The sequence below is a fragment of the Clostridium sp. JNZ X4-2 genome (genome assembly GCF_054889485.1).
In genome coordinates, this window is sequence record NZ_CM142685.1 from 3,401,256 (window position 1) to 3,458,926 (window position 57,671).

Below are 57,671 nucleotides of genomic sequence, written 5' to 3' on the forward strand. Positions count from 1 at the left end.
ATAAAATCTGATGATTTCTCACAGACAGTCTCTGCTGTCAATTAATCACAATGATCTTTCTGCAAGAGATAAAATATGTTATTATAATATAAAAGTCCAGGAGGAAATAAATTTGAAAAACAAATATTCAATAATCAGATTTATATTTGGAATATTAACAATTATATTATGCATAATTGCTTTGATATACAGCAGCACTTATAGACCTAACACTCAAGTATTAATGAATTTCATGTTCATTTGTTTAGGTATTTTTCAAATTTTAAATGGAATACATTTTTATAAGCAAAATAAAAAATCCCATGGAATACTGCTAATCTTATCAGGTATGTTTATTTTTTCTGTTATAGTTAAAATTGCAATACTTTAAGTATTTAGAATAAGCCGCAATAAATAGTATACTCGTAAGGGTTTCAGTTAAAGTCATTTTCCCAATAAAAATTCTTTGAGGTAGGTGTAACTAAAAAAATACTTATGTAAACTGCAGCAAAAGCATGTAATCCAGATTATCCTTCAACAAGAAGGGCATCTATTGTCTATCCAAGTAGTGTTATAATTTGGTTACAAGTTTGCTGAATAATAGAATTTTCCGTTATTCTGTCTTTATGTCCTCAATTTGCTTTCTCAATCATGCATTTGTGAAAAATTCTGCTATTACTGTGTTGCATGTATAATCGGCATAAAAATGTCATCTACAATCTCCGCTATGGCTTCATCGGATACGGGTTTCAGCTTTGTAATAAACTCATACTGCAGCAAATTAAGCGGCAATGAGATGATCCGGGGCGACAGTTTTTCAAGACAGACTTCACCGCGAAGTTCCGCATTTTTCAAAATCGCCGTCATAGCCGCCGTCATCTTGTTCTCTGATCTCCGCTCGATCATTTGCGGCATGGATGCAATTATATTACGCCACACCACCGGTGCCATAATAAGTCCCCTTATGGTCTCCGTACCGATTGTTCTCATCGGTTCAACACGCCCATGCAGATAGGCGTATATATCATCGCGCAGGCTCCCGGTATCCGGAATCTCATTTGTAATTTTTGGAAAATAATATTTACGTAAAGCAGCCACTACAAGCTCAGACTTATCGGACCAGCGGCGGTAAAGGACGGATTTGTTTGTCCTCGCCCGTGTTGCGACGCTCTCCATAGTCATATGCGTATAGCCAATTTCAGAGAGTTCCTCCCATGCGGCATGCAGGATCGACTCTTCAAGAACTTCCCCGCGGCGGCGTGTACCTTTCTTTCGTTCATTCATGTTTTATTTCCCTCCGAACATCAACAATAAATATACCTCTGTCGTAGGAATATTTATAAAAAACTCAAAGTTTCCTATTGACAAAGTTCTATATGTATTATATCATAGCTTTAAAAGAAACTCAATGTTTCTTATTGTGCTCATGAAAGGATGATTTTCATAAGTGCAGAAAATGTAAAACCAGCGGAAGAAGAACTCAATCCAGATATGCTCAGAGCCGCCATTATTCTAATCATAAGTGCGCTTTCACCGCTGTTCGATTCGAGGATGGTCAATGTGGCCATCCATATAATTATATTTTATATGAAAACATCCATTTTTGCTCTAATTTAAAGGCGCAAAAGGAGTGTTGTTTAGAGGAAGTAATCTTTTATCCCGGGCTTACCGTTGAAGAAAATCTGGGCATTGCCCGCCGTGTATGCAGATGCTTCCCGACCGGCGTCACAGCTACACTCATCCTGCACATTTCCTTGTATTTATGGCAACATCACTGCTCACTATGTTTGTCATTACAGTAAGTTCATTTACAGCTAATGTTACAAAGGGATATCTGGTGCCAATCAGTATAATTTTTCTCATTGTATTACTTATCAATATCGTTAATAAGTTTGTTTGGCTTTCCGCTTATATTCCGTAGACCATACCGAGGCTGCTTATAGTTGGGTCATTTATGACATTTCCACAGATGTTCCTGTTCCTCTCCGGCGTTATTATTCCCATCAGCCATTCCAGCAGCGTACTGCTGGTTTTAAGCCGCATCATGCCGACAGCCTACTGCCTCAATCTCACAGGTACCGTGGTCTATGCCGGGACACCGGAATACCATAACGTGGTATTATTTCATCCATTGGTGAATCTTGTTGTAATTATACTATTGACCGCAATTTTTTTAAGCATAGTGACTTATCTTTTCACCCGGTGGAAAACCCATGGATAGCTTTTGTTTTCATAATCCCTATTTACTATATCGGAATAAATGTATTTTTGTGGTAGAGAGATATATAGAAAACTCAAGGTTTTCTATTGACAAAATTCTATATTTATTATACTATAATTTGAAAGAAACTAAACGTTTCTTATTGTAACTATGAAAGGAGTTTACTCATGAATAAAAAAAATGTAAACCCGGCAAAAGAAAAACTCGATCCAGTCGTGATTAGGATTGCCGTTGTTCTGCTTGTGGGTTCGCTTGCGCCGCTGTTTGATTCGACGATGGTAAATGTGGCCATCCATACAATTGCATCAGATATGAAAGCAGCCGTTTCTACCGTACAGTGGGTCACTACGGCATACATTCTGACAATGGGGCTGGTCATCCCGACTACAGGGTGGGCCACCAAACGATTTGGATGCAAACAATCCTACATCTTTTCACTGGTGATTTTTTTAGCCGGCTCCATATGCACGATGCTGTCATGGAATATCGGGAGCATGATTGTCTTCCGAATCATTCAGGGTATCGGCACCGGACTATTGATGCCTGTAGTGCAGACGGAACTTGTACGGGCTTCCGGGGGACGCAACCTTGGCCGGATCATGTCCATCATCAGCGTTCCCGCTCTGCTGGGACCTATTCTCGGCCCGGTATTGGGAGGGATTCTCGTTAATGCCGCTGGCTGGCATGCCATTTTCTGGGTTAATATCCCAATCTGTATCGTAGCTATAGCTTTGGCCATATGGGGAATACCCTCCGACAAACTTTTGGATAAGAAAGCATCCTTTGATGCGGTGGGCTTACTCTTGCTTTCTCCCGCACTTGCCCTTCTGATCTACGGCATCGCCCAGATTAGCACTCACGGAGGTTTAAACAGTAGTGCAGTCTATGTCCCGCTTCTTATCGGAATTGTCCTGATGGTGTTTTATGTTGTCTATGCTCTGCATACGAAAAGGGAACCTGCTTTGGATCTGCGGCTGTTCAAATCCGTCAATTTTTCCGCTTCCAATATTCTGCTGCTTTTCAGTGGGATTACCACCAACGGAGCCTTGTTAATGCTACCGCTTTATTATCAGGAGGTGCGTGGGGCAAGCGCCCTGTATGCAGGATTGTGGCTACTTCCACAGGGTATCGGTATGCTGCTCACGAGAGGTTGGGCAGGAAAAGCGGCAGACCGTAACGGCTCGCGTAATATCGTGCTGATGAGCCTCACCGCTACTGCAATCGGTACAATTCCATTTGCTTTTGCGGGTGCAGATACGAATTATATCCTTTTGTCTATAGCCTTGTTGATAAGAGGAGCAGGGCTTGGAGGTCTGTTTATTGCAATCATGACATCCGCCCTCAATGGACTTCCAAAAGAGCAGGTTCCTCACGCCAGCATCGCCACAAGGATTTTCAACACCATCGGTGGTGCTTTCGGGACGGCTATTCTTGCCACCGTCGCCGATCACCAATTGTCGGGCCACGCTGCCACTGACCTTAATGCGGTTGCTCATTCCTTTGATGTTTCATTCTGGTGGGCCATCGGTTTTGCTGTGATTGCAGTGATCCCTACGCTGTTTTTGACAATGCGTAAAAAATCAGGATCGGAAACGACCTCAAGGGAAGCAAATTCATAGATGGACAGATAGTAGTAAAAACAGCATGAAACCATAAAAGGGACAATTTCATAAAATCAAATCAGCCAGATTGAATTGGAGGATGTTCATATGGTATGATAAAATATTTCAGTCATGGAGAAATCATATTTGAAATAATGAATTCTTTTGCAATTAATATGAAAAAAGAAACTTGATAAAAAGACAGGCGCTGCTTGTAAATGGACTGTTAATGACATAAATGAGTTAGATTATCAGTATTCCCAGTAAAGTAAACACTAAAATTACTGCAAGTATAGGTATGAGAGGAAATTCATACTCTGCATAATCGGTCCCTGCCTTTTTATTTTTAAACAGCTTAAAGCATAAATATCCAAAACCAGTTTCAAAAATCACTGACAGTAAAGAACTTATACCAACATAGTACAACCCTCTATCTGAAGCATCTGCTCCAGCTGTTTGTTTGACAGCCCCACTGTCTGGAGCATTCTATACTCTCTTTTTCCTGTAAATATGCTTGTAATCATTATATTTATGAGATTTAAAATTCCTATGAGGGCTATTATTCTCGTAAAGCTCATTGCTATTATTCCTATTGCCATATACTTCTAAAGTATAACTTTAAATTGATGGTAATTTGTGATGGCAAGCTGAATGGCTCCCATTATCATTGCAAAAATACACAACATCATTACAATGGCTATGGCCCCTATGTCATATTTTATTTTTTCATCTTTGTTTATGGCGTATGCTGCAATAATTTCTATTCCAAGTGAAATTAAAATCACAGGCCATAATGAAATTATAAAATTATAATCTATATTTTTAAATACAATATGAATTAAAAACATTGTCCCAAATACAATAAGCATGATACCTGAAGTGAATGTACCTACCCTTCTCCCCTTAATCATCTCTGTCTCTCTCCTCCCTTTTACCGATAACAAGCCTTACTCCAACTACAATTATTGCTATGCCTACAATTATTTGAGGAGCAGTCCCCGTGAAATTAACTATAGCCCTATAAACTCCAGGATCTATATATGGCTCAATAATACGCCTTATATTGTCCCATATGAGGTACATACCCATACAAACCAGAAGTATCCCAAAAAACAATCTCTGTTTTTTAAATAAATTTTTATCCAGTTTGAGCAGTTTATCTATGGAAAACATATAGTTGTCTTCTATAAGGGAAAATTCCTCCTGGGATAAGCTCTGTTTATTTATGCAGTCAAAAAAAGAGTAAAACCATATAAGGGGAAGAACAAACAAAAGAGGTCCTATGTGAAGCCAGCTGGAGAGAAATATCACAAAGAAAAATGCCGCCATAAGTGACAATCCCATCTTCATAAATCCCATATACATATGACCTGCACCTGGCAGGAAAGAAAAGACAATGGTCAAAAAATTACTTTTTTTCGTTTTCATTATTAAATACCTCCATATCAATTATTCTATTTGTAAAATTATCCAGTTTCATATTTATGGAATTCACTGCTGTAAATTTAGGTGATTTTATTTCCATTGTCTTCATAGTAGTATTGGCCATAAAATTGAGGGTACTGGAAAACACAAATACAAGTGCTATGCATGCTGCAATGGATATTCTTAGTGAGTAAAAGAAAAACTGCCTATTCTTCTCATATTTCCTGTTTATTCTATTTTTCACTTCTTCCTCAAATCCATATGGCACTTTTAGAAAGTCATCTTGCTGAAAGCTGTCTGCAAGTTTTCCTGCACACTTTTCACAGTTCCCTATATGTTTTGATAAAACAGCAAGTTCCATATCGCTTAGACGTCTCTCTTTAAACCTTTTTATAGATAAATCCTTAATATGTCCATCCCTATTAAATAAACCATCATTCAAATCAACTCCTCCTTCCATAAAATTTTAAGAAGTTTTTTTGATCTATACAATCTTGTCTGAAGTGTTTTTAAATTTTCTCCTGTATCTTTTGCCATATCTGAAAGTTTCATGTTTTTACAAAAATAATTTACTGCCACGGTTTTGTAAGGTTCTTTCAATCTAGTACACAGATTATATATTTTCTTGTCACTATACTTGTCTAGCATATTTTTTTCAGGGGAATCTCTATTATCCTCTATGTATTTGTAATCCTCACAGGTAAAATTCCTCACTCTTCTTTCAGGACTTTTCATATAATCTCTGCATTTGTTCACTGCAATTTTAGCAACCCATGCCTTAAAATTCTTTTCATCAAATTTATTCAAATTTTCATAAGCAGTTAAAAAAGTTTGCTGTGCAATGTCTTCTGCATCAAAATAATTTTTTGTAAAAGAAAAGCAGATGGTAATGATTAAACGTTCATATTGTGCTATGTAATTTTCAAATTCATTTTTTTGAATAGTCATCACCGCCTTTTTTATCCTTACATTAATATAACGATTTATAAATAAAAAACACTTCAACAATTTCAGCTTTTATGTAAAATACGTTTTAGTTTATAAACTGTAAATTTTATAATACCCATTTTATGATACAAGTACAAAATTCCAGTCTTCAAATAATAAAGAGGTTCAATTATGAAACTTTTCTTCCTATTATCATGTCCATATGCTGTATAATTAAATTGATATATTAATATGATCTACTTATAATGGAATTAATAAAATCAAGTGATTTTTGAATTCAGAGAAAATAAAATACAAGGAGGAAATTATGAGAAATATACCTAGTTATGTTATAGGGAAAATGATAACTTACTTTGGAAATGATATTAAAAGAATAAATCATGCTTTAAAAGTATATGGCTTTTGTAAAAGCATAGGAGGCATAGAAAAATTAAATCAAAGTGATATGCTTATCCTTGAATTAGCTGCTATACTTCATGATATAGGAATTAAAGAAAGTGAAAGAAAATATAATAGTTCAGCTGGAAATTATCAAGAGATTGAAGGTCCTCCCATAGCTAAAGAACTGCTGAAAGATCTCAATTTAGATGAGAACATAATAGAAAGAATATGCTTTTTAATAGGTAATCATCATAGTTATAACAAAATTGATAAAATAGATTTTCAAATATTAATTGAAAGTGATTTTTTAGTTAATGCCTATGAAGATAATATTAAAAAAGCTGATATAAAATTCATGAAAGATAAGTATTTCAAAACTCCTGCCGGTAGACAGTTCCTGGATACAATTTATATTAATCAATAAAATTATATTTCTAAATAGGCCCAATACCAGCATAGCTGTCATGAAGTGCAGAGTAAAATTTAAAACGTAGTAATATCAACCTTTTCATGTAGATATGGACTTCTGGAAATATTGAGAAAATATAATAATAAGTAATCTTTTAAAATGGCTATCTTACTAGCTCTCCAATACTACTTTGCACTTCATAACACCCAGGGGCAAAGTAACAAAACTATGGAAATTAACATAAAAATAAGACGCATCAACAATTGATACGTCTTATAAGAATTTTATGAGCCTATATAATCTCCACCATTTACATGTAGGATTTGTCCCGTAACATAAGTAGATTCATCAGAAGCTAGATATACATAAGTAGGTGCGAGCTCTACAGGTTGACCAGCTCTTTTCATAGGTGTATCAGTTCCGAAAGTCGTTATATAATTTGCGTCGAAACTTGCAGGTTGAAGAGGTGTCCAGATAGGACCTGGAGCAACTCCATTGACACGAATTCCTTTTGAAACAAGGGAAAGAGCTAATGAACGTGTAAAGCTTACAATAGCTCCCTTTGTGGCTGAATAATCCATCAATAATTTATTGCCTTGATAAGCTACAATTGAAGTTGTATTTATAATTGAAGCTCCACATTTAAGATAAGACAAAGCTGCCTTGGTTACATAAAATAATGGATAGATATTTGTATGAAATGTATCATCCCATTGTTCTGTAGAAATATCCTCTAGGCTATTTTGTGGAAATTGTACACCAGCATTATTGACTAAAATATCCAACTTATTAAATTCTGATATAGTATCTTTAATTATTTTTTTACAAAATAATTCCTCCCTTAAATCTCCTGAAATTAAAAGACATCTTCTACCCTGTTTTTCAACAAGTGCTTTTGTTTTTTTAGCATCTTTATGCTCATTAAGATAGACAATAACAATGTCAGCACCTTCCTTTGCAAATGCAAGAGAAACAGCTCTTCCAATACCACTATCCCCTCCAGTAATTAAAGCAACCTTATTTTCTAACTTACAACTACCAATATAGTTTGGATTATCGAATATAGGTCTTGGCTGCATAATATACTCAAGGCCAGGCTGAACTGGTTGATGCTGAGGTGGAAAGGCTACAGGAACTTGTTTACATTTAGTTTTGTAACCTAAATATGGATAATAAAAAGTCAAGTTTTCCCTCCCAAAAAGACTTTCTTTATAATCTATGCGTATATTCTTGTATATGTGAATAGACTAATGATACAACAAGTATTATCCAAAAAGAAATGGTACGATATGATGGAACCTGAAGATTTTGGAGCTTTAACTCCATTGATATATAATCACGTAAATCCATATGGAAATTTTGATCTAGGCATGAATGTAAGAATTCCAATAGGTACTTATACTGCTTTAGGACAAGCACAAACTGTTAAGCTTTAGAACATACGGTTACGAAACGAAGCTTAACTACTTTGCCCATGATTACAGAACTGCTGGTATTGCCCCAAATACTTGCTATTCAAAATGAGGCCATGTTTATCTTTTACATAAACGTGTCCTCATTTTATATATGTCTGAAAGCTTACTGTATTATTTGTAGTATTTCTATAGCAATGGGGCTTATCGGCTAAACACCTTATGGCATCACTTAGTAGCAAGCGGCATAAATAGAGTAAATGAAAAAACAATCAAAAAATATATTGGAGAAAAAGTATAGAGACCAGGTGCAGATTTTGTTTTAGAACAAACCGGTTTTGCCATAGGGGACATTCCTCCCATTGGCCATAAAAATTCCTTAACCACTTTAATTGACGAAGATTTGATGAAATATGGGCTGCTTCCGGAACGCCTCATGCAGTTTTCAAATTAACCCCACAAATTTTAAAAGACATAAAGACATAACGGGGGGAGATATTATTTGTATTAAGTAATTAGCTGTAAATTTTTTTAATAAAAAAGGAAGTATATAATATACTTCCTTTGGTGGCTCACCGGGGAATCGAACCCCGGACAACATGATTAAAAGTCATGTGCTCTACCAACTGAGCTAGTGAACCATATAAAATTATCTGGCGATGACCTGCTCTCCCACAGGGCCTCCCCTGCAGTACCATGGGCACTGTGAAGCTTAACCTTCCTGTTCGAAATGGTAAGGGGTGTTACCTTCACGTTATTACCACCAGATGCTGATTTGTCAAAATCTTCGATTTTGGTAACGAATCAGTACTCCTCAGCTTTAGCTGAGTGAGTTTCATTATATAGCTTTATTCTTCAAACTTCTATCTCTGTTCTATGAACTTTGATATATTGTCCTCTGAAAATTGCACAGTAAATATTTATCCATATTGTTTTTGGTCAAGCCCTCGACCTATTAGTATCAGTCAGCTTAACATGTTGCCACGCTTACACCTCTGACCTATCACCTTGTGTTCTTCAAGGGGTCTTACCAGCTTTCGCTGTGGGAAATCTTGTCTTGAGGGGGGCTTCACACTTAGATGCTTTCAGTGTTTATCCCTTCCCGACTTAGCTACCCAGCTGTGCTCCTGGCGGAACAACTGGTTCACCAGAGGTCAGTCCATCCCGGTCCTCTCGTACTAAGGACAGCTCCTCTCAAATTTCCTGCGCCCGCGACGGATAGGGACCGAACTGTCTCACGACGTTCTGAACCCAGCTCGCGTGCCGCTTTAATGGGCGAACAGCCCAACCCTTGGGACCTACTTCAGCCCCAGGATGCGACGAGCCGACATCGAGGTGCCAAACCTCCCCGTCGATGTGAACTCTTGGGGGAGATCAGCCTGTTATCCCCGAGGTAGCTTTTATCCGTTGAGCGATGGCCCTCCCACGAGGTACCACCGGATCACTAAGACCGACTTTCGTCCCTGCTCCACCTGTATGTGTCGCAGTCAGGCTCCCTTATGCCTTTGCACTCTCCGAAGAATTTCCAACCCTTCTGAGGAAACCTTTGTACGCCTCCGTTACTCTTTTGGAGGCGACCGCCCCAGTCAAACTGCCCACCTAACATTGTCCCGTTGCCAGTTTCATGGCACCCGGTTAGAATTCCAGTACTGTCAGGGTGGTATCCCAACATCGACTCCAAAATGGCTGACGCCACTCCTTCCATGTCTCCCACCTATCCTGTACAGACAATACCGAAATTCAGTGATAAGCTACAGTAAAGCTCTACGGGGTCTTTCCGTCCAATCGCGGGTAGCAAGCATCTTCACTTGCATTTCAATTTCGCCGGATTTGTTGTCGAGACAGTGCTCAAATCATTACGCCATTCGTGCGGGTCGGAACTTACCCGACAAGGAATTTCGCTACCTTAGGACCGTTATAGTTACGGCCGCCGTTTACTGGGGCTTAAGTTCTTACCTTCGCATTGCTGCTTAGTATTCCCCTTAACCTTCCAGCACCGGGCAGGCGTCAGCTCCTATACTTCAGCTTTCGCTTTAGCAGAAACCTGTGTTTTTGATAAACAGTTGCTTGAGCCTTTTCTCTGCGGCCTCTTTCGAGGCACTCCTTCTCCCTAAGTTACGGAGTCAATTTGCCGAGTTCCTTAACAACAATTCTTCCGATGGTCTTAGGATTCTCTCCTCACCTACCTGTGTCGGTTTGCGGTACGGGCACACATAAATTCCATAGAGACTTTTCTTGGCAGTGTGATATCAGATACTTCTCCTTTCGGATTCCCCTTCACAGCTCGCAATTGAATACATGGTTTTCCCTCTGTATTCTCACTCACTGCTTAGACATACCTCCAACAGTATGCACATCCTATCCTCCTGCGTCATCCCTTCTGGTCTTTTTCATCTATATGCGGTATCGGAATTTCAACCGATTGTCCATCACCTACGCCTTTCGGCCTCGGCTTAGGTCCCGACTTACCCTGAGTGGACGAACCTTCCTCAGGAAACCTTAGGTTTTCGACCAATAAGATTCTCACTTATTTCTCGCTACTTATGCCAGCATTCTCTCTCCTGTCCTGTCCACCGCTCCTTCCGGTACGGCTTCTCCCTGGACAGCATGCTCCTCTACCGCTCTTTCAAGCCCACAGCTTCGGTGGTAAGTTTTAGCCCCGGACATCTTCGGCGCATGACCTCTTGACTAGTGAGCTATTACGCACTCTTTAAATGAATGGCTGCTTCTGAGCCAACATCCTAGTTGTCTTAGAGATCACACTTCCTTTTCCACTTAACTTACACTTCGGGACCTTAGCTGGTGGTCTGGGCTTTTTCCCTTTTGACCACGGATCTTATCATTCGCAGTCTGACTGCTGAGATTCAAGTTTATGGCATTCGGAGTTTGATAAGGTTCAGTAACTGTTGTCAGCCCCTACCCCATTCAGTGCTCTACCTCCATTACTCACTCTCAACGCTAGCCCTAAAGCTATTTCGAGGAGAACCAGCTATCTCCGGGTTCGATTGGAATTTCTCCGCTATCCACAGCTCATCCCATGGTTTTTCAACACCATTGTGGTTCGGTCCTCCACGAAATTTTACTTCCGCTTCAACCTGGCCATGGATAGGTCACCCGGTTTCGGGTCTACAACATACAACTTCCCGCCCTCTTCAGACTCGGTTTCCCTCCGGCTCCATACCTTAAGTACTTAACCTTGCTGCATATCGTAACTCGCTGGCTCGTTCTACAAAAAGCACGCCGTCGTACTTTATCGTACTTCGACTATTTGTGGACACACGGTTTCAGATTCTATTTCACTCCCCTCCCGGGGTTCTTTTCACCTTTCCCTCACGGTACTTCTTCTCTATCGGTCACCAGGTAGTATTTAGCCTTGGGAGGTGGTCCTCCCTGCTTCCCACAAGGTTTCTCGTGTCTCGTGGTACTCTGGTTCAGGTCTCGCAGTTCTTCCTTTTCACTTACAGGGCTGTTACCTTCTGCGGCTCAACTTTCCAGTTGTATTCAATTAAGTCTTCCCTGCTTTTATGACCTGACCTCAACCCCAGAAACAAGTTTCTGGTTTGGGCTCTTTCCCTTTCGCTCGCCGCTACTTGGAAAATCGATGTTTCTTTCTCTTCCTCCGGGTACTTAGATGTTTCAGTTCCCCGGGTCTGCCTCTGCATATCTATTTATTCAACATGCAGTACCCAGCGTTGTCTGGGTGGGTTTCCCCATTTGGATATCTCTGGTTCACTGGCTATTTGCGCCTACCCAGAGCTTTTCGCAGCTTATCGCGTCCTTCTTAGGCTCCTGGTGCCAAGGCATCCTCCATGCGCCCTTTGTAGCTTGACCTTTAGTTTTAAAATTGCCATTAACTTCGTCCAGCTGCGTCAAATACCTCACTCCGGTACTCATTTACACTAGTAAACTCCGTTCCTCCTTCGGTATTTTCCTTGCTGTACTCGTTACTATCAATTTTCTTAAAAATTACTATCAGCTTCACAATACTGCGTTAAAACCTTCCCTTCGGTGCTCATTTACATTAGTAAACTCTGCTCCTCACTCAGGTTTTTCCTTGTGTTGTCCGCTGCTATTAATTTTAATTACATTGGTTCTCAGTTATAACTTACGTCATAACTTACAAATAAGTATAAACTAGTTATACTTATATACTACAAAGGTTATTTCTAACCTTAGCTTTGTTTCTAAAATTGATATTAGCTTCACATTTCTGCTCGTTACTATCAATTCTTTTATTTCTTATTTACTGTGCAATTTTCAAAGGACAAATTTTTTTTCAATTCACAGTGTATAATTTACACTGCACAATTGAATTAAAGAATTCAATTGTCAATTGTCAATTCTTAATTGTCAACTGACTTATGATCCTTCAAAATTAAACAGAATAAAGCGGATTACCTTACATAGATTAAACCATTAAAAATCGCTATTAACTTCGCATTTCTTCGTCAAGTCTTTCACTGTGGTGCTCACTTACACTAGTAAGCTCTGCTCCTCGCTCAAGCCTTTCCTTGATCTGCTCATTACTACCAATTTTTTTAAGACAATCATTACAATCATCTTTCGACTCCCTAGAAAGGAGGTGATCCAGCCGCAGGTTCTCCTACGGCTACCTTGTTACGACTTCACCCCAATCACTAACCCCACCTTCGGCCGCGTCCTCTTTCGTTAGACTACGGACTTCGGGTGTTGCCAGCTCTCATGGTGTGACGGGCGGTGTGTACAAGGCCCGGGAACGTATTCACCGCGACATGCTGATTCGCGATTACTAGCAACTCCAGCTTCATGCAGGCGGGTTTCAGCCTGCAATCCGAACTGAGAGTAGTTTTTGAGGTTTGCTCCACCTTGCGGTCTTGCGTCTCGTTGTTCCTACCCATTGTAGCACGTGTGTTGCCCTGGACATAAGGGGCATGATGATTTGACGTCATCCCCACCTTCCTCCGCGTTAACCGCGGCAGTCTTGTTAGAGTGCTCATCTTACTGTTAGCAACTAACAACAGGGGTTGCGCTCGTTGCAGGACTTAACCTAACATCTCACGACACGAGCTGACGACAACCATGCACCACCTGTCTCCCTGCCCCGAAGGGCTTCTCTTATCTCTAAGATATTCAGGGGATGTCAAGTCCAGGTAAGGTTCTTCGCGTTGCTTCGAATTAAACCACATGCTCCGCTGCTTGTGCGGGCCCCCGTCAATTCCTTTGAGTTTTAATCTTGCGATCGTACTTCCCAGGCGGAGTACTTATTGTGTTTACTGCGGCACAGAAGGGGTCGATACCTCCTACACCTAGTACTCATCGTTTACGGCGTGGACTACCAGGGTATCTAATCCTGTTTGCTACCCACGCTTTCGTGCCTCAGCGTCAGTTACAGTCCAGAGAACCGCCTTCGCCACTGGTGTTCTTCCTAATCTCTACGCATTTCACCGCTACACTAGGAATTCCGTTCTCCTCTCCTGCACTCCAGACACCCAGTTTGAAATGCACTGCCCGGGTTAAGCCCGGGTATTTCACATCTCACTTAAATGTCCGCCTGCGCACCCTTTACGCCCAGTAATTCCGGACAACGCTTGCCACCTACGTATTACCGCGGCTGCTGGCACGTAGTTAGCCGTGGCTTCCTCATCTGGTACCGTCATTATCGTCCCAGATGACAGAGCTTTACAATCCGAAAACCTTCTTCACTCACGCGGCGTTGCTGCATCAGGCTTTCGCCCATTGTGCAATATTCCCCACTGCTGCCTCCCGTAGGAGTCTGGACCGTCTCTCAGTTCCAATGTGGCCGATCACCCTCTCAGGTCGGCTACGCATCGTTGCCTTGGTAGGCCGTTGCCCTACCAACTAGCTAATGCGCCGCGGGTCCATCTCAAAGCGGATTACTCCTTTAAAGTACCATCCATGTGAATCATACTTGTTATGCGGTATTAATCTCCCTTTCGGGAGGCTATCCCCCTCTTTGAGGCAGGTTACCCACGTGTTACTCACCCGTCCGCCGCTAATCCACTCCCGAAGGAGCTTCATCGCTCGACTTGCATGTGTTAAGCACGCCGCCAGCGTTCGTCCTGAGCCAGGATCAAACTCTTAATTTAAAAGTTTATATGGCTCTGTTTAAAATTGCCATTAACTTCGTCCAGCTGCGTCAAATGCTTCATTCCGGTGCTCATTTACGTAAGTAAACTCTGCTCCTCATTCAGCCTTTTCCTTGCTGTACTCGTTACTGCCAATTTCAGGCTTATTGCCTCTTTAGAAAATTAATACTAACTTCGCATTTCTTCGTCAAACCCGACCCTGCGGTGCTCATTTACTTAAGTAAACTCCGCTCCTGGTTCAAGGTTTTCCTGGAACTGCTCGTTATTATTAATTTTAGATACATTACGCTAAGTATGTATAACATCATAAATGATGCTTTACTACTGAACATAACATACAAAATATTACGAAATTACTTTCTTTGCTGCTGCTGCAGCTCAAAAGAATTGCTGGTTTATTCTTATATAAGTTTTCCTTATATTTTATTCTGTTTAATTTTCAAGGATCATCTTCAATTACCTGCCATCTCTTTAGACAGCTTTTATAGTATATCATCTGTATTTCTCTTTGTCAATATGTTTTCTAAATCTTTTTGAGTTTTTTCAACTCTGAAATTTTATAAAACATCCAGGATATCTGCCTGTCAGGCTTATATCTATTTGCGACAACATTTGATATTCTATCATATTTTGTCCTACTTTCCTTAAAATATACATTCATTAGACTAATTTATCTCTTATTTACCACTTATAATATATCTTTTTCTCCAATATCCGCATACTGACACACCAGGAATAGTTATCTTTATATAACAGTGAAGCAGATCAAAATTTACATTCTGATCTGCTTCACTGCTAGGTTTTTATAGGTTATTCACTATATCCTTAAAACTATTCCCTCTAACTTCAAAGTTAGGAAACATGTCAAAGCTGGCACAGGCAGGCGAAAGAGTAATAATATCCCCCTTATCCGCCAGCTCTTGTGCCTTATTAACTGCATCAGATAAAGAATCCACCATAACTATGGGTACCTTAATTCCCTTTTCATTTTTTAATTTATCAAAGGACAGCTTGATTTTTTCTCTTGTAGCTCCCATAAGTATTAAAGTTTTGATCTTCGAATGTCCTTCTTCTGCCAGAATATCAAAAGGTATTTTTTTATCATATCCACCTGCTATTAATATGACAGGTTTTTCAAAAGCCTTAAGTCCGGCTAAAGTTCTAGTGGGACTCGAAGCAATAGAATCATTATAGTATTTTACTCCATTTACACTCCTTACAAATTCACACCTATGTTCTACTCCAGAAAAATCAACAGCAACCTTTCTCATATTTTCAATATCCACATCATTCTTTACCGAACAAAAAGCTGCTAAAAAGTTTTCCACATTATGCATTCCCTTAAGGTTCACTTCTTTTATTCTGCAAACTTCATTTTCATCTATATACAGACTATTGTCTTTTAAATATCCTCCTTCATTCAGTACTCTTTTACTGCTGAATTGTATTACCCTGCCCACAGCTTCCGGCATCATGGAATTTACTATATCATTCTCTCTGTTCAGCACAAGCAAATCTTCCTTATCCTGATATCTGAATATATTCTTTTTGGCATTTATATACTCGTTCATGTTCTTGTGAATGTCTAAATGATTAGGACTAATATTAGTTATAACTGCAACATCAGGTGAAACATTCATAGTCATCAATTGAAAACTGGACAATTCCAATACTACCTTATCTTCGCTTTTCACTTCATTTATTCTGGAGAATAATGGAGTACCTATGTTTCCTCCAATCCAGGTCTTATATCCATGTTCTTTTAAAATATTATATATAATGGTGGCAGTGGTAGTTTTGCCGTCACTTCCGGTCACTCCATATATTTTAGCAGGACAGTATTTAATAAATTCCTCCATCTCAGAAGTTATATACGCTCCATTTTGTTTAGCTTTCATAAGATATGGATTATCTATTCTCATAGAAGGTGTTTTAAATATCACCTGAAAATCATTTAAATCATGAAGGTAGTCTTCACCTAATACAAGCTCTATATTTTTTTCTCTAAATTCTTTTGCTATTTTTCCTAATTGACTTTCACTCTTTTTATCAAAAGCAGTAACCTCTGCACCTAAACTCAATAAAAAATTAATTAAAGGCCTGTTGCTTATTCCTATACCAACTACCGCTGTTTTTTTACCTTTTATAAACCTTTTAAACTCCTCGAAATCCTTTTTCATAAAATTACCTCCATGCCAGACTTATTACAATAATTTATATTTTGATTATATAATAGCACAACATATAGTAAAATAATATACTTCCAATTATGAAGTGATTCCTGAATACGGTGGAATTTGCCCGTCATGAATATGTTCCTGTCAAACCATTTAGCCATTGTTAAATTAAAATATGTCGAGTATAGTCAAAATTATGAGAAAATATTTAATTTAACAACTTTATTGCTGGCTATTGAAAATTATTATTCTATTATGCTATACTATGTTTGTGCCGTAAGGAACATTAATATAATTCCCCAAGTTTTAATTAAACATATAACATATCCCCATGATTAAACCCTAATTCACCGAATAATCACGATTATTCGGTGAATTTTTTGTCCATTTTTAAGCTGGATTCTTTATAGATATGAAATATGCCCCACCTGGTTTTATATTTCAAAATCAGTGGGGCATATCATTAAAATTGTATTTTTTCTTGTATAAATCCTTTCAATTCTTCTATCTTAATTCTAAATTGTTTCATTGTATCTCTGTCTCTTATAGTAACGGTATTATCCTCCATAGTGTCAAAGTCTACAGTTATACAATAGGGAGTTCCGATTTCATCTTCTCTTCTATATCTCTTTCCTATACTTCCTGCATCATCATAATCTATATTAAAATCTTTTTTCAGCATATTATAAACTTCCAGGGATTTCTCTGATAGTTTCTTGCTGAGACAGAGAACTGCTGCCTTAAATGGAGCTATTGCAGGGTGAAAATGTAATACTGTTCTTACATCTCCCCCTTCCAGTTCTTCTTCATCATAGGCATCAACTAAAAATGCAAGTACTGCCCTATCTGCTCCTACAGAAGGTTCTATACAATAAGGTATATATCTTTCCTTAGTGATAGGATCCATGTATGTCATGTCTTTTCCTGAATGATTTTGATGCTGGGTCAAATCATAATCTGTTCTGTCTGCCACGCCCCAAAGTTCTCCCCATCCAAAAGGAAATAAATATTCAATATCAGAAGTAGCATTACTATAATGGGAAAGTTCTTCCTTTCCATGATCCCTAAATCTTATATTTTCCTCTTTCATGCCCAGATTCAATAAAAACTTCCAACAATAATCCTTCCAATAACTATGCCATTCTAAATCACTTCCCGGTTTACAGAAAAACTCCAGTTCCATTTGCTCAAATTCTCTAGTTCTAAAAGTAAAGTTTCCTGGAGTTATTTCATTCCTAAATGCCTTTCCTATTTGAGCTATACCAAAAGGTATTTTTTTTCTACTGGTTCTCTGGACATTTTTAAAGTTTACAAATATACCTTGAGCTGTTTCAGGTCTCAGATATATCTCTGACTTCGAATCCTCTGTAACTCCCTGAAATGTTTTAAACATAAGATTAAATTGTCTAATGTCAGTAAAATTCTTTTTTCCACAGCTAGGACAGACAATATTGTTATCATCTATATATTTCTTTAGCTTTTCATTGCTCCATCCATCTGCACTGGCCTTTTCCACTCCTTTTGACGTCATGTGTTCCTCAACCAGTTTATCTGCTCTAAACCTGGCCTTACATTCCTTACAATCCATAAGAGGATCAGTGAAATTTCCCACATGACCTGAGGCCACCCAAACTTCACTATTCATAAGTATTGCACAATCTATTCCTACATTGTGCTCATTTTCATGAACAAACTTCTTCCACCAGGCCCTTTTTACATTATTTTTCAGTTCCACTCCAACAGGTCCATAATCCCATGTATTGGCAAGTCCTCCATATATATCTGAGCCAGGATACACAAATCCCCTGTTTTTAGCCAAAGCCACTACTTTATCCATAGTTTTTTCAAAAGCCATATTATATTCTCCTCTCAACAATTTATTAAATTTTTATCCCATGGCTGTCATTGCTGACACTCCCTGCTTTGTAAAGTATGAAATGATAGGCACTGCTCCGCCCTGGATAAGTTCTTCTAGATTCTGACACGAAAAGTATTCCTTATGAGCAAGCTCCGCCTGAACCTAGGAGTCACTCGATAGAAAATTATCAGCAAAATACGACCTGCAATTTTGAGTATAAAAAAAGGGCCTACTGCAAAGGGACGAATTATCTCCGCGGTTCCACCCTTTTTAGCACAAGCTCATCTTTGAAATACCCAGCTCAAAAGCTCCTTCACAAAAAATTTAGTTGTTTACACCACCCACAACTTCTCTTTAAAAATTTATATTGCTACTATTCTTTATCACAGCTATTTATTAAATTATCAATATAATTCTTATTATACCCTATTATATGCAAATGTAAATATTAAGTCACTGAATTTACAAAAATAAAATGGCTCCGTGGAGAGGGCTCGAACCTCCAACCCTTCGGTTAACAGCCGAATGCTCAACCATTGAGCTACCACGGAACAACTTACATGTATAATTATATCATGCAATTTTAAAATTGCAATATAATTTTATATTCAAAGGATAATAAATTTAAAGGTCTATTATAAAAACCCAGGGATTCTTAAATTAAGAAAAAACCCCTGGGTTTCAACTATGCCATATATATTCATTTCAGCAATAAAATAACAATTATAATGATATTGTCAAACTTACTGCTGATTTGGTTTCATAGTAGGAAAAAGTATGACATCTCTTATAGAAGAAGAGTTCGTAAGGAACATTACCAGTCTATCTATACCTATTCCCAAACCTCCAGTAGGAGGCATGCCTATTTCAAGTGCATTTAAGAAATCTTCATCCATCATATATGCCTCATCATCACCTAATTCTCTTTCTTTTAGCTGCTGCATAAATCTTTCCTTCTGAACTATAGGATCATTTAATTCTGAATAGGCATTACATATTTCTCTTCCAAATACAAATCCTTCAAATCTTTCTGTAAACTCAGGATTACCCCTTCTCTTTTTAGTAAGAGGTGATATTTCAACAGGATAATCCATCACAAAAGCAGGTTGAATAAACTGCTCTTCGCAAAACTCTTCAAATAGAGCATCCAATATGTCACCCTTTGAACAATCCTTCAATTCCTTCTTTAATTCAATATGTTTTTCTTTAGCAATTTCTCTAGCCTGCTCATCATCTTTCACTTCATCAAAGTCCACACCTGCGAATTTTTTAACTGCATCTACCATAGTGATTCTCTTCCATGGTGGTTTAAAATCTATTTCTGTATCTTCATAAACTACTTTTGTAGTACCAAGAACTTTCTCACATACATATGCAACCATATTTTCAGTAATTTCCATCATATCATTATAATCTGCAAAAGCTTCATATAACTCAATAGATGTATATTCTGGATTATGTCTTATATCCATACCTTCGTTTCTAAAGCACTTGCCAATTTCATATACTTTTTCAAATCCCCCGACTATAAGTCTTTTAAGGTATAGTTCTGTAGCAATTCTTAAATACATATCTATATCAAGTGCATTATGGTGGGTGGTAAAAGGTTTTGCTGCAGCCCCACCGGCTATTGAAGAAAGTATTGGTGTCTCCACTTCTATATAGTCCTTGTTATCTAAGAATTCTCTTATTGATTTTATTATGGCAGTTCTCTTTAAAAAAGTATCTCTGACTTCCTGATTTATTATCAAATCCACATATCTCTGCCTATATTTTAAATCCGGATCCTTCAATCCATGCCACTTTTCAGGAAGAGGTTTGAGAGATTTAGCTATAAGTTTAAAATCCGTAATATGAATTGTTATTTCTTCTGTTTTAGTTTTAAATACCCTGCCTGTTATAGATAAAATATCTCCTATATCATAGGACTTATATTCTTTAAGCTTATCTTCACCTACATCGTTTATTTTTATATACAGCTGGATTTTTCCATATCTATCATACAAATCTGAAAAACCAGCTTTGCCATGAACTCTTTTTGATATCAGTCTCCCTGCAACAGTTACATCTTTTCCCTCTAAAATTTCATAATTATTTCTCACTTCTTTAGAAGTATGAGTTCTCTCTACTTTATAAACTTCAAAGGGATCCTTCCCTTCTTCCTTTAATGCTGCTAATTTTTGAAGTCTCTCCTTTATCAGTTCATTGGAATTTTCCTCCAGTGAATGAATGCTCTTTTCATCTTTTGCCATTAACATTACCCTCCAATTATCTTCTTATGCTCAGTATTTCATATTTGCTAACTCCATCTGGAATCTGTATTTCAAGTATGTCTCCCTCTCTTTTTCCCATCAGTCCTTTACCCACAGGTGACTCATTGGATATTTTATTATTAATTGGATCAGCTTCTGCAGATCCTACAATTAAATATTCAACCTCTTCTTCAAGATCATAATCTTTTACCTTTACAATAGAACCTACATTCACTATATCCGGTGGGATCTCATCCTCATCTACTATAGTAGCATTTTTCAGCATATTTTCAAGTTGAACTATCCTTCCTTCCACAAATGCTTGTTCATTTTTAGCACTATCATACTCTGAATTTTCACTTAAATCTCCAAATGAAAGAGCCATTCTAATCTTTTCAGTAATTTCTTTTCTTTTAACTGTCTTTAAATTTTCTAATTCCTGTTCAAGTTTTCTTATTCCTTCATAGGTCATTACATATTTTTTTAATGCACTCATTCCGCTCTCCCCTTTCAATAATTTATATAAAACTCTCCCATAACCCCATAATTTTTTCAGATTTATTGTACTTTATCAATATCCACAATTATCGTTTAAGTAATTATAAAACAGCACTATTATAATGTCAACGTAATAAGATCTCCTCTATGCTAATCTTATAGGTGCCTATATTTTTACAAGATCAGTTCATTCTTATTAAATTTTATTTTATTTAAAAATACACCATTAGCCTGCAAAGACCTCTCCACATCTTTTTCTCCCAGCTGACAAAGTATGGAACCTAAAAGCTCCAGAGATATATTGCCATACTTAAAATCCCATGGAATTTTATATTCAATATCATTTACTATAATATTATTTTTATAACATGGTACATAACTATTATCCAAATACCATATATACTCCTTATTGTCTGCACTGATTTTTTCAGAAGTTATAATAAAATCTGCACTTTCAAAAGAAAAATTTATGTCGGAGGTAACTATAGGTGTTACTCCATAATTTGCTGTAATATATTGCCTAAGCTGATTTGCTTTCACTATGTCCGGAGAAAGCAGAACTATAAACTTGGCTTCTTTAGCTAAAAAACATATAGTATCAAATAAAATAGGTTTTGAAGCATCATAAATAACTATACAGCTATGCCTTATACTCTTTTTTTTATTTCTAAGTATGATTTTTGAACTTCTTACAATACTGAAGGCCATTAATTCCCTTTGAAATTTATTGTATAAATTATAGTCCAAATACCTATATACTTTTGGTACTAAGCATATATCATTTATTTTAGATATTTTTTGAGCCTTTAAAATATTGTTTCTATAAGAATTCATATTAATATTTAGAGGAAATTTCATAATTTCAATTTTTAATTCAAATTCCTTTATAAAAAGTTTTTCCTCCATTCTTATTTTAAATCTATCTTTTACCCGTCCCCACAAACTATTATCATCATAAAAAACATCTCTATCCGATTTTGCATACAAAATAGATCTCACATTTGATATTCCCCTTAAATTACTTACAATAATATCTTATTCTCCTGTCAAATTAAAAATTACAACAGATATTTATATTTATCTAAAATTTCAAATACATTTTCACTATACCTTTCATAATTTATCCTGTCTTTTACTTCCTTGCTGCTTTTAAGACCTTTTATATACCAGGCTATATGTTTTCTCATCTCCTTTACTGCTCTGTCTTCCCCATTATAATAAATGGATTTCTTATAGTGCCTTATACACATATCTACTCTTTCTCTTGGAGTAGGATATGTAACAGAACGTTTCTCCATATATTGTCGTATTTGATTGAATATCCACGGATTTCCCATAGCTCCTCTTCCAATCATTATCCCATCACATTGTGTTTTATTGAAGATCTCATTTGCATCTTCCGCTGTAAATATATCTCCATTGCCGATTACCGGAATTCCAACTGCACTCTTTACTTGACATATTATATCCCAATTGGCCTTACCACTATACATTTGTATACTGGTTCTTCCATGGACGGTTACGGCATCCGCCCCAGATTGTTCCATACTCTTTGCAAAATCCACCACATTTATATTATCAAAGTCAAAACCAATTCTCATCTTTACAGTAACGGGTTTTAAAGAAGCCTTTTTCACCTCTTTTACTATTTTTGATGCAAGCAGTGGATTTTTCATAAGGGCAGATCCATCTCCATTTTTTACTATTTTGGGAGCCGGACACCCCATATTTATATCTATTACAGCAATCTGATCATTATCATTAAAAAAATCACAGGCTTTAGCCATTATAAGTGGATCACTCCCAAATATCTGCACACCTATAAGTTCTTCTTTAGGAGATGCAAGAAACATACCTCTAGTTCTTTCATTTCCATAAAACAGGGCTTTCGCGCTTATCATCTCGGTATAGGTAAATCCACACTGCATTTCCATACACAATTCTCTAAATGCTCTATCCGTAACACCTGCCATAGGAGCTAAAAATACATTGTTTTCAAACTCTAATTCTCCTATTTTCATTAAGACACCGGTTCCTTATTTTTGTCGTAAATTATTCTAAGTCCTGTTAATGTCAATATGGAATCAATTATGTCTATGGATTCAGATCCTTCCTTTATAAGCTTAGCCAGGCCCCCTGTAGCTATTACAAAAGGTTCCTCTTCCCCTAAATCCATCATTTCCTTTTTCATATTTTTAACTATATAATCTACCTGTCCAATGTATCCATATACTATACCAGCTTGTATGCTGGACACGGTATTTTTACATATAATATTAGATGGCTTGGTAATTTCCACCCTGGGAAGTTTGGCTGCTTTCTCGAATAATGCATCTGAAGATATCTTTATTCCTGGACATATAGCTCCTCCTAGATAATCTCCTTTGGCAGTGATTGCACAAAATGTAGTGGCTGTTCCAAAATCTATGATAATTATAGATCTCTTATATATTTCATGGGCAGCTACAGCATTTACTATTCTATCTGCTCCTACCTCTCTTGGATTATCATACCTTACATTTATTCCAGTTTTCACTCCTGGTCCAACTATAACCGGAATAACCTGAAAATACTTTATCACCATATGTTCCAGTGAATACATTATATTTGGTACCACAGAAGATATTATAGCTCCTTTTATATTGGATAAATTTAAATTATTTTGTAAAAATAACTCCATAACTTGAACTCCATATTCATCTGCTGTTCTTTTATCATCTGTAGATAATCTCCATACTGAAATAAGATCATCATCATCATATATTCCCAAAACAATATTAGTATTGCCCACATCCAAAACCAAAATCACTAAACAACACCGTCTTTCTAAATAAAATCAATAGGTTTATTTTGTCCATAATATAATTAATTCTAGAGCAGCTTTAAATCTGCTCTAGAATTAATTAATTTCCATCAAAATTAATTGTATCAATAAAATCTTATTTGTCAAGATTAAATATCTCCACATATTCTATTGTATTTTTTTCATAAAATCCACGCTATTCACTATATATCTAACATGAGATCCTTCCCCAATTTTTCCGGTATCATCCCAAACTTCAGCCTTAAAAAGTAATTTTTTTCCCTTGAATTTTTCCAAAAAAACTTTGCATCTGATTTTAATACCAACTGGAGATGGTTTAATATGCTTTACATTTATTTCTATACCCACTGTAGTATATCCTGAAGGAAGGTGAAGATCCACACAATTTTTACATGTATTTTCAATAAGAGCTGTCATAGCCGGTGTGGCAAATACATTTAAATCACCAGAGCCTATTTTTTTTGCTGTATCATTCTCAGTTACATGCGTTTCCATGGTAGATGTAATGCCCTCTCTTACATTGAATTCCATTATAATCATCTCATTTCATATAAAATTTACATCCTATAAGACACATAAATTAATTATATCACTGTTATTTAACTTTTAAAATACATTACCAGTTGAAAACATTTTGCCTGATAATATAAAAAAATCCTGTGACAGGATTTTTTTATATACCATGTTAAATTATGCTTGATTAAAAACTTCTTCAAATTCATCTGCTTCAAGCTTTTCTTTTTCTAAAAGCCTTTCAGCTACAGCCTTTAATTTATTCATGTTTTGTGAAAGAAGCTTTTCAGCTTTATTATAGCCTTCATCTATTAATTTTCTTATTTCCTTATCTATTTCAAAAGCCACTTCTTCACTATAATTCTTACCTTTTCCAAAATCTCTTCCTAAAAACACCTCATCATGTCCTGACCCAAATGCTATAGGTCCAAGATCACTCATTCCATAATCCATTACCATTTTCCTAGCTATAGTTGTAGCTCTTTCAATATCATTCTTAGCTCCAGTGCTTATATCTCCAATTACTAATTTTTCTGATACTCTTCCTCCTAAAAGTCCTACAATCTCATCTTCAAGCTTTGCCTTTGACATGTAGGAACTGTCTTTTTCCGGAAGATGCATGGTATATCCTCCAGCCATTCCCCTGGGTATTATACTTATCTGATGAACTGGATCCGAATTAGGTAAAAGTTTCATAACCACTGCGTGACCTGCTTCATGGTATGCAGTGAGTTTTCTATCTTCTTCATCAATAACCCTGCTCTTTTTTTCAGGCCCTGCTATTACCCTTGTCACTGCTTCTTCCAATTCATCCATTCCAATTAAAGTCTTATTATTTCTTACTGCAAGAAGAGCAGATTCATTCATAAGATTCTCTAAATCAGCACCTGTAAATCCAGGTGTCCTCTTTGCTAAAACGTCCAGTTTCACTTCATCAGCTAAATTCTTATTTTTAGAATGGACTTTAAGTATCTCCTCTCTTCCTTTAACATCCGGTGCACCTACAAGTATCTGCCTGTCAAATCTTCCAGGTCTCAAAAGCGCAGGATCCAATATGTCCGGTCTATTTGTGGCAGCTATCATTATTATTCCTTCATTAGCACCAAATCCATCCATTTCAACTAAAAGCTGATTCAAAGTCTGTTCTCTTTCATCATGTCCTCCACCAAGTCCGGCTCCTCTTTGTCTTCCAACTGCATCTATTTCATCTATAAATACTATACAAGGTGAATTTTTCTTTGCCTGATCAAACAAATCTCTTACCCTTGAAGCACCTACACCTACAAACATCTCTACAAAATCAGAACCAGATATACTAAAAAACGGTACTCCTGCTTCACCGGATATGGCCTTAGCCAAAAGTGTCTTACCAGTTCCCGGAGGTCCTATAAGTAAAACTCCCTTAGGTATTCTGGCTCCCATTTCTATATATCTCTTAGGTTGTTTTAAGAAATCCACTATTTCTGCCAATTCTTCCTTTTCCTCATCTGCTCCTGCAACATCTTCGAAAGTTACCTTTTTTTTGTCTGGTGTGGCCATCTTAGCCCTGCTCTTGCCGAAATTCATTACATTCCGATTTCCTCCACCACCTTGAGATTGCTGCATAAACATAAACCAAAACGCCACAAGCATAAGTATCACAAGAACTGTAGGTAAATACTGGACCCACATAGGCATTGTAGCTGGCTTAACATACATTTCCTGAACTTCACCATCTTTAGGATGTTCTCCTATAAACTGAAATAATCTTTCAGATGGAACTACAGTCTCATAGGCTGTTCCATTTTTCAAACTGCCCTGAACTGTCATCTTGTCTTCCCTAAGTTGAAAACTTTTTATATTGTTGCTTAGCCAATCTTTTTGAAAATCATTAAAACTAATGGATACTGCATTATCATTAGTTCTTACTAACAGCAATGCAGCAAGAATTACCAATATGAAAACTATAACCCAGGCCGTTGCACTTGAAAATTTTTTCATTAAAGGCCCCCCTCTCTTTCTAGTTTAATACTGTAAAATTGTATCATAAGTAAAATTCCTTTACAATAAATTTTAATACTAATTATTTGTAAACTTCCTCCTTTAATATACCAACGTATGGAAAATTCCTATACTTTTCTGCATAATCCAAACCATATCCCACCAAGAAGTAATCGGGGACTTCAAATCCTATGTATTTAGCTTTAACATTGACTTTTCTTCTCTCTGCTTTATTTAAAAGACAGGCTATTTCTATACTTTTAGCCTTTCTTCCTTTCAAATAATCAATTAAATATGCCAAAGTTACACCTGAATCTATAATATCCTCAACTATTAACACATATTTATTCTCCATTTCATAATCCAGATCCTTTAAAATCCTCACAACACCTGAACTGCTTGTAGAGTTCCCATAACTGGAAACTGCCATGAAATCCATACTGCATGGGATAGTTATCTCTCTAAGCAAATCTGCCATAAATGGAACTGAACCTTTTAATATACCTACAAGCATTAAATCTTTGCCTTCATAATCTTTACTTACTTTTTCCCCTATTTCCTTAACTCTGTTTTTTATTGTCTTCTCATCAAGCAGAATTTCTTTAATGTCATCACTTATAGCACTCATAATTTATGTTTCCTCGCTTTCAAATCCTATAGCCAAAATAGTCTTGCTGTTTTTATCTACCTTAAAAATTTCACTTATTCTATATCCAACTACCCATGCAATTTTATCTCCAAAACATATTAATGGAATACTGTCCCTCTTATCTTTTGATATTTTTAAATCTATGAAAAGATCTTTCAATTTCTTATTTCCAAACATTCCAAGTGGTATTAACTTATCTCCCTTCTTCCTATTTCTCAGTATTATATCTCCTCGTACTTTATCATAATCAAAATATTGAATAAATTTATTTTGATTATAGTATATATATTCCTTATTGTCAGTTAGCTTTACATAGACCTTGAGTTTAATCTCTGAAATATAATTACATCCAATTTTCAGTTTATATTGCCTTGAGCAAGTTATTTCAGTTTTTGTCACATTTTTTCTTATTATAATATCTCCATAGTCATTTACCGCCAACATATTATGTGGAAGCATCAATTCTTTACCTGTGGAATGTTTCTGAATGTCTATTATATTAAAAATATGAACTTTCTCAAAATCTTTTAAACTTTTAGCTGCACTTTCCAGTGAAAATCTAATTATTCTAGTCAATATAGCTTCTTGCTCTAAAAATGCCTCCTTAGATATTATAACCTTTTCTAGCTTTATGTCACAATATTTTTTGAATTTTTCTCGTGAAATATACTCTAAATAGTCATTATCCACCTTTATTATATCCGAAAATCTATTTAAAACTTCAATTATATCTTGATTAAAGTTTTTTTGTATATATGGTATAAGTTCCAATCTTATTTTATTTCTAGAATATACAGTTTGAAAATTAGTTTTATCAATTCTAGGATGAAGATTATTATCATCACAATATTTTTCAATTTCATCTCTGGTATTATGTATTAGTGGCCTTACAAAAATATTATCTCTTACAGGCCTTATTCCAATAAGACCATTTAATCCAGCTCCCCTTATAATTCTCATCAGGATGGTTTCAGCTTGATCATTGGCATTATGTGCTATGGCTATCTTCTGAGCTTTTAATTCAACTTTAAGTTTTTTAAAAAACCTATACCTTTCTTCCCTTCCTGCACTTTCACAGGATATATTTCTCTCTTTAGCCACCTCATTTACATTTATTTTTAAACTTTTAAATTCAATACCTAGATTTTTACAAAAGCTCTCCACATACAATTCATCTTTATCTGCTTCCATACCTCTTAAGCAATGATTTACATGAGCTGCAAACAAAGTTATATTTAATTCTTCACGTAAAACATATAATATATGCAATAGACATATAGAATCAGGTCCTCCCGATACAGCTACTATCACCCTGTCATTGGCTTTAAACATTTGATTTTTTCTTATGGTATTTAATACAGATTCTATCAAAACAAGCACTTCCTAAGCCTAAAAGTCATTTATGGTATAATATATTATTATATTATACCATAAATGTATTATTTTTTGTGACCAAATGCTATAATACCCGCAATTAGGCTGTTGATGATATGAATTATCAGCAGCCTAATTTTTATTAATAAAGGGTGTATACTTTTTCAACTATTGCCGTCATGTCATCTTTTACTTTTCCTCCAGATAACTCTTTAGCTTTATCAATAATCTTCTGACACATTTCTTTTGGATCTGTACAATCCAATTTTTTTAGGAATTCCACTATCCATTGAAAATTTCCCGTATTTTCATTATCATAATCCACCACTCCATCACTGACCATTATTATAAAGTCTCCGTTTATTATTCTTTTACTTGTTATATCTATATCCGGTTTGTCCAGTATTCCTATGGGAAGAGTCTTTGATTTTATAACTATAATATCATCTCCCCTTTTTATAAAGCTGGCTGCTGCCCCCACCTTCATAAAATCTATTTCCCCCTCATATAAATCCACACTGCTTAAGTCTAGCGTGGAGAACTTTTCATCTTCTGTAAATTTAATGCCCATAATAGAATTTACCGTATTAATGGCAGTCATCTTATTAAATCCGGAATTAGTAAACTTCTCTATAAGCTCCACAGTAGCACTGCTTTCCTGCCCTGCCTGAGGCCCTGACCCCATGCCATCACTTATTATTGTCATATATGTTCCATCCGGCAGCTTGCCAAGGCTGTAACTGTCTCCATTATATTTTTCCCCATCTTTGCAGTTCACATTGACATAAGCTGATATATGGTATTTAGGTGTTTCTTCAAATGTTATACTACAGCTTCCCATGGAAGAATTTATATTACATCCATTATCGTTTACGCACATCAATTTGCCAGTCACATTATTTATAAGAGGCAACACATCTTTAATACACTCCTGCCTTCCTCCGCAGGCTTCCATAGATAAATTTACAACTAAATGATCATTTCTGTCATTAAAACAGAATACATCTTTATAATGTATTTTTCCTTTATTTAAAATTCTGCGAATGTTATTTTCCACTTCAGGATTAAATTTTATATCAGAGTGGAAATCTTCTGCTATTTCCGTCACCGTTTTTCCCATATTTTCTATCTGATATGCTAGGAGCTCCCTGCATTCTCCCAGCCTTATTCTCCACATCTCATTTACAATATAATTGTTTACAATTTCCTCGGTATTCTTCATGAGAAGGGTTCTTTTAATGCATTTTCTCTGAAGTTCTTCTGGAATATGCTTTTTATTCTCCTGATAATTTTGTATCAATTCGGCAAATCCATTATAAGTGTAAAAAGTTTCTCTCCTCCAGCACATGGATTTCATATCACAAGCGGAGCAAACTCTGTCCGCTAAGTTTTCTACAAGAGCACTGCTTTTATTTTTCATGGCCAATTTGTCGTTTTCTGCCAGCTTGGACAAAACAGACGACATATTAGTAAGCACGTTGGAAAAGCTATCCAGCCTTTTTACAAAGATGGATTTAATTTTATCCGCATAATTTTCTTTTAAATATTCTTGCTTCTTCTCACAATCCAATTCCAATTCCATCTTTTTATATATTCCTTTAGGTATTGCCAAAAATACAATACAGCTTATAATTACTTCTATAATTTTAAATTGACTACCTATATTGGAATACATTTTTAATATGGCAAATGCTACAATATAAGCCGATCCGCTGACCCATTTCCCTGTTTCTCTAAATACACCCGATATAAGTCCACACAATCCATAAACCGCAGTGTAAGTAATCATGTCATTAGAAGTAACTCCTATAATAGTTCCCATTGCCACTCCTGCTGCTGCACCTGAAGCACTGCCTCTTACATAACCCAATATGAGAATAAAAGTTAAAGCTATTATATTTCTAAAAGACACTCCTCCTATGCTTGTCCCCCAAGTTCCAGCTATAATTAATGAAATAGTTATAGACATACTGATTATTTCTTCACTGTTATACAAGTGTCTTGTTTTAGATTCTTTAAAGCATATTATAGAATAATTAATAATAAAATATAATGAGAAGATGCACATAATTTCAAAAACAGAATTAAAAGCAGCTACTCCAACAGTTAATTTAACAATAATAAGCTTATAGAAAAAGAATTCTAAAAATGCAGCTGAAAATAAGAAAATCAACTTTTTATTCCTATCAATACTCTTTAAAATATAATTTAAAAGAGTTAATGTAAGAGTTATTATGCAATACACCGGTAGATATTTTACATTTCCATATATGGATATATACCCAAGCAGGGTGCCAAAAGCGGCTGCCAATGAGGGCACTTGCTTTTCGCATACTGCTATTGATATGAAAAATGCTATCCCAAAAGGTGCCATAAGGTTTACCATCATAACTCTTCCCACCAAGAAACCTGCTAAAAAGTAAAATGCCAATTTAATTATAACGTCTAAATTTTTAAATCCACTTTTCTTCCCCTCATCTTTTAATTTTTTCGTTCGCTGATAAGGAAAAACTTCTACTCCATATTGCATCAATATCACCCACCCCATAAAATCACTTTCTTTATTATAGCAGTGTGTGATGGAAATAAATGTCATAAAGTGAAACGTGTTCATATTTTTTTTAGGACATTAAATCCTATGTTTTTTCTATAATTTTTATTTTAGACAATTAGATTAAAAAATTCACATCCCCTGTCTTCATATATGTCATATATGATTTTATTTTATCATCAAGTACTTTTTATCCACATATTATCTTCAATATTTATCCACAATGTTTATAATTCTGCCTATAGCCTAAAATACAAAAACCCAATGTAAAACTTTGTGTATAAATGTTTATTAGATTAAAAACTTAAAATATAAAAAGACCTGTAGAATTCTACAAGCCTTTAGTGTTTGGTAGCGGAAATAGGAATTGAACCTATGACCCTTCGGGTATGAACCGAATGCTCTCGCCATCTGAGCTATTCCGCCATATTATATGTAATTTTGGTTGCGGGGGAAGGACTTGAACCTACGACCTTCGGGTTATGAGCCCGACGAGCTACCAACTGCTCCACCCCGCGTCATTTCATTTTGGTGCTGAAGACCAATTTCACCGCTCCCGTAAATAAATCAATACCACAAACAGGATATTCTATAACCTTCAGATATAAATCAGATGCTTTCGCCATCCCAACTATTCCACCACATCATATGCAATTTTGGTTGCGGGGGAAGGACTTGAACCTACGACCTTCGGGTTATGAGCCCGACGAGCTACCAACTGCTCCACCCCGCGTCATTTTATTTTGGTGCTGAAGACCGGAATCGAACCGGTACGGGTTTTAAAGCCCGCAGGATTTTAAGTCCTGTGCGTCTGCCTGTTCCGCCACTCCAGCATTACCTAACAATTTCTCAATTTGACGACATAAGTTATTATATATGATAAATAACATATTGTCAACAACTTTAAATAAAATTTATATTACAATTAATAAAAGAGGCCTTATATAGGCCCCTTCAAATCACTCAATTAATAGTTAGATGACTTTTTATAACCTTTCCCTTTGGAATCCTGATGTTTTTTTATGTCTTGAAACCTCTCTTCACTATCTTTTAAAAATTTAGACAATCTATCTTCAAAACTACCTTGATTCTGTTTGCTATTCTCTTTTTGCCAATCTATTTCCAATGGTCTTGCACTTCTCTTATCCTGCTCTGCCTGCTTCATGGATAGACTTATCTTGCCATTATCGTCAATAGAAATCACCTTAACTTTTACCTTGTCTTTCTCCTTTAAATAGTCCCTTATATTTTTAACATAAGTATCTGAAACCTCAGATATGTGAACTAATCCAGTTTTACCCTCAACTTCTACAAAAGCTCCAAAACTAGTGATATTAACTACTGTACCTTCTAGGATGTTTCCTGCCTTTAAGGTCATATTAAAAAGATTCCTCCTTAAAAATAATACTATATACTAAAACTTTTACTCTTTTAATTTTAATAGAGTAGGACTTCTTGGATCTTGCCCAAAAAATTTTCCTGCTTCCACAACTATTTATCCTCCATCATCCCGCAGATATAATCTTAAAATTCTGCGATAGTTTTTTATAATACAACTTAGCTATCAATTTTTGTTGTCTATTACAGGAACTTCACCTTGCTTAATAAGACCTAATTTCTCTCTGGCCAACTTTTCTATATATATGTCAGATGCAGACATCTTAACTTCATCCTGTAATTTTTGGTTTTTATCCTTTACCCTTTGTTCCTCAGTTTTTCTTTCAGCTATTTGCTTTTTTATATCCTGCATAGTAACCTGTTGGCCTATAAATATATAGCCTATGTATAGAATCAATAATAAAAAGAATATATTACTCCACTTAATTTTTATCTTCACCACTAATCACCAGTTTCTTTAATTAAAACTCTTCTATAAATTATAGTATATCTATGAGAACATGACTTTATTTTTAATTATCACAAATAACATTATATTTATATTGTAATTTGATTTCTAACTTTCTTCAAGTTAATTTTTATAATTTTTTTTATTTTTTTTCTTAATAATATAAGTAACGTACTGAAAAACATATATAAACATGTTCAAAATCACTCTAAATATTCTCCCCAATATTTTAAATGACCTTTTATGAAAATCAATGAATATAGGGCTAAAAATTTTTAAATACAAATATATACCTACTGCCAGTAAAATATATACATACATTCTTAAATAAGCATAATTAACATACATCAAAAATATAAATACAATTATAGCTGCAAATATCCAAAATAAAGTATCCTCTATGAATATAACTATTTTATTTAGGCCGGTGAATCCTCTTATCAATCTATAAAAATCAAATAGTACCCCAGTTATTATTCCCGCCATAATACTAAATATTATAAGCCGAATTTGATCGCCTATCGATATAATCATAATAACCCTTTCCAATAATATATTTTTATAAAAAGCTTAAATTCCACGTAGTTAAAAAACTATTTAAACATTTTCCATATTAAATTATGCTTTTTTTTCTTAGGCTCATTATTTATATATACACAGGAATTTACGGTACCTATTATAATAACATCACCATTTTGGACATCTAATTTATTCATTTTTAAATCTTTGCCTTTAATATTGAGAGTCCCAAGATTAGTATTCAAGACTATCTGATCTTCGTTAAAATTTATAACCTCAATAATACCTGTCAGTACCAGCCTTCTTCTATTTTCAAGACTCAATAAACTTTTTTTATCTTCCACCTTTATTTCTCTTTTCTCCATAAAACATCCCCTCCACCTATAATAAATATATGTGGCAAAAAGAATTTATATTACTTTCTATTTCATATCTTTTGTTTCCATGATTATCTCATACATATTTTGCACATCTTCCTTTTTAACATAATTTTTAACATCTAAAACTTTTGCTTTTAAAGAGTTCTTTGCATACTTTATTTCTATTACATCTCCCTCCTTAATTTCAGTACTAGGTTTAGCTACTTTTTCATTTACAGTAACCCTCCCGCTTTCACATGCTTCTTTAGCAATAGCTCTTCTTTTTATTATTCTAGATACTTTAAGATATTTATCTAATCTCATACAAACTCTCCTTGTTAAAACAGAAAACCCAGATTTTCATCCAGGTTTTCTGAAAAATATGTTATTTATTAACTTTATCCTTAAATTCTTTACCAGCCTTAAATACAGGAACTGTTGACTCTGGTATATTTATTTCCTCTTTAGTTCTAGGATTTCTTCCAATTCTAGCAGCTCTTTTTCTCACTTCAAATGTTCCAAATCCCACTAATTGAACCTTTTCTCCTTTTTCAAGCGTTTCCTCTACACTTTCTATAAATCCTTTTAAAGCTGCCTCTGCATCTTTCTTTGTTAATTTTGACTTTTCTGCTATACCAGCAATTAATTCTGATTTATTCACCTTTTTTACCTCCTCTTATTTTCATAGACAATGTGCAAGACTATGCAAAATATCTTTATAAATCAATCTTAATTAAATTCTTAGCAATAACTGTACTTACTAAAGCCTTCAGCTTTTTAAAAGTATAGAATAAATAATGTCATACCCCTGAATAAGTTCTTCTAAAGTCCAGTACAAAAGCATTCCTTACGAGAAAACCCCATCTGAACACAAGAATCACTTAATAATTAAGATTTTATAGGAAGTAATAAATATTCATATATTCATACAAATTATTTAACTATAGACTATGTATATTTGCATACATAACAGAATTATTTATTACTTACTAGCTTTTAAATATAATAGACATATTAGCCATATTCTGCACTAATTTATAAACTCCTTCTTTTTTGCATATAAAACTCAAATTTATTTACTTTTAGCTTCTTCCCAAAGTCTATCCATTTCATTTAATGTCATATTCATCATATCTAAACCATGGTCCATAGCATTTTTCTCTATATATGCAAAACGCTTTATAAATTTCTCTATAGTATAATTTAATGCAAACTCAGGGTCAATGTCAAGGAATCTTGCTACATTTACACATGCAAATATTAAATCTCCTATTTCTTCTACTATTTTTACCTTTTCTTCACTTTTATATACATTTTTTACTTCATAATACTCCTCTAACACTTTATCCAGAGCACATTCAACCTTGTCCCAATCGAACCCCACTCCTGCGGCTTTTTTTTGAACTTTTGAAGCCCTCATTAATGCCGGTAAAGTTTTAGCTACATGCTTAAGCTCATCTGTATATGTTTTAAGCCCCTGTTCCTTCCTTTTCATGGTATTCCAATTTATCAACACCTGACTGGTGCCATCCACATTTTCACATCCAAATACATGGGGATGTCTCTTTATCATTTTATCACATATACCGTTGATTACATCCTTGATATTGAAAAATCCTTCTTCCTCTCCTATCTGACAGTGAAATATCACTTGAAACAATACATCTCCAAGCTCCTCTACAAGGTTTGCATCATCTTTTTCATTTACAGCTTCTATAACCTCATAACTTTCTTCTATAAGGTATTTTTTCAAACTGTCATGATTCTGTTCCCTATCCCAAGGACATCCTGTATCACTTCTTAATTTCTTCATTATATCCAATAAATCCTTTAAATCATATGTAATTTCTAAATTCTTAGGTATATAAATTGATGTCAAATAATCTATGTCATCCTGCCTATCCAATTCATATAACTTTATTTTTCTTATATTCTCACTGCCTTTAATTCCTGCAGACCTTACAAAATATATTTCAGCATCATCTCCATAATACTCCATCAAAGCTAATTTAACCTGGGATGCAATTAATTTATCATATACCTGAGTTATTATTACACCAGTCCTTTTATCAAAGATTTGATCTTTTATATCAAAGGCATCTATTATTTTTATCCCGTCACTCACATCTATCTTCAGCCTTTCTATAATAGTATCTATAAAACTGACTGATGGTATTATCTCTATATCTATGGATCTTTCTTTACATAACTTTATTAGTAATGTCACTGATTTCTCTGCTACTAAAGGGTGACCCGGCACTCCATATGCTATTTGCTTAAATTTCTTTTCTCCTCGTATTAAGTCCTCGGCAATACATTCATAAACCTCTTCAAATCTTTCCTTACTCTCATACATATTATCATATGTCTGAAAATTTATGCCCAATTGTCTTATATAATCTACGGTAGGATGTTTTTCCGTTCTCAAGTAAACTTTACTTGAGTTTTTAAGTATATTTATAGCGCCCAAGGTAAGGGACTCCGCTGACCCCGGGCCTAGGCCTACTATTTTAATCATCCGTAAACCTCCTTATTTTCTTAAGAATCTATCCTTCAAATAATTATATTTAAATATTCCAAATACAACTACAAGTGGAACATATATGACCAAACCTGAAATCATGGCTAAAAAACATGCCATTCTGCTGCTTACTGTATAATTATAGACGTACAAATAAATAATTTCAACAGCTGCTATCATAAAAATGGAAGCAAAGGCCGGTTTTATCATAGTTTGAAAGTAATTTATTTCTATTTTTAATCTTTTATTCAGAAATATTACATTTAAAACACAGGTCAAAATGTAACCTGCTGTACTTCCCCAAATTGCTCCATAAATATTTACCCATGGAATTGGCACCAAAAATAAGGTTATAATTACCTTTACGATGCATCCTAAAGCTAAATTAAATACAGGTCTGATATAATGTCCTACACCCTGCAGTACAGCCGTAGATGTCTGCACCAGTATTATAAATGGAATTGATAGTGCTGAATACTGAAGTATACTGGAGCCAGCAGATTGGCCTGGAAATATCAAATCTAAAATTGGATAGGCCAAAGTATATAATCCAAACATAGATGGAAGTGCAATTACCATAGAAAGTTTGAATGATAAATCCACCTTATTCATTACATCCACATTCTTATTTAATATATGGGATTCTGCAATTATAGGCATTAAAGAGGCACATAATGCTGCTGATATGGTAAGCGGTACATTTATCAATATAAATGCCTTTCCCGTAAGCTGTCCATATAATATTGCCGCATCTTTGTATGTAAAACCTGCTTCTAATAACTTCTGGGGCACCAAAGCTGAATCTATAAGGCTCATTATACTGCTTACAGCCGCTCCTAAAGATACTGGAATTGCTATATACAACAACCTGCTCAGTATATCCTTATTATCCGCCACTTTAAATACATTTATTTCTTTTCTTACATGAATATATTTTATTATTAAATATATTCCTCCGAACAGCCCTCCTGCAGCTGCCCCCAGCGCTGCCCCTCCTGCCGAGTATTCTATTCCTCTAGGTAAAAGCAGGTATGCAAGCCCCACCCCCACTACTACTCTTCCTATCTGCTCTATAATCTGGGATACAGCAGTATAATTCATATTTTGAAGTCCCTGAAAAAAGCCTCTGAATGCACTCATTATAGATATAAACATAGGTGCAAATGCTATTGCTATTAATGAATAGTAGGATTTTCTATCCCATTTCAGAAAATGTATGATGGGTTCTGAAAATGTAAGAAGCACAGCAGTAAAACCCGTTCCTAAAATGAACATTAAAAGCAAAGATTTTCTAAGTACTTGAATAACACCTTCATAATCTCCAACAGCATTTTTTTCGGACACCATCTTTGATACCGCTACGGGTATACCTGATGCCGCTGCAATAAAAAACATATAAAGAGGAAAAGACATCTGATAATATCCCACTCCTTCATCTCCTATGAGCATTTGAAGCGGCCATCTAAAAAATAGCCCTAAAAATCTGGATATTATACCTGCTGCTCCTAATATTACTGTAGCTTTTATAAGTGACTGCTTTTTCATAAAAATACCTCCGAATTACTATAGTTGCAAACATTTTATTTCCATGTTTATAATTATTTAAAATTCAAAGGTATTATTACTTTAAATGAATATTTTTTATATTATAGTCAATAATGCTTTAGTGTATAAAATAATTTTTAGGTTCAGATAGCATTTGCCTATAAGAAATACCCTTCCTGGGTGAACCTTAAAAGAAATTATCCAGGTATACAGCATTGCTTATTCTTATTCTCTGCTTTGGAAAAGATGAGAATAAGATATGTATAAAGCAAATGGCAGCTACTGCTGCCATTGTTTACTGTTCCATCTGCTTTCCGAGAAACGAAGATGCTGTTTCAGCTAATTTGATTTCTACATCACCAAACTTAGCTTCCTCCTTAGATACTATTATTACAGCTCCAATGGCATCTCCTCCAGATATTATAGGACATATAACCTGAGCAGAATATTTTCCCTGAATATCTTCATCATCATATATAGGTACGCTCTCCTTTCCTTCGGAAGTTGAAACTGTTTTTCTATCATCTATTAATTTTTCCAACTCGGAACTTATCTTTTTATCCATGTACTCTTTTTTTGGAGCTCCACTTATTGATACCACACTATCTTTATCACATATCATAATTACATGACCTATAGTTTGCTGTAAGGATTCTGTATATCCCTTGGAAAAATCACTCAGTTCACCAATAGGCGAATATTTTTTTAATATGACTCCTCCTTCCCTATCTGTAAATATTTCTAAAGGATCCCCTTCTCTTATCCTAAGTGTCCTCCTTATTTCCTTTGGTATCACGACTCTACCTAGGTCGTCTATACGTCTAACAATTCCTGTTGCTTTCATGTTTAGAATTCCTCCTCAAAAATAATAGTATATTACTTGTGTTAATATTATCTTTCTAAATATGAAATTTTATACACAATTGTTATTTTAAATTATAAAAACTAAAAAAGAACCATGATATAAGTTGTCATAGTTCTTCTTAGAGTGCCTGTATGTAAAACTATATTTACATAATATTTTTTTCCTTTTTAGTTATGGTTGCAGCTTTTTTCCATTCTTGAACTTTCTGAGAAACCAATTTACTTTTTTGATCATCTTCCAATTGTTTTTTTATCTGATCTTTAACCTTGCTAAGAGCCTTGACAGGATATTCCTGTTTATCTATACATTTTATTATATGATATCCAAAGCTGCTTTGAACAGGATCCGATATGGCTCCTTTTGCCAGTTTTTTTGCCCCTGCCATAAACTGAGCATCATACTGGGAATCATCATAGCTTATAGTTCCTAAATCTCCGCCTTTATCCTTAGTAGCTGTGTCCTGTGAAACTTCCTTTGCAACTTTTGCAAAATCTTCCCCTTTATCCAGCCTTGCCTTTACTTTTACAGCTTCAGCCTTAGTCTTTACAAGGATATGTGCCAAATGCATTTTATCAGTCTGCTCTGTATACTTATCTTTATTTGCATTATAATAGTCTGTTATTTGTTTATCAGTTACTTTTACATTCTTTGTAAGACTGTTGCTTACATTTTGCTGTATCTCCTGATCCTTCAATTGAGATAAATACATACTTTTAAATGATTCTTCAGTAAAACCCTGAGCTTTTAATGCTGCATCAAATTGTTCAGTACTGTTTCCAAACTGCTGCTTCTTTATCTGAGCAATTTGATTATTCATATTTGTCTCCAGTTTTTTTTCATCTGGCAAAAGTTTTAATTCCTTAGCTTTTTGCTCAATTATCTTATTTGTAATCATGTCCTCAAGTATCTGTTCCTTCTGACTCTTTATGGCACTGACGGCATCTTCATTTTTGGCATAATCCTCGCCATATTGCTGTTTAGCCTGGCTTAACAGCTGCATGGTATTGGGATTTTTATCTAAATCCCCTCTGGTGATTTTTTCTCCATTAACTACCGCCACAACACTGTTAGATATGGCTTCTGGTGTCTTTTCTATCATATTACAACCGGCAATTGAAAATGTAAATATCATCATAAGCACAGCGGTCACTAACTTTTTTATACTTTTCACAATTATTCCCCCACTCTTTTTATGTTAAAATACAGATTCATTTTAACATAAAAATATTTTTACTACAAAGCTATTTTTGTTCATATATTTGTAGCATATAATTAACAATTTCCTTAATGTCATTTAAAATATTCTCTCTTTTCACATCTTTTAATCTATATCCAAAACCAGGTTTTTTATTCATTTTCAAAACTATTTTTCTAGAATAATTCTTCAAGAGACCTCTCATTACATTTTTATCCACTCTATCTTCACTTTCAAATGTAAATACAATTTCCCCCCTTGCCTCTTTTATTTCTTCTATTCCAAGTTCTTTGCCCATGCTTCTTATATAAGCTATGTCCATAAGATTTTGCACTGAAGTTGGTATATCAGAGAATCTATCTTCTAATTCTTCCTTTACATCCAACATGTCATCATAGGAATTTATGGCCGCTATTTTCTTATATACTTCTATCTTCTGAACTTCATTTTTTATATAACTATCTGGTATATAGGCATCCACCTTTAATTCTACAGTAGTTTCCACCGGTTCCTCGTGTATTTCACCCTTTATTAACTTCACAGTATCCTCTAACATTCTACAATACAAATCATACCCTATAGCTGCCATATGGCCGTGCTGTGATGACCCCATCATATTTCCTGCCCCTCTTATTTCCAGATCCTTCAGGGCTATTTTAAATCCGGATCCCAATTCAGTAAATTCCTTGATAGCTTTCAGTCTCTTTTCTGCCACTTCTGTAAGAACCTTATCCTTTCTATAAGTCAAATAGCAATAAGCTATCCTATTGGTTCGGCCAACTCTCCCCCTCAGCTGGTAGAGCTGGGATAACCCCATTTTATCTGCATCATATATTATCATGGTATTTACATTCTGTATATCCATACCAGTTTCTATAATAGTAGTGGATACAAGAACATCATATTTGCCATTCATAAAATCCACTATTATATTTTCAAGTTCTCTTTCCTGCATTTGACCATGAGCCACCGCCACCTTGGCTTCTGGAACTAATTTTGATATGTAAGAGGCTTTTTCTCTTATATGTTCAACCCTATTGTATACAAAATAGACCTGCCCCTTTCTGCTTATTTCCCTCAGTATAGCATCCCTCATCAATTGATCGTTATATTCTACCACATAAGTTTGTATTGGATACCTTTCATCTGGAGGTGTTTCTATAACACTTATATCCCTGACTCCTACCAGGGACATGTGAAGAGTTCGCGGTATAGGTGTTGCACTTAAAGTCAATACATCTACATTCTTTCTAATCTTTTTGATTTTTTCTTTATGACTAACACCAAATCTCTGCTCTTCATCTATTATAAGAAGGCCCAAATCCTTAAATTGAACATCCTTTTGCAGTATTCTGTGAGTTCCAATTAATATATCTACATTTCCAACTTTCGCAGCCTTTATTGTAAGCTTTTGCTGAGCAGGAGTTCTAAACCTGCTTATCATATCTATCTTTACAGGAAAATCTGAAAATCTTTGAATAAAATTATTATAATGCTGCTGTGCTAATATTGTAGTTGGAACTAAAAAGGCAACTTGTTTTCCATCCATTACAGCTTTGAAAGCAGCTCTTACGGCAACCTCGGTCTTACCATAACCCACATCTCCGCAAAGCAGTCTATCCATGACTTTATCTGATTGCATATCTTCCTTTATATCCTGGATAGTTGACAATTGATCTGGTGTTTCTTCATAGGGAAATTCATCTTCAAACTGTTTTTGCCATACTGTATCTTTTGAATACTTATAACCTTTCAAAGTAGATCTAATTGCATACAATTTTACCAGGTCTTCTGCTATTTCCTCTATTGACTTTTTTACTTTCTTTTTGACCTTTGCCCATTCCGAACTTCCCAATTTGCTTATTCTAGGCGTCTTGCCTTCGGAGCCTATATACTTTTGTACCATATCAAGCTGTTCTACCGGTACATATAATTTATCATCAGATTCATATACGATTTCCAGATAATCCTTTTTATGTTCCTGAAGCTCCAACTGTTTTATTCCTTTATACACACCTATACCATGGTTGACATGAACTACAAAATCACCTGGTTTTAATTCCGTAAAGCTTTTGATCTTACTTGCTCCTTTTCTTGCAGCTTTCTTTATATTTTTTCTTCTGGCCTCTCCAAAAACCTCCTTACTTGAAACTACACTTAATTTAAGCTCTGGATATTCAAATCCTTTTAGCTGACTTCCAAAAGTTATAACTATTTCTCCAGGTTTAATTTCACGTATTACATCCTTATAACTGCTGTCTATATCCCTGTCCCTTAAAGTATCAACCAGCCTTTCTCCTCTAGGTCTTGTGCCTGATAAAATTAATATTTTAAAGCCTTTGGATTTTTTATCCCTTATATCCTCAATAAGCAGATCCATTTGTCCATGGTAATTATTAAGAGTTATTTGTGAAAAATTTATTATGGAAACAGGTAGAAATGTTTTAACCGCCTTGGCTATAGGATCCAATATAATACTTTCCCTGTCTTTGAGCTTTTCCGTTAGCTGGGATCTATCAATGAGCATTCTGCTCTGTTTAAGCAGTATATTCCCTCTTTGCAAAAAACTCTTATAATTTTCCTCAAACTCAAAATATACACTATTTAATTTACCTTCACATCTTTGCACGTCATCCATGATTATAAAATAATCCTTTACATAGTCTAAAAAGGTAGAAGGTTTATTATAGAAATACGGTAGGAAACTGTCAATAGTCTCAAAATTCCAGCTTTGCTCAAGGGTTTCTAAGTTTTTCTTCGTGATCTCTTTTATTCTCTTAACTGCTTCATTATCTTCTAATTTTTTTAATTTCTCTACTACCACTGTCAAATCTTCTTGTATGCCTTTTTTGCCCATCTCAATTTTATCTTTATCAAGTATAATTTCTCTGGCAGGAAAAACTTCTATACTATCCACCTTTTCAATACTTCTTTGAGATTCCAAATTAAAGCTTCTAATAGACTCCACTTCATCTCCAAACATCTCCAATCTGTATGGTTCTTCCGAGATAGGAGAGTAAATATCCATTATACCTCCTCTGATAGAAAATTGTCCTTTTGAGTCTACAACTTCACTTCTTTCATATCCACATTGAATTAGTTTTTCAGTAATACTTTTTAAGTCCAGATTGTTTCCCACTGATATCTTAAATATGTAATCTCTATATAATTCTGCAGGAATATACACAGAACTCAATGACTCCACACAAGTTATTATAATCTTTTTATGTGAATTTAATATTTCTCTTATTACTTTCAGCCTTTCCCATCTCAAGTCTCCAGATATAGCATCTATATTATAGAATACCACCTCTTTAGCGGGAAAATAATATACTTGTGGTAAATAAAAAGATAAGTCTTCATACAGTTTTCTAGCTTCTACATCACTGTGAGTGACAATTAAAACCGGTCTATCCAGCCTTTCATATACTCCATATATCAAATAACTTCTGGCAGATTCTGAAAGTCCATATACTCCCACCGGAAACTTCTTTCTCTCTATTTCATTTATAATACTTTTAAACTTATTACTTTCTTTGATAGGTTTCATAAGCCCTTCTAATCTCATTTTAACAACCACCCTATAAATTTATTCATCCATTATGACCCAATGAATTACTCACCATAATATTCATCTATAAACTTCAACCCTAAACATCTTTAATTAAACGCACAACAACCGTCAATCTCTTTCCTTTAGAGAGATTATACGGTTCTTTCACCAAATTATTTTATTTATGTAGAAACCAATTAGATCCAGCACTTCAATTATACAAACCTATAGGGTCAATCCATTAAATCTATTCATGGCTTCTTCTACACCACTTTTTAAAATGCATTCCACTACTTCTTCGCTAACTGCTAAAACCTTTTCCATATGAATTCTGTCATCTTTGGAAAACTTACCCAGAACATGAGATATAAGCTGCCCCTCAGGTTTACCTACACCTATTTTTATCCTTAAAAATTGGTCTGTAGCTAAATTCAGTATTATATTTTTCACTCCATTATGTCCTCCTGCACTTCCATGAGTTCTTATTCTAAGTTTCCCCATGGGAATATCTATGTCATCGTGCATTATTATTATGTTATTGCTGTCTATTTTATAAAAGTTTACAGCTTCTGCAACACTTTCCCCGCTTAAATTCATATAAGTACTTGGTTTTAATAATATCACCCTGTTGTTTTCTATTATACCTTCTCCGCAAAATCCTTTAAATCTTTTTCTATTTATGGGAATATTATACTTATCGCTCAGTAAGTTCACAGAATCAAATCCTATATTGTGTCGTGTGTGTTCATATTTCGTACCTATGTTTCCCAAACCAACTATCAAAAACATTAATTTGCTCCAATCCCAGTATTGATATCATAATTTAAACTTCTCTCTATATTATCTTATTTAATTTCAGATAAGGTTATCTCCGTTTCTATAACTTTCCCATCTCTCCAGATCTTACTCTGAACTTTTTCTCCAACTTTATGTCCCTCTAATATAATTTCTATATCTGATACACTCTTTACTTTCTTTCCATCCAATTCTATTAATATATCCGTAGGTTTTATACCGGCAGCTGAAGCCCCGCTATTCTTTTCCACTTGTTCAACATATATTCCCTGAATTTTATTATCCTTGGATATTACACTTTCTCCGCCTATACCCAAATCAGGCCTTGAAACTTTGCCATTGCTCATAAGTGACTTTATTATATTCTTTGCTTCATTTATAGTTATGGCAAAACTCATTCCCTCTATATTAGAATCAGTCCCTAGTTTCAAACTGTTTATACCTATAACATCACCCTGTATATTGCAAAGAGGTCCCCCGCTGTTTCCTGGATTCATAGCTGCATCTGTCTGAATAACCTTATATATAACTCCATTATACTCTATTTTTCTATTTAGTGCACTTATTATGCCAGCTGTAACTGAACCTGGAAATTCTCCGCCTAGGGAATTTCCTATAGCAATTGCAATGTCCCCCACCTTCACTTTGGAGGAATCGCCCAACTTAACTATAGGAAGGTTTTTTGCATTCACTTTTATTACAGCCAGATCTGATTTTTCATCCACTCCAGCTACAGATGCATCCAGTATCTTCCCGCTGGACAGTTTAACCATAACTTTATCTGCTCCCTGTATTACATGATAGTTTGTAACTATATATCCATTTGAATCGATTATAATCCCAGAGCCACTTCCTAAGTCCTGCAGTCCAAAATAATCTTCTGCCTTATTGCTTATACCTACTACTGCGGGACTAACAGCTTCTGCCACCTCCGTTATAGAATTTTCTGATGTATTTTGCAAGTTAGTTTTACCAGTACTCTCATGTGACTCAACTACTATTTGATTATTAGGCGTATAAATTTTAGTGGCTTCCTTTTTGCTGCTCATATAGGCTCCGGATACACCTCCTGAAACAGCTGCCACCAGTATAAAGCAAACTACTTTTCCTAATCTTATCATATTTGATCTTCTTTTGCTGTTTACAAATTTTATTTTTGCTTTATCGGATTCTACGTTCTCCCATGAAACATCCTTTATGTTATCATATCCGTTGTTATTATTCATTAAATACACCTCATAATATCTGAAATCTAGAGTTATTATAATAAAAAAGTTTTACACAAATATGAACAAAATAAAATAATTTGTTAAACTCTTTTCAAAGTAAATGTGAACATAATTCCATTAGGTTTCTTGTTCTCAGCCCATATGTCTTCACCTAATTGGGTAAGTATACTCCTTACAATGGGAAGTCCAAGTCCTGTACTTATCTTTGAAGTTCTGGATTTATCACGTTTGTAAAACCTATCCCATATATGTTTCATATCAGGTTCTGGTATACTGGAACCATCATTATATATGGATATAAATACTTTTTCACCCTTTATCCTGGTAAAAATTTTTATGTTTCCATCCTCTTTTACATATTTTATAGCATTGTCTATCAGGTTTGTAACCACCTGGGTTATTCTATCCTTATCTACTGCTACATAAAGTTTATCATCTTCTAAAAGTACATCTACCTTAAGCCTTTTATCATTTATTCTAGTTTCAAACTTTATAACACATAATCTTATAACTTCATTTATATCCACTTTTTCTATTCTAAGCTTAAGCTGCCCTGATTCAATAGTTGATAAATCTAAAAGGTCATTTACCAGCCTAGTGAGTCTCTGTATTTCAGAGTAGGTCACAGATAGATAATAATTTTGTTTTTCTGCCGGAATAACACCATCAATCATTCCTCCAATAAACCCCTTTATAGATGTTATAGGAGATCTTATCTCGTGGGATACATTGGATATAAATTCCCTTCTGTTCTTTTCCACTTGTTCCAGAGAATCTGCCATGCTGTTAAAAGATTTTGCAAGTTCCCCGATTTCATCATTTGATTCAATTTCAACTCTTTTTTCAACCTGACCTTTAGATATTTTATCTGCTGCATAGTTAATTACCTTAAGTGGTTTTATAATTATCCTCTGAGATAAATAATAAATTACAACGCAGCATATTATAATGGCAAAAACTGCTGATATCCATATTATTTCATATACCCTTTTTAAAGGCCCTCTTAATTCACTTATGGACGTGTGCATCATTATAGCACCTTTAAAGACCTTATTCGAAAAAATTGGTACCTCGAAGGTATGTACTGGAGCTGTAAATATATCTGAATAAGTCCCGGTTTTGTCTACTGTTTTATTTTCTCTAAGTTCCTGTAAATCACTAGTAACTATCTGTTTTGAAGTACCTGTCAACTTTTTGTGTTCATTTCTTGATACGGAATATACATAGCCGTAGTTATCCACCAGCCATATATCTGCCGATAAGTAATTTCCTATATAAGTTAAGGTTTCATTTATATCATCTCGTGTCAAATCTCCATCTAAATATTGGATTGCCTTATACTTTATGAATTGAGACTCTTTAAGCAATTCACTTTCCCTCTGTTCAAAATAATAACTTTCAAACCAATAGGATAAAAAAGCTGCTGTCATTACAAAACTTACTATAATAATTGCAATAAATGCAGCCATAAGTTTTGAAAATAAACCCTTTTTCATCTATTTCACCTCAAACTTATATCCCACACCCCATACTGTTTCTATTTGCCAGCTAAGTCCACCTTGAAGTTTTTCCCTAAGCCTTTTAATATGCACATCTACTGTTCTGGAGTCTCCAGGATAATCATATCCCCAGACTTCACATAACAGCTGCTCTCTGGTAAATACCCTATTTTTATTGCTTGCCAGATAATACAGCAGTTCAAATTCCTTGGGGGGCATTTTTATTTCTTCATTTTTATAAACAACCGTATATGAATTTATATCAATAGTCAACTGTTCGAATTTCAGCACCTCCTTGCTGTCATTATCCACACTATATCTTCTCAGCACTGCTTTAATTCTAGCCAGCATCTCCTTTGGTTCAAAAGGTTTTACTATGTAATCATCTGCTCCGAGCTCAAGTCCTAAAACCTTATCAAAAGTTTCTCCCTTTGCAGTAAGCATAATTACAGGAGTTTCGCATTCTTTTCGTATCCATTTAAGCACATCTATACCGTCTATATTTGGAAGCATTATGTCCAGTAATACTAAATCCGGTTTATACTCCAAAAATAGTGTTTCTGCTGTTTTGCCATCATTTGCAACCTGCGTTTTATATCCTGCACTTTCTAAATACATCTTTATTACTTCGCAAATATTCTCATCATCATCTACAATCAAGATCTTGCCTATTGAGCCCTCCATCATTATCCTCCTAATCAATCTTTTTTATCTATATTATCTATTTATTATCAACTATATTTCTTAATTCATTACACTAATATTTATAATTTCTTATAATTATTAAAAAATTAACTGCTATTTATATTAAATCTATCATATATTTTTATACAAATGCTGCTCTTATTTTAAAAGTTACAAATAAGTTACAAAATAAGTCTATATTTTTAAAGAAGAGCATATGGAAAATGAATTCCACATGCTCTTCTTTAGCTAATCTTCAAATAATTTACTTACTGAAATATCTTCATATATTCTTCTTATGGCTTCTGCAAACACTGGAGCTATAGATAATATTTTAAATTTATTCAGCATTTTGCTTTCCTTCAGGTTTATTGTGTTTAGCATTATCAACTCTTTTATAACAGAATTTTTTATCCTTTCTATTGCCGGCCCCGACAGCACAGCATGAGTACAACATGCATAAACCTCTTTTGCCCCTCTGTCCATAAGTGCTTGAGCACCATTTGTTATGGTCCCAGCTGTATCTATCATGTCATCTACCAATATAGCAGTTTTACCTTTTACATCTCCAATTATATTCATTACTTCCGATACATTGGCTTTTGGTCTTCTCTTATCTATAATAGCTATGGTTGCATGAAGTTTATCTGCAAATTTTCTAGCTCTTGTTACGCTTCCAAGATCCGGAGAAACCACAACTATATCCTCTCTCTCATCGAATCCCTTTTGTATAAAATATTTTGCTAAAATAGGAGCTCCCAGAAGATGATCTAAAGGTATATTAAAATATCCCTGTATTTGTGCTGCATGAAGATCCATAGTAAGAACTCTATCCGCTCCAGCTGCTGTCAATATATCTGCTACAAGCTTTGCTGTAATTGGATCCCTTGCTTTAGCCTTTCTGTCCTGCCTGGCATATCCATAATAAGGCATTACTGCAGTTATTCTTCCTGCAGATGCCCTCTTAAATGCATCAATCATAATCAAAAGTTCCATCAAATTATCATTTACAGGATCATTGGTAGATTGAACTATAAATACATCCATTCCTCTTACAGTTTCATTAATGTCTACAGATATTTCTCCATCACTAAAAGTTGAAACCTTTGAATCTCCAACTGTGGCTCCCAAAATATTTGCTATTTCTTTAGCCAGCTCAGGATGGGAGTTTCCTGCAAAAATCTTAATATTTTTACCATGGGTTATCATTATGTAAAGCCCTCCTAAAATTTATTTCTTTAATCCTTTTTTATATACCCAGCCTTCCTTATTCACTTGTCTGGCCCTGGCTATGGCAAGTGAACCTTCAGGTACTTCTTCCGTTATAGTAGATCCTGCTGCTATATATGTATCATCATCTACCTTAACTGGTGACACCAGGTTAGTATTGCATCCTATAAATGAATTATCTCCAATTAAAGTTTTATTTTTCACTTTGCCATCATAGTTCACCACAACAGTTCCACAGCCAAAGTTACATCCTTTTCCCACCTTGGCATCACCTATATATGTCAAATGAGATACTTTCGTCTTATCTCCAATGGTAGATTTCTTTATCTCTACAAAATCACCTATTTTAACGGATTTGCCTATTACACTTTCAGGTCTTATATAAGCAAAAGGCCCTATAGTAACACTTTCACCTATTCTACTATCCAATATAACCGAACTTTGTACTGTGACGTTATTATCTATTAAACTGTCCTTTATGCGGGAATTAGGATATAATATACAATTTTCTCCTATAGTAGTATTTCCCTGAATCACATTTCCAGGATATATTACAGTATCCCTGCCTATTACAACATTCAAACCTATATAAGTGGTAGCAGGATCAATAAGTGTAATTCCATTTTCCATATGTATTCTATTTATTCTGTTCCTCATAACCTTTTCAGCTTCTGAAAGCTGTATTCTGGAATTGACCCCCATAATTTCCTGAGCATTTACTGGAAGTGCACCTATTTTTTCTCCCTTACTCTTTAATATTTCTATAACATCTGTCAGATAGTACTCGCCCTGAGCATTATTGTTGTGTAATTTATTTAAGCTCTCAACAAGGCTCTTTATATTAAAACAATACATCCCCGAATTTATTTCATTAACTCTTAATTCTTCCGCTGAACAGTCCTTATGCTCAGCTATCTTGAGTACATCTCCATTTTTCTCCCTTATAATTCTTCCATATCCGGTAGGATCCTTAATCACAGATGTCAATATGGTAGCTTTGTACCTACACTTATTGTGAAAATCCAGCATTTTTTTTATAGTACCTTCCTTTATCAAAGGTGAATCCCCTGTAAATATAACTACTGTTCCCTCTTTGTCCCTTAAAAAATTCTCCGCACATAAAACCGCATGCCCAGTACCCAATTGCTTGTTTTGAAAGGAATAACCCACATTCCAACCTTCAGTAGCTTTCCTTACCTGTTCTGCACCATTTCCAATTACAAGATCTATGTCTTCTATTTGTGCCTTTTTTACAACATCAATAACTATGTTCACCATTTCTCTTCCACAGATCTTATGCAAGACCTTAGGAGTAGAAGATTTCATTCTTTTCCCTTGGCCAGCCGCTAATATTATAGCACAATTATACATTTTAACACCTCTTCGTGGTATAAATCCACTTTTTTCTACACCATATTATTAAAACATCCTATAATATTATATTTTATATAAAAATTATTTGCAACCTTATAGGTAATTTTAAATTTTGGGAATGGTAGTTGAAAAAGTATTTTTCAACTATATTTAAATACAAAAAAGACGGAGGAATAATAAAAAGGAGTAAATACTCCTTTTTATTATTCCTCCGTCTTTTGCTCGGTAGCAATTTCTTCGCTTTTTACTTTTTCGTACTCATCGAGAATGGCTTTTTGTATTTTTTCTCTTGTTTGAGTATTTATTGGGTGAGCAATGTCTTTAAATTCTCCATCAGGAGTTTTCCTGCTTGGCATTGCTATAAAAAGACCATTTTGTCCCTCTATAACCTTTATATCGTGAACTACGAATTCGTTATCGAAGGTTACTGAAACAATAGCTTTCATCTTACCCTCGGCAGCAATTTTTCTTACCCTAACGTCTGTAATTTGCATATAAATCCACCTCCAAGATGCTTATGTATATACTATTCTCTATATTTTATATTTTTCCTTCTTATTTTGTTAAAAACTAATAAAATTTTTTGAAAATTTTATTAGATGAACCTTTGTGAAGGGGATAATGAGGCATTCCCATTTTCATCAATTCCTTTAAAATCCACTATTGATACATAATTTTGCACTAACTTCTTAGGAATTCCTACATTATCTATTAAGAATCCTATGCCTAAAAGTTCACTTTCAAATTCTTTTAAAAGATCAATTATACCCATGGCAGTTCCCCCTGCCTTCATAAAGTCATCAATAAAGATACATCTGCTTCCTTTTTTCAGTGCTTTTTTAGATAATGACATATTTTGGATTCTTCCTGTAGAACCAGATACATAATTTATAGTCAAAGTAGATCCTTCTGTAAACTTTGTTTCCCTCCTTACAACTACAAGCTGAACTCCAAGCATTCTAGCAACTTCATATGCTAACGGTATTCCCTTCGTTTCCACTGTAACTACACAATCTACACCTTTTTCTATAAAAATAGATGCTAAAATCACTCCCGCTGTATGTATTATCTTAGGATTAAACATTATATCTGTCATATATAAAAAATTACCTGGTATTATTCTTTCTCTATTTTTCAAAATAATACATAACTTTTCAGCAAATTTTCTAGTCTTTTCAGGAGATATACCGCATATATATTTGATCCCGCCTGCTGCTCCTGCCACAGTGTCCATTCTCCCCATATTTAATTTACTTAAAGTATCTTTAATTACCACTATATCTTCACTTATTGTCGATTTGGCAGTATTAAACATATCAGTAAAGTTATTTAATCCCATTATCTTGTTGGGATTTTCAAGTAATACTTTCGTTATTGCCGCTATTCTATGATTTCTACTAAATTTTTGCATTTTATCACCTATCTACATGATCTTACGAATAATACTCTAAGATCTTATTCTATTATTCATATTGTATTCTAAAAATTGTTTTTAATCAATACTTATTTATCATAACCTTCATCCATAAAACATCTCTGTGAAAAAATCATATTTTATCATAGAAATATAATTTTCTTGTGTTTTTTAACTAATTTTTGTATATAATTATTGATAGGTTAGTTAATATGAAGGAGTGATTTGAATTGTCATTTGATTTTATAAAAAATAAGAAAGTACACTTTGTAGGTATAGGTGGAATAAGCATGAGCGGTCTGGCTGAAATTTTACTTGAAAAAGGATTTGAAGTATCAGGTTCTGACGTTAAGTCTTCCCCCTCAACGGATAAGTTAAAATCAATAGGTGCTCAAATATATATAGGCCAAGTTGCTGAAAATATAACTCCAGATATAGATTTGATCGTATATACTGCTGCCATCTCCAAAGATAATGAGGAACTTTTAAAAGCTAAGGCTCTTAGCATTCCTATGATGACCAGAGCAGAATTCTTAGGAAATATAATGAAAGGTCACAAATACAATGTAGCAGTATCCGGAACCCATGGCAAAACTACTACTACCTCTATGTTATCCTCTATAACACTAAATGCCAACTTAGATCCCACTATATTAGTAGGAGGCAATCTGGATATAATAAATGGAAATGTTAGAATAGGAAACAGCCCATATTTTATTACAGAAGCTTGTGAATACAAGGAATCCTTCTTAAAATTTTTTCCATTTATAGGTGTAATTTTAAATATAGATGCTGACCACCTTGATTATTACAAAAATATAGATAATGTGCAGAACGCCTTTGTAAAGTTTGCCAAGCTGATCCCTCATAATGGATACCTGGTATGCTGCAATGACGATAAGAGGATGGCAAAAGTAATGTCTAATGTAAACTGCAATGTAATTACCTACGGAATAGATGGCGGCGATATTACAGCCGGGGACATACTTTTTGATAAAAAGGGATGTGCCTGTTTTAAAGTATACAGGGATAATAAAGCTGTATTTTCCTTACACTTAAACATTCCCGGCAAACACAATGTATTAAATGCTCTAGCCAGCATAGCTGTTTCCTTGATTTTAAATATATCAATTGAAGATATGAAAAAAGGTCTGGAAAGTTTTAAAGGCACTCACAGGCGGTTTGAAATTAAAGGTAAAAAAAATGGTGTTACAGTAGTGGATGATTACGCTCATCACCCCACTGAAATCAAGGCAACCTTGAGTGCTGCCCAAAACTATCCTCATAAAAGAATAGTTTGTGTTTTTCAGCCCCATACATTTTCAAGAACCATAAACTTATTTAAGGAATTTACTTCTGCCTTTGACAATGTAGATGAACTGATACTTGCAGATATATATCCGGCAAGAGAAAAAGATACTGGAGAAGTAAGTTCCGCTATGCTGGCCCAGGCTATTTCAAAAAGGGGAACAAAATGCAGCAATATTAAAGATTTTAATTCAATAGTTCAATATTTAAAAGATACCTTGGATGAAGGTGATTTATTTTTGACTATAGGCGCAGGAGATGTTTTTAAAATAGGTGAGATGTACCTGCAATAAAAGTATGTTACCAACTTCCTCTAAGACTCAGGTGGAGATCATAAGAAGTTCTTTTCTCCACCGAAACCTTATTAACAGTATTCTTAGTGTCTTTAGCATTTAGAATACGTTATCCTTTAGAGTAAGAACTTATCCAGTATCGTAACCCTGCTTATACCGCACTTTATAAGGTGAAAGTCTTAACAAGCCCATGGGATAAAATCTATAATCAGGTGTAAAACACTTCTAATTAGGTAATACTATAATTGATAAGCCATTGGAGGTGTTTTAATTTGAAGAACTTTTTAATATCTGCGTCAGTTGACATATTTTTAATTTTATTATCTTATTTCCTATTTGTAAAAATAATTAGCGGTCCTACAAGACACAAGCTATATGAAAAATTTTTTAGATCCTTTGCTAAATTTATAATTTACCTGTTCTTCACAACCTTACTTATAACAGGTTTAAGTGCATTGATACTATACAGGACCTCTTATATAGCTTATATAAACATAATATCTCCAGCATTAGTATCCATATTAGTAGGTTTTCTAATGTCTACAGTTCCTACAAGGGGTGAAGGTGATAATTCTAATATAACTGCAAAATAATATACTGCACAATATAAATTTTCATTGTAACGTTTATATAATATATGTTATAATACATTATATAAACGGGGTGTAGCGCAGATGGTAGCGCGCTTGCTTCGGGAGCAAGAGGCCGCAGGTTCGAATCCTGTCACTCCGACCATTGATATAGGTGGGTTTAATGTGATTTAAGTTTATTAATATTTTAATAATACCCACCTTTTCCAAATTTATAATACAAAAAATCCCTTAGATATATATATCTAAGGGATAAATATTTACTAGATTAAAGAACAGTAATATTTTCTGCTTGTGGTCCTTTTTGTCCCTTACCTTCATCATAAGAAACTTTTTGACCTTCATCAAGTGATTTATAACCATCTGAATTTATTTGAGAAAAATGTGCAAAAATATCTTTTCCATCTTCTCCTGTAATAAATCCATATCCTTTTTCTCCATTAAACCATTTAACTGTACCTGTCATATAATAAGTACCTCCAAAATTTTATTTCTTAAACTCTTTGTAACAACCATAATACACTAAATAAAATTTCGATAATAAAATACATATTATTTTAAGTACTTATTGAAATATATCTGTGTTTAAATTAATTACGATTCATTTAAGCTTTTGATTAAGTATAACACATATTATTAAACAAATCAAGTTATTTTTTCCTTTGCTTTTATGGTTCAGCAGAGTCTGTTTTCGGACTTATCAGGATAACACCACAGCGGATTATCCTGATCCGTAGGCTGGCTGTAATTATGGAACTTGTCAAAAACCTAATAATTTCTTCTTCCCATTTTATTAATATTAACATTTTAATTACAGGATTAGCCTGATAATAGTTATTATGTTATTATAGTATAGAATAAAACTTTTAATTACGTAAAAACTAAGGTAATATATGGTGGTAAAAATATAAAAAGGAGTTGTAATAAATAACATGAAAGATCAATATAGGGATCTATTCAAATCTATAATAGACTCATATTATAATGGAAATTTCGAAGATAAAGTAAAACTTATTTTATCACAGAGTAAAATTGACAAGCAGGAACTCTGCAAAATCATATCTTCACTATGTGGTACTGATCTAGACTGCAGTTCTAATTTCATAGATGATTTAAAAAGGGCAATAAAATCTTACAGTTCAGATGAGAAAATAGTCAATAAGGTTAAACATTGCTCTATGGAATGCACAGATGGGGATGGCCAAACCTTATGTCAGAAGTCCTGTCCGTTTGATGCTATTTTAGTGGATACTGACAAAAATAGTACATACATAGATAACACCAAATGCACTGACTGTGGTTTTTGCGTAAATGTTTGCCCTAATGGAGGCATAATGGATAAGGTTCAATTTCTTCCACTGGCCAGCATATTAAAAAGTAATTCTCCAGTAATAGCTATAGTAGCTCCGGCCATAATAGGACAATTTGGAAATAATGTATCCATGGATCAACTTAGAAGTGCTTTCAAAAAATTAGGATTTACAGACATGATTGAAGTGGCATTTTTTGCAGATATGCTTACTTTAAAGGAAGCCATAGAATTTGACAATTATGTGAAAGACGAAAAGGACCTTATGATAACTTCCTGCTGTTGTCCTATGTGGGTTGGTATGTTAAAAAAAATTTATAACAACTTGATAAAATATGTATCACCTTCTGTTTCTCCCATGGCTGCCGGAGGAAGAATACTAAAGAAATTAAACCCCAATTGCAAGGTGGTTTTTATAGGACCCTGTATTGCTAAAAAGTCAGAAGCAAAAGAAAAGGATATAATTCATGACATAGACTTTGTATTGACCTTTTCTGAGGTAAAAGACATATTTGATACTCTTAATATATATCCCTATAAACTACAGGGAGAACCTTCTATGGAATATGCTTCTAGAGGGGGAAGGCTGTATGCTCGTACAGGTGGAGTATCAATTGCAGTAAGTGAAGCTGTAGAGAGGATTTTCCCAGAAAAATATAAATTATTCAAGGCAATCAAAGCAAATGGAGTAAAAGAATGCAAATCCATACTTACCAAAGCTCAAAATGGTGAAATAGAAGCTAATTTTATTGAAGGAATGGGATGTATCGGGGGATGCGTTGGAGGCCCTAAAGCACTTATACCAAAAGAGGAAGGTAAAATTCATGTGGATAAATTTGCACAAAATTCTAAAATAAAAGTTTCCATAGACAGTGACTGCATGAACAAAATATTGGATATGATTGGTGTTCATTCCATAGAAGACTTCAAAGATGAAAATAAAATAAAACTATTAGAAAGAAATTTTAATTAATCCAGCATTTTATATTATACTTAAATATGAGGTGATTACTATGCTTGAAAATATCAGGGGGGCTATTTTCGACATGGATGGAACCCTTCTGGACTCTATGTGGTTATGGGAAAGTATTGATAGCCGATATTTAGATAAAAAAAATATACCTTTCACTATGAAGTTAAAGAATGCTATTCAAAATATGACCTTTAATGAAACTGCATACTACCTTAAAAACAAATACAATCTGACTGAAAGTATTTATGAGATACAAAAAGAGTGGTATTATATGGTTCTGGATGAATATTCCAAAAACATTTGTTTAAAACCAGGTGCCAGAGATTTTTTACTTCTATTAAAGAAGAAAAAAATAAAAATAGCTCTTGCTACCAGCAATTATAGAAAGATAGCGGAAATAAGTTTAAAAAAAAATCAAATATACAATCTATTTGATTTCATAATAACCACAGAAGATACAGCTAGAGGTAAGGGATTCCCTGATATATATCTTTTAGCTGCTGATAAATTAAACCTGGCTCCCAGTGATTGTGCTGTATTCGAGGACATCCTACCTGCTATTAGGGTGGCTAAATCCACAGGTATGACTGTAATCGGAGTACATGATGCCTATTCAGATTATCAATGGAAAGACATAATGGCTTGTGCAGATATGAATATATTTAAATATACCGACTTAATCAAATGATTCTTGGGCAGGGCAGAATCTTTTTATAAGAAATATTTTCTTCTGTAAGATAAGATAACATAAGTTTTCATCTTTAAGGAATGTATTGAATATACTAGTATTAAAATAATAAATATGGAGAAATGAAATGCTAGCTTTTTTGTTCATAATACTTGTAGTTTGCATCTCTGTGATCTTATATAATTTTCAAAGTAAAATTTCATCACAAAGAAGGCAGATACTATCTTTAAAATATGAAAATGACAATTTAAAGTCAAGAATATCAAAACAGATTCCCAGAAAAATAAATGTAAAATATATTACTCCACAATCCGTAAATGCCATGGTCACTATAAAAAGCAATATATATCTGGCTCCTGTTTTAAACTCCGCTGTAATAAATACCTTAGAAAAAAACACTCATATAAGAATCCATGATGGTATTGAAATTATGAATGAGTTCTGGTATGAAGTTTCTCTTGTTGAAAACACCAGAATAAACTCTAAAGGGTGGATAAAATCAAACTGTATAAAAGTGAATTTGCCAAATTCCAATATTATATAACTGGAGTTTGGCAAGTAATAAAGCTATGTGGCTTTACCTTTTATTTATACAGGGTCTATATATTCAACTAATATACCTTCATTTTGAAAAATATATTCCCTGATATATTTTTTTGTCTCTCATAGTCCTGTCAATTTCATTTAGGACCTCCCATTTTTTTAAGCTCCATTTAGGTCCTATGAGCAAATTTCTAGGTGAAT

General features: G+C 34.5%; 50 protein-coding genes, 7 tRNA genes, 3 rRNA genes, 1 pseudogene and 1 other annotated feature (1 of these 62 only partly in view). Of the genes and pseudogenes, 9 read left to right on the forward strand and 52 right to left on the reverse strand.

Features of this window, described 5'->3' with window-relative positions; genetic code table 11:
• Positions 1-654: 654 nt before the first annotated feature.
• The 4 genes from ACYUJ6_RS16390 to ACYUJ6_RS16405 all read right to left on the reverse strand — a co-directional run bounded on the left by ACYUJ6_RS16390 (position 655) and on the right by ACYUJ6_RS16405 (position 2,025).
• Positions 655-1,263 carry a TetR/AcrR family transcriptional regulator gene (locus ACYUJ6_RS16390; RefSeq protein WP_461843755.1) on the reverse strand — a complete coding sequence of 203 codons (609 nt, stop codon included), beginning with the start codon at positions 1,261-1,263 and terminating at the stop codon, positions 655-657.
• Positions 1,264-1,403: 140 nt separating this feature from the next.
• Entirely contained in the window at positions 1,404-1,538 is a 135-nt protein-coding gene (locus ACYUJ6_RS16395) for a hypothetical protein (protein ID WP_461843756.1), read from the reverse strand.
• Between the two features lie 178 nt (positions 1,539-1,716).
• Positions 1,717-1,842: a hypothetical protein gene (locus ACYUJ6_RS16400; RefSeq protein WP_461843757.1), complete on the reverse strand. Its 126-nt coding sequence runs from the start codon at positions 1,840-1,842 to the stop codon at positions 1,717-1,719.
• Positions 1,843-1,887: 45 nt separating this feature from the next.
• Complete coding sequence (locus ACYUJ6_RS16405) at positions 1,888-2,025, reverse strand: hypothetical protein (RefSeq protein WP_461843758.1); 138 nt, start codon at positions 2,023-2,025, stop codon at positions 1,888-1,890.
• Between the two features lie 342 nt (positions 2,026-2,367).
• Between ACYUJ6_RS16405 and ACYUJ6_RS16410 the strand changes: the two genes are divergently transcribed.
• Positions 2,368-3,819, forward strand: a complete 1,452-nt coding sequence (locus ACYUJ6_RS16410; RefSeq protein ID WP_461843759.1) for an MDR family MFS transporter — start codon at positions 2,368-2,370, stop codon at positions 3,817-3,819.
• Between the two features lie 389 nt (positions 3,820-4,208).
• Here ACYUJ6_RS16410 and ACYUJ6_RS16415 read toward each other — a convergent pair whose 3' ends face one another.
• Genes ACYUJ6_RS16415 through ACYUJ6_RS16435 form a run of 5 tightly spaced genes read right to left on the reverse strand, consistent with a single transcriptional unit; the run spans position 4,209 to position 6,174 of the window.
• The gene (locus tag ACYUJ6_RS16415) at positions 4,209-4,379 is read right to left on the reverse strand and encodes an FtsX-like permease family protein (protein WP_461843760.1); all 171 of its coding nucleotides are present in this window, start codon (positions 4,377-4,379) and stop codon (positions 4,209-4,211) included.
• 27 nt (positions 4,380-4,406) lie between these two features.
• Entirely contained in the window at positions 4,407-4,712 is a 306-nt protein-coding gene (locus ACYUJ6_RS16420; RefSeq protein WP_461843761.1) for a LiaI-LiaF-like domain-containing protein, read from the reverse strand.
• Positions 4,705-5,229: a hypothetical protein gene (locus tag ACYUJ6_RS16425; RefSeq protein ID WP_461843762.1), complete on the reverse strand. Its 525-nt coding sequence runs from the start codon at positions 5,227-5,229 to the stop codon at positions 4,705-4,707. The genes ACYUJ6_RS16420 and ACYUJ6_RS16425 overlap by 8 nt, the downstream gene beginning before the upstream one ends.
• On the reverse strand, positions 5,210-5,668 hold the full coding sequence (locus ACYUJ6_RS16430; RefSeq protein WP_461843763.1) for a hypothetical protein: 459 nt from the start codon (positions 5,666-5,668) through the stop codon (positions 5,210-5,212). The genes ACYUJ6_RS16425 and ACYUJ6_RS16430 overlap by 20 nt, the downstream gene beginning before the upstream one ends.
• Positions 5,665-6,174 carry an RNA polymerase sigma factor gene (locus ACYUJ6_RS16435; RefSeq protein WP_461843764.1) on the reverse strand — a complete coding sequence of 170 codons (510 nt, stop codon included), beginning with the start codon at positions 6,172-6,174 and terminating at the stop codon, positions 5,665-5,667. Before ACYUJ6_RS16435 ends, ACYUJ6_RS16430 begins: the two co-directional genes overlap by 4 nt.
• A 307-nt stretch (positions 6,175-6,481) precedes the next feature.
• On the opposite strand from ACYUJ6_RS16435, the gene ACYUJ6_RS16440 reads away from it, so the two are divergent.
• A complete protein-coding gene (locus tag ACYUJ6_RS16440; protein ID WP_461843765.1) occupies positions 6,482-6,979 on the forward strand; it encodes an HD domain-containing protein in 498 nt (165 codons plus the stop codon).
• 269 nt (positions 6,980-7,248) lie between these two features.
• Here the strand turns inward: ACYUJ6_RS16440 and ACYUJ6_RS16445 are convergent, their stop codons facing one another.
• Entirely contained in the window at positions 7,249-8,148 is a 900-nt protein-coding gene (locus ACYUJ6_RS16445) for an SDR family oxidoreductase (protein ID WP_461843766.1), read from the reverse strand.
• 45 nt (positions 8,149-8,193) lie between these two features.
• Between ACYUJ6_RS16445 and ACYUJ6_RS16450 the strand changes: the two are divergent.
• Positions 8,194-8,400, forward strand: a pseudogene (locus ACYUJ6_RS16450) (Tn3 family transposase); the annotation flags it as partial.
• Between the two features lie 541 nt (positions 8,401-8,941).
• On the opposite strand, the gene ACYUJ6_RS16455 reads toward ACYUJ6_RS16450, so the two are convergent.
• From ACYUJ6_RS16455 to purR, 40 genes are all read right to left on the reverse strand, one after another.
• Positions 8,942-9,017: transfer RNA gene (locus tag ACYUJ6_RS16455), tRNA-Lys, on the reverse strand.
• Between the two features lie 10 nt (positions 9,018-9,027).
• Positions 9,028-9,144: ribosomal RNA gene (rrf, locus tag ACYUJ6_RS16460) — 5S ribosomal RNA — on the reverse strand.
• 167 nt (positions 9,145-9,311) lie between these two features.
• Positions 9,312-12,207: ribosomal RNA gene (locus ACYUJ6_RS16465) — 23S ribosomal RNA — on the reverse strand.
• A gap of 744 nt (positions 12,208-12,951) precedes the next feature.
• Positions 12,952-14,462: ribosomal RNA gene (locus ACYUJ6_RS16470) — 16S ribosomal RNA — on the reverse strand.
• The 16S, 23S and 5S rRNA genes sit together here with 1 tRNA gene alongside, the layout of an rRNA operon.
• Before the next feature lie 803 nt (positions 14,463-15,265).
• Complete coding sequence (murD, locus tag ACYUJ6_RS16475) at positions 15,266-16,642, reverse strand: UDP-N-acetylmuramoyl-L-alanine--D-glutamate ligase (protein WP_461843767.1); 1,377 nt, start codon at positions 16,640-16,642, stop codon at positions 15,266-15,268.
• Positions 16,643-17,102: 460 nt separating this feature from the next.
• The gene (locus ACYUJ6_RS16480; RefSeq protein ID WP_461843768.1) at positions 17,103-18,494 is read right to left on the reverse strand and encodes a glycine--tRNA ligase; all 1,392 of its coding nucleotides are present in this window, start codon (positions 18,492-18,494) and stop codon (positions 17,103-17,105) included.
• 238 nt (positions 18,495-18,732) lie between these two features.
• Positions 18,733-18,893: a binding site (T-box leader), on the reverse strand.
• 80 nt (positions 18,894-18,973) lie between these two features.
• Positions 18,974-19,048: transfer RNA gene (locus tag ACYUJ6_RS16485), tRNA-Asn, on the reverse strand.
• A gap of 192 nt (positions 19,049-19,240) precedes the next feature.
• Positions 19,241-20,749, reverse strand: coding sequence for a lysine--tRNA ligase (gene lysS, locus ACYUJ6_RS16490; protein ID WP_461843769.1), 1,509 nt, complete (start codon positions 20,747-20,749; stop codon positions 19,241-19,243).
• Between the two features lie 16 nt (positions 20,750-20,765).
• On the reverse strand, positions 20,766-21,245 hold the full coding sequence (gene greA, locus ACYUJ6_RS16495; RefSeq protein ID WP_461843770.1) for a transcription elongation factor GreA: 480 nt from the start codon (positions 21,243-21,245) through the stop codon (positions 20,766-20,768).
• Positions 21,246-21,421: 176 nt separating this feature from the next.
• Entirely contained in the window at positions 21,422-22,246 is an 825-nt protein-coding gene (locus ACYUJ6_RS16500) for a hypothetical protein (RefSeq protein ID WP_461843771.1), read from the reverse strand.
• A 59-nt stretch (positions 22,247-22,305) separates the two neighbouring features.
• Positions 22,306-23,268 (reverse strand): tRNA dihydrouridine synthase DusB, encoded by a 963-nt coding sequence (gene dusB, locus ACYUJ6_RS16505; RefSeq protein WP_461843772.1) that lies wholly within the window; start codon positions 23,266-23,268, stop codon positions 22,306-22,308.
• The gene (locus tag ACYUJ6_RS16510; RefSeq protein ID WP_461843773.1) at positions 23,268-24,056 is read right to left on the reverse strand and encodes a type III pantothenate kinase; all 789 of its coding nucleotides are present in this window, start codon (positions 24,054-24,056) and stop codon (positions 23,268-23,270) included. Before ACYUJ6_RS16510 ends, dusB begins: the two co-directional genes overlap by 1 nt.
• A 162-nt stretch (positions 24,057-24,218) precedes the next feature.
• Positions 24,219-24,602: a thioesterase family protein gene (locus ACYUJ6_RS16515; RefSeq protein ID WP_461843774.1), complete on the reverse strand. Its 384-nt coding sequence runs from the start codon at positions 24,600-24,602 to the stop codon at positions 24,219-24,221.
• A gap of 159 nt (positions 24,603-24,761) precedes the next feature.
• On the reverse strand, positions 24,762-26,564 hold the full coding sequence (ftsH, locus tag ACYUJ6_RS16520; RefSeq protein WP_461843775.1) for an ATP-dependent zinc metalloprotease FtsH: 1,803 nt from the start codon (positions 26,562-26,564) through the stop codon (positions 24,762-24,764).
• Between the two features lie 82 nt (positions 26,565-26,646).
• The gene (gene hpt / locus ACYUJ6_RS16525; RefSeq protein ID WP_461843776.1) at positions 26,647-27,192 is read right to left on the reverse strand and encodes a hypoxanthine phosphoribosyltransferase; all 546 of its coding nucleotides are present in this window, start codon (positions 27,190-27,192) and stop codon (positions 26,647-26,649) included.
• 3 nt (positions 27,193-27,195) lie between these two features.
• Positions 27,196-28,584 (reverse strand): tRNA lysidine(34) synthetase TilS, encoded by a 1,389-nt coding sequence (tilS, locus tag ACYUJ6_RS16530; RefSeq protein ID WP_461843777.1) that lies wholly within the window; start codon positions 28,582-28,584, stop codon positions 27,196-27,198.
• A 145-nt stretch (positions 28,585-28,729) separates the two neighbouring features.
• Positions 28,730-31,117 (reverse strand): stage II sporulation protein E, encoded by a 2,388-nt coding sequence (spoIIE, locus tag ACYUJ6_RS16535; protein WP_461843778.1) that lies wholly within the window; start codon positions 31,115-31,117, stop codon positions 28,730-28,732.
• Positions 31,118-31,487: 370 nt separating this feature from the next.
• Positions 31,488-31,564, reverse strand: a tRNA-Met gene (locus ACYUJ6_RS16540).
• A 16-nt stretch (positions 31,565-31,580) separates the two neighbouring features.
• Positions 31,581-31,656: transfer RNA gene (locus ACYUJ6_RS16545), tRNA-Met, on the reverse strand.
• 139 nt (positions 31,657-31,795) lie between these two features.
• Positions 31,796-31,871, reverse strand: a tRNA-Met gene (locus ACYUJ6_RS16550).
• 11 nt (positions 31,872-31,882) lie between these two features.
• Positions 31,883-31,971: transfer RNA gene (locus ACYUJ6_RS16555), tRNA-Leu, on the reverse strand.
• A gap of 134 nt (positions 31,972-32,105) precedes the next feature.
• Positions 32,106-32,516 carry a S1 domain-containing RNA-binding protein gene (locus ACYUJ6_RS16560; RefSeq protein ID WP_369705780.1) on the reverse strand — a complete coding sequence of 137 codons (411 nt, stop codon included), beginning with the start codon at positions 32,514-32,516 and terminating at the stop codon, positions 32,106-32,108.
• Between the two features lie 186 nt (positions 32,517-32,702).
• Complete coding sequence (locus ACYUJ6_RS16565; RefSeq protein WP_461843779.1) at positions 32,703-32,975, reverse strand: FtsB family cell division protein; 273 nt, start codon at positions 32,973-32,975, stop codon at positions 32,703-32,705.
• A 132-nt stretch (positions 32,976-33,107) separates the two neighbouring features.
• A complete protein-coding gene (gene yabQ, locus ACYUJ6_RS16570) occupies positions 33,108-33,518 on the reverse strand; it encodes a spore cortex biosynthesis protein YabQ (RefSeq protein WP_461843780.1) in 411 nt (136 codons plus the stop codon).
• Between the two features lie 59 nt (positions 33,519-33,577).
• On the reverse strand, positions 33,578-33,868 hold the full coding sequence (yabP, locus tag ACYUJ6_RS16575) for a sporulation protein YabP (protein WP_461843781.1): 291 nt from the start codon (positions 33,866-33,868) through the stop codon (positions 33,578-33,580).
• Between the two features lie 57 nt (positions 33,869-33,925).
• Positions 33,926-34,186 (reverse strand): RNA-binding S4 domain-containing protein, encoded by a 261-nt coding sequence (locus ACYUJ6_RS16580; protein WP_461843782.1) that lies wholly within the window; start codon positions 34,184-34,186, stop codon positions 33,926-33,928.
• A gap of 61 nt (positions 34,187-34,247) precedes the next feature.
• Positions 34,248-34,523, reverse strand: a complete 276-nt coding sequence (locus tag ACYUJ6_RS16585; protein WP_369705785.1) for an HU family DNA-binding protein — start codon at positions 34,521-34,523, stop codon at positions 34,248-34,250.
• A 411-nt stretch (positions 34,524-34,934) separates the two neighbouring features.
• Positions 34,935-36,380: a bifunctional methyltransferase/pyrophosphohydrolase YabN gene (gene yabN / locus ACYUJ6_RS16590; protein WP_461843783.1), complete on the reverse strand. Its 1,446-nt coding sequence runs from the start codon at positions 36,378-36,380 to the stop codon at positions 34,935-34,937.
• A gap of 12 nt (positions 36,381-36,392) precedes the next feature.
• Entirely contained in the window at positions 36,393-37,928 is a 1,536-nt protein-coding gene (locus ACYUJ6_RS16595; RefSeq protein ID WP_461843784.1) for a putative polysaccharide biosynthesis protein, read from the reverse strand.
• Positions 37,929-38,223: 295 nt separating this feature from the next.
• The gene (gene spoVT, locus ACYUJ6_RS16600; RefSeq protein WP_461843785.1) at positions 38,224-38,772 is read right to left on the reverse strand and encodes a stage V sporulation protein T; all 549 of its coding nucleotides are present in this window, start codon (positions 38,770-38,772) and stop codon (positions 38,224-38,226) included.
• A 166-nt stretch (positions 38,773-38,938) separates the two neighbouring features.
• A complete protein-coding gene (locus ACYUJ6_RS16605; RefSeq protein ID WP_461843786.1) occupies positions 38,939-39,964 on the reverse strand; it encodes a peptidylprolyl isomerase in 1,026 nt (341 codons plus the stop codon).
• 70 nt (positions 39,965-40,034) lie between these two features.
• Positions 40,035-43,556 carry a transcription-repair coupling factor gene (gene mfd / locus ACYUJ6_RS16610; protein ID WP_461843787.1) on the reverse strand — a complete coding sequence of 1,174 codons (3,522 nt, stop codon included), beginning with the start codon at positions 43,554-43,556 and terminating at the stop codon, positions 40,035-40,037.
• Positions 43,557-43,766: 210 nt separating this feature from the next.
• Entirely contained in the window at positions 43,767-44,330 is a 564-nt protein-coding gene (gene pth / locus ACYUJ6_RS16615; protein WP_461843788.1) for an aminoacyl-tRNA hydrolase, read from the reverse strand.
• A 56-nt stretch (positions 44,331-44,386) separates the two neighbouring features.
• Complete coding sequence (locus ACYUJ6_RS16620) at positions 44,387-45,562, reverse strand: S1C family serine protease (RefSeq protein WP_461843789.1); 1,176 nt, start codon at positions 45,560-45,562, stop codon at positions 44,387-44,389.
• 83 nt (positions 45,563-45,645) lie between these two features.
• Entirely contained in the window at positions 45,646-47,061 is a 1,416-nt protein-coding gene (locus ACYUJ6_RS16625; protein WP_461843790.1) for a sensor histidine kinase, read from the reverse strand.
• Positions 47,062-47,748 carry a response regulator transcription factor gene (locus ACYUJ6_RS16630; protein ID WP_461843791.1) on the reverse strand — a complete coding sequence of 229 codons (687 nt, stop codon included), beginning with the start codon at positions 47,746-47,748 and terminating at the stop codon, positions 47,062-47,064. It lies immediately after the preceding gene.
• A gap of 249 nt (positions 47,749-47,997) precedes the next feature.
• Complete coding sequence (locus ACYUJ6_RS16635) at positions 47,998-48,957, reverse strand: ribose-phosphate diphosphokinase (protein WP_461843792.1); 960 nt, start codon at positions 48,955-48,957, stop codon at positions 47,998-48,000.
• Positions 48,958-48,978: 21 nt separating this feature from the next.
• The gene (gene glmU / locus ACYUJ6_RS16640) at positions 48,979-50,349 is read right to left on the reverse strand and encodes a bifunctional UDP-N-acetylglucosamine diphosphorylase/glucosamine-1-phosphate N-acetyltransferase GlmU (protein WP_461843793.1); all 1,371 of its coding nucleotides are present in this window, start codon (positions 50,347-50,349) and stop codon (positions 48,979-48,981) included.
• A gap of 206 nt (positions 50,350-50,555) precedes the next feature.
• Entirely contained in the window at positions 50,556-50,846 is a 291-nt protein-coding gene (spoVG, locus tag ACYUJ6_RS16645; protein WP_369704734.1) for a septation regulator SpoVG, read from the reverse strand.
• Between the two features lie 101 nt (positions 50,847-50,947).
• Entirely contained in the window at positions 50,948-51,763 is an 816-nt protein-coding gene (purR, locus tag ACYUJ6_RS16650; RefSeq protein ID WP_461843794.1) for a pur operon repressor, read from the reverse strand.
• Positions 51,764-51,996: 233 nt separating this feature from the next.
• Between purR and murC the strand changes: the two genes are divergently transcribed.
• The 3 genes from murC to ACYUJ6_RS16665 all read left to right on the forward strand — a co-directional run bounded on the left by murC (position 51,997) and on the right by ACYUJ6_RS16665 (position 54,102).
• Complete coding sequence (murC, locus tag ACYUJ6_RS16655) at positions 51,997-53,367, forward strand: UDP-N-acetylmuramate--L-alanine ligase (RefSeq protein ID WP_461843795.1); 1,371 nt, start codon at positions 51,997-51,999, stop codon at positions 53,365-53,367.
• Between the two features lie 272 nt (positions 53,368-53,639).
• Positions 53,640-53,960 (forward strand): hypothetical protein, encoded by a 321-nt coding sequence (locus tag ACYUJ6_RS16660; protein WP_461843796.1) that lies wholly within the window; start codon positions 53,640-53,642, stop codon positions 53,958-53,960.
• Between the two features lie 66 nt (positions 53,961-54,026).
• Positions 54,027-54,102, forward strand: a tRNA-Pro gene (locus tag ACYUJ6_RS16665).
• Between the two features lie 123 nt (positions 54,103-54,225).
• On the opposite strand, the gene ACYUJ6_RS16670 is transcribed toward ACYUJ6_RS16665, so the two are convergent.
• On the reverse strand, positions 54,226-54,423 hold the full coding sequence (locus ACYUJ6_RS16670) for a cold-shock protein (RefSeq protein ID WP_461843797.1): 198 nt from the start codon (positions 54,421-54,423) through the stop codon (positions 54,226-54,228).
• A 466-nt stretch (positions 54,424-54,889) separates the two neighbouring features.
• On the opposite strand from ACYUJ6_RS16670, the gene ACYUJ6_RS16675 reads away from it, so the two are divergent.
• From ACYUJ6_RS16675 to ACYUJ6_RS16685, 3 genes are all read left to right on the forward strand, one after another.
• The gene (locus ACYUJ6_RS16675) at positions 54,890-56,239 is read left to right on the forward strand and encodes a [Fe-Fe] hydrogenase large subunit C-terminal domain-containing protein (RefSeq protein WP_461843798.1); all 1,350 of its coding nucleotides are present in this window, start codon (positions 54,890-54,892) and stop codon (positions 56,237-56,239) included.
• 40 nt (positions 56,240-56,279) lie between these two features.
• The gene (locus ACYUJ6_RS16680) at positions 56,280-56,927 is read left to right on the forward strand and encodes an HAD family hydrolase (RefSeq protein WP_461843799.1); all 648 of its coding nucleotides are present in this window, start codon (positions 56,280-56,282) and stop codon (positions 56,925-56,927) included.
• Between the two features lie 127 nt (positions 56,928-57,054).
• Positions 57,055-57,471 (forward strand): hypothetical protein, encoded by a 417-nt coding sequence (locus ACYUJ6_RS16685; RefSeq protein WP_461843800.1) that lies wholly within the window; start codon positions 57,055-57,057, stop codon positions 57,469-57,471.
• A 78-nt stretch (positions 57,472-57,549) separates the two neighbouring features.
• Here the strand turns inward: ACYUJ6_RS16685 and mnmL are convergent, their stop codons facing one another.
• Positions 57,550-57,671 carry the final stretch of a tRNA modification radical SAM protein MnmL/YtqA gene (gene mnmL / locus ACYUJ6_RS16690; protein WP_461845529.1) on the reverse strand. 802 nt of this gene lie beyond the right edge of the window, so the window shows 122 of its 924 coding nt (coding positions 803-924); its start codon lies beyond the right edge, outside the window — the gene reads right to left on this strand; it ends in the stop codon at positions 57,550-57,552.

Bases quoted from the DNA above. Each gene is read 5' to 3' on its own strand.
- pth (WP_461843788.1), bottom strand. From the start codon at position 44,330: ATGTTTTTGATAGTTGGTTTGGGAAACATAGGTACGAAATATGAACAC.
- ACYUJ6_RS16580 (WP_461843782.1), bottom strand. From the start codon at position 34,186: ATGAGATTAGATAAATATCTTAAAGTATCTAGAATAATAAAAAGAAGA.
- yabP (WP_461843781.1), bottom strand. From the start codon at position 33,868: ATGGAGAAAAGAGAAATAAAGGTGGAAGATAAAAAAAGTTTATTGAGT.
- mfd (WP_461843787.1), bottom strand. From the start codon at position 43,556: ATGAGATTAGAAGGGCTTATGAAACCTATCAAAGAAAGTAATAAGTTT.
- ACYUJ6_RS16625 (WP_461843790.1), bottom strand. From the start codon at position 47,061: ATGAAAAAGGGTTTATTTTCAAAACTTATGGCTGCATTTATTGCAATT.
- purR (WP_461843794.1), bottom strand. From the start codon at position 51,763: ATGCAAAAATTTAGTAGAAATCATAGAATAGCGGCAATAACGAAAGTA.
- ACYUJ6_RS16685 (WP_461843800.1), top strand. From the start codon at position 57,055: ATGCTAGCTTTTTTGTTCATAATACTTGTAGTTTGCATCTCTGTGATC.
- ACYUJ6_RS16480 (WP_461843768.1), bottom strand. From the start codon at position 18,494: ATGGCTTTTGAAAAAACTATGGATAAAGTAGTGGCTTTGGCTAAAAAC.
- spoIIE (WP_461843778.1), bottom strand. From the start codon at position 31,117: ATGCAATATGGAGTAGAAGTTTTTCCTTATCAGCGAACGAAAAAATTA.
- lysS (WP_461843769.1), bottom strand. From the start codon at position 20,749: ATGGCAAAAGATGAAAAGAGCATTCATTCACTGGAGGAAAATTCCAAT.
- spoVG (WP_369704734.1), bottom strand. From the start codon at position 50,846: ATGCAAATTACAGACGTTAGGGTAAGAAAAATTGCTGCCGAGGGTAAG.
- ACYUJ6_RS16635 (WP_461843792.1), bottom strand. From the start codon at position 48,957: ATGATAACCCATGGTAAAAATATTAAGATTTTTGCAGGAAACTCCCAT.
- ACYUJ6_RS16405 (WP_461843758.1), bottom strand. From the start codon at position 2,025: ATGATGCGGCTTAAAACCAGCAGTACGCTGCTGGAATGGCTGATGGGA.
- ftsH (WP_461843775.1), bottom strand. From the start codon at position 26,564: ATGAAAAAATTTTCAAGTGCAACGGCCTGGGTTATAGTTTTCATATTG.
- ACYUJ6_RS16440 (WP_461843765.1), top strand. From the start codon at position 6,482: ATGAGAAATATACCTAGTTATGTTATAGGGAAAATGATAACTTACTTT.
- ACYUJ6_RS16620 (WP_461843789.1), bottom strand. From the start codon at position 45,562: ATGAATAATAACAACGGATATGATAACATAAAGGATGTTTCATGGGAG.
- yabQ (WP_461843780.1), bottom strand. From the start codon at position 33,518: ATGATTATATCGATAGGCGATCAAATTCGGCTTATAATATTTAGTATT.
- ACYUJ6_RS16390 (WP_461843755.1), bottom strand. From the start codon at position 1,263: ATGAATGAACGAAAGAAAGGTACACGCCGCCGCGGGGAAGTTCTTGAA.
- greA (WP_461843770.1), bottom strand. From the start codon at position 21,245: ATGAGTGCATTAAAAAAATATGTAATGACCTATGAAGGAATAAGAAAA.
- ACYUJ6_RS16420 (WP_461843761.1), bottom strand. From the start codon at position 4,712: ATGATTAAGGGGAGAAGGGTAGGTACATTCACTTCAGGTATCATGCTT.
- hpt (WP_461843776.1), bottom strand. From the start codon at position 27,192: ATGAGTGCTATAAGTGATGACATTAAAGAAATTCTGCTTGATGAGAAG.
- ACYUJ6_RS16515 (WP_461843774.1), bottom strand. From the start codon at position 24,602: ATGGAATTCAATGTAAGAGAGGGCATTACATCTACCATGGAAACGCAT.
- dusB (WP_461843772.1), bottom strand. From the start codon at position 23,268: ATGAAAATAGGAGAATTAGAGTTTGAAAACAATGTATTTTTAGCTCCT.
- murD (WP_461843767.1), bottom strand. From the start codon at position 16,642: ATGAAAAAGGATTTCGAGGAGTTTAAAAGGTTTATAAAAGGTAAAAAA.
- ACYUJ6_RS16435 (WP_461843764.1), bottom strand. From the start codon at position 6,174: ATGACTATTCAAAAAAATGAATTTGAAAATTACATAGCACAATATGAA.
- ACYUJ6_RS16670 (WP_461843797.1), bottom strand. From the start codon at position 54,423: ATGACAGGTACAGTTAAATGGTTTAATGGAGAAAAAGGATATGGATTT.
- ACYUJ6_RS16410 (WP_461843759.1), top strand. From the start codon at position 2,368: ATGAATAAAAAAAATGTAAACCCGGCAAAAGAAAAACTCGATCCAGTC.
- ACYUJ6_RS16400 (WP_461843757.1), bottom strand. From the start codon at position 1,842: ATGAGAAAAATTATACTGATTGGCACCAGATATCCCTTTGTAACATTA.
- spoVT (WP_461843785.1), bottom strand. From the start codon at position 38,772: ATGAAAGCAACAGGAATTGTTAGACGTATAGACGACCTAGGTAGAGTC.
- ACYUJ6_RS16595 (WP_461843784.1), bottom strand. From the start codon at position 37,928: ATGAAAAAGCAGTCACTTATAAAAGCTACAGTAATATTAGGAGCAGCA.
- yabN (WP_461843783.1), bottom strand. From the start codon at position 36,380: ATGATTAAAATAGTAGGCCTAGGCCCGGGGTCAGCGGAGTCCCTTACC.
- ACYUJ6_RS16415 (WP_461843760.1), bottom strand. From the start codon at position 4,379: ATGAGCTTTACGAGAATAATAGCCCTCATAGGAATTTTAAATCTCATA.
- glmU (WP_461843793.1), bottom strand. From the start codon at position 50,349: ATGTATAATTGTGCTATAATATTAGCGGCTGGCCAAGGGAAAAGAATG.
- ACYUJ6_RS16675 (WP_461843798.1), top strand. From the start codon at position 54,890: ATGAAAGATCAATATAGGGATCTATTCAAATCTATAATAGACTCATAT.
- ACYUJ6_RS16560 (WP_369705780.1), bottom strand. From the start codon at position 32,516: ATGACCTTAAAGGCAGGAAACATCCTAGAAGGTACAGTAGTTAATATC.
- ACYUJ6_RS16425 (WP_461843762.1), bottom strand. From the start codon at position 5,229: ATGAAAACGAAAAAAAGTAATTTTTTGACCATTGTCTTTTCTTTCCTG.
- ACYUJ6_RS16680 (WP_461843799.1), top strand. From the start codon at position 56,280: ATGCTTGAAAATATCAGGGGGGCTATTTTCGACATGGATGGAACCCTT.
- ACYUJ6_RS16630 (WP_461843791.1), bottom strand. From the start codon at position 47,748: ATGGAGGGCTCAATAGGCAAGATCTTGATTGTAGATGATGATGAGAAT.